The organism is Mycobacterium rhizamassiliense (assembly GCF_900157375.1).
GTDB lineage: Bacteria > Actinomycetota > Actinomycetes > Mycobacteriales > Mycobacteriaceae > Mycobacterium > Mycobacterium rhizamassiliense.
Genome location: NZ_LT721901.1, coordinates 490365 through 546554, shown reverse-complemented (window position 1 = coordinate 546554; position 56190 = coordinate 490365). Strand labels below are relative to the sequence as shown.

The following is a 56190-nucleotide window of genomic DNA, read 5'->3' as shown; positions in this document are numbered from 1 at the left end:
GTCAGATGTCCTACGAAAGCACCGCCGAGCCGATCAAGGTCGGCTACCTGATGGACTTCACGCTGCCGCCGGGCTTCCCCGAGGACCTGTTCGCGTCGTTCACCCAGACCTTCGACCTCATCTTCGAAGAGGCGGTCGCGCAGGGCGTGATGGATCGTCCCGTGCAGATGATCTACCGCGAGGTGGAGGGCCTACCGAAGGGTTCGGTCAAGGCGGTCATCGACGCCTATGGCGAACTGGTCGACGAGGGCTGCCTGGTGGTCTTCGGTCCGAACATCACCGACAACTGCGTGCCGTTGCGCGAAGCGATCGAGGAACGCTTCAAGGTCCCCGCGATCAGCGTCACCGGCACCGACGACTGGTTGGGCGAGTGGACCTTCGCATTCCCGCAGGGATCGATGACCGACGAGCCGATCTTTTTGGCCGATCTCATCGCCAAACGCGGACTCGCCGAGATCGGTGTCCTGGTCGAGCAGAGCCTCATCGGCGAGAGCTATCTGAAGAACCTGCGAAGTGCGTGCCGGCGCAAAGACATTCGCATCGTGGCGGAAGTCGCCATCGCCCAGACGGCACAGGACATCAACGCCGCGGTCCAGACTCTGCACGAGGCGAAGGCCGAAGCCGTCGTGCACCTGGGCTTCGGATTCGGAATCGTCTTCATCAACCCGGCGCTGGAGGCCCTCGGTTGGGACCCACCCCGCTTCACCACCACCGCGTGGCAGAACGCCTGGGTCAACCCGATCATGTGGAACGCGTTCATGGGTTGGACCGGCGTCGACCAGTACGACGAGGCGAACCAGATCGGCCAGGACTTCCTCGACTCCTACGCGGAGAAGTACAACGGCAGTCGGCCCGAGTTCTGCGTGACCGTGGTCAACCGCGACGTCGCCGCGACGCTGGTGCGTGCCTTTTCCGACGCGCACCCGCTGAGCCCACGCGGGGTCAAGGAGGCGCTGGAGCGGGTGAAGATGTTGCCCGCCGCATCCGGCGCCCCCGGCACCCGGGTGTCGTTCGGGAAATGGACGCGTCGCGCATGGATGGGCGCCGGCTACCTGGTGGCGCGAACTTTGGATGCCGACGGCATCAACTCACACCTAGTTGATCGCTTCGGAGAGTGAGGGTCACGCAATGAGTACCGACCAATCCATACCGCTAAGTCAGGACGACAAGCCGACATCCACGCCACGCAAACGCGGCTGGGGTGGCTGGATCGCCGGGGCAGCCCTGGCGGCCTTCGCGCTGTTCTTCATCGCGAACTGCCGTGTCGCGCTGGACCCTCGGGTGGCCAACCCGAACGTGCAGGGCCGGCCGCGCCCGGTGAAGTTCATCTTCGGCCTGGACTACATCACCTTCCTGCACATCGCCACCTGCATCATGCTGCTGGTGCTGCTGGTGGTGTTCATCAGGGGCTGGCGGCGCAACCCGGGTAGCCCGGTGATGCTGATGTTCCTGTGCACCACCTTGATCGTGTGGCAGGACCCGATCATGAACTGGTCGCCGTTCGCGGTCTACAACCCCGACCTCATCCACTGGCCGGAGTCGTGGCCGCTGGTATCACTGTCGCCGTCCGTGGAGCCGTTCGTCGTATTCGGTTATGTCATGTTCTATTTCGGGCCGTACTTCCCGGCGGTCTGGGTTCTGCGCAAATTGCAGGCCAAATACGGGCCGCAGTCGTTCGTGTCGCGACACCCGTTGTGGAGCCTGGGCCTATTGACGTGTGTGATCGGCTTCGTCTTCGACGCGTGGCTGGAGATCCAGCTCGTGCACACCGGCATGTACATCTACTCCCAGGTGATTCCGTGGGGTTCGGTATTCACCGGCACCACGTTCCAGTTCCCGCTGATCTGGGAGTCGTTCTCGGTCACCTTCGTGATGGTGCCCGCCGCAATCCTGTGCTATCGCGACGACACCGGAAAGTCGGTGGCCGAGAAGCTGACCGCGAAAGCCAAGATCTTCCCGAGCCGTCCGGTGCTGGGCACCTTCCTGGTGATGTTCGCGATCATGAACGTGTCGTACTTCGCCTACGGCGGCTGGTTCTGGGTCATCAAGGTCAGCCATGCGGCGACCTCCGTCGCCTGCCCGTGGCCGTATCCCGAGGCGAAAGTGTATGACCCGCAAGGCTATTACGAGAAGGCCGGCGCGCAGGGCCCGTTCTCGGTTGGCATCTGGTCGACCTGGGCGAGCGGTGAGCCCAACGGACGACCCCATGTCGATCCTCCGCCGCCGGGGCAGGGCGCCTGCGCGACCCAGGGCAAGAATGGCTGAGCCGCGCACCGTCGTCATCACCGGTGCGTCCCGCGGACTGGGGTTCGCGTCGACCGTCCGGTTGTACCGCGAAGGCTGGCGCGTGGTCGCGGCCATGCGCACACCCGATCGCGGGATGCCGCTGCTGCGCGAGGCTACCGGTGCCACGCCCGACGATGACCGGCTGATCGGCGTGCAGCTCGACCTCACCGACCCGGCGTCGGTCGAAGCCGCGGCCAAGGCAATCGAAGAAGCCGTGGGCGCTCCGTACGCGATTGTGCACAACGCGGGCATCTCCGCCGCCGGCGTAGTGGAGGAGGCCGATATGGCGCTGTGGCAGAACATGTTTGCCACCAGCGTGCTGGGGCCGGTCGAACTCACGAAGGCCTTGTTGCCGGCCATGCGCGCGGCGGGCGAGGGCCGCATCGTGCTGGTCGCCAGCACGGCCGGGGTGCGGGGTCAGCCGGCCACCGCGCCGTACTCGGCGGCCAAGGGGGCGATGGAGCGGTGGGGTGAGTCGATGGCGTGCGAGATCGCGCCCTTCGGTCTCGGTGTCACCATCTTGGTGTCCGGCACCTACGACACCGAGATCATCACCGACGCGGGCACGATCGACGACCGCGACTTCGGCGGTCCGTATGCCCGACTGCACAACACGATGAACTCCCGCGGGCGTTTCGCGATGAAGATGGCCCGTCCGCCCGAGCGGTTTACCGACGGGATAGTCAAGGCGCTGGCCGACGAGGCGCCGTTCCGCCGCCGCGGTGTGGGGCCTGATGCCGCAATGGTGCTGGCGCTCAGCAGAATTCTCCCGGCGGCGGGCATGCACCACATGTCCCGGATTGCGCTGGGCATTCCAAAGCAGGGGTCGATGCGCGGCGGGGCATGGCCGTTGACTTTCCCGCAACGGGCAATGGTGTTGGTCGCCAAGGTGCTGCCGCAGCCGGTGATGCAGCGGTTGGCCGCACTGGCGGCAAAGCGCAAAGATGCTGCATCGCAAGATAACTGAGGGGTAAAAATGGAACAGCTTTTTGACGACCTAGAGGATTTCGGTTCTTTCGACGACGCCATCTCCGGTGACGTGCGTGACCCGTACACGGAATTGGCGCGGATACGCAACGAAGAGCCGGTGCAGCGACTGGAGACATCGGGGGCGCTGCCGCACGAGGAAGGTCTGCCGATGTTCATCGTGTATCGGCACGAGGACATCCAGCAGATGCTGCGCGACAACGAGACGTACTCGTCGTCGGCGGTGATCGCGGCGTTCGGCCCCGTGCTGGGCGAGGGCGTGATGCTCGGCATGGACGAGCCTGTCCACGGGCGGCTGCGCTCCCTGGTCTCGAAGGCGTTCTCGCAGAAGTCGTTGGCGCGCTGGCAGGACGAGTTGGTCGGCCGGGTGGCGAACGGCCTGATCGACAAGTTCGCGCCCAACGGCAAGGCGGATCTGGTCAAGGAGTTCACCTTCGACTACCCGAGCCAGATCATCGCGGGCCTGCTGGGCCTGCCGGAAGCGGATTACCCGCAGTTCCAGCGGTGGTCGATCTCGCTGTTGAGTTGGCTGATGAACCCGGAGCGCGGGCTGGCGGCCTCGGCCGCGCTGTGCGAGTACTTCGCCCCGATCCTGGAGGCCCGGCGCGCCGAGCCCAAGGACGATCTGATCAGCGCGCTCGGCGCGGCCGAGATCGACGGCGAGAAGCTCGCGGACGAGGAGATCTTCTCGTTCCTGCGGCTGCTGCTGCCCGCCGGCGTGGAGACGACGTACCGGTCGCTGGGCAGCCTGCTGTTGGCGCTGCTGTCGGATCCCGCGCAGCTGGAAGCGATTCGTGCGGATCGGTCGCTGCTGCCACAGGCCATCGAGGAGGGCGTGCGGTGGGAGGCACCGCTGTTGACGATCACCCGGGTGGCCACTCGCGACACCGAGCTCGGCGGGGTGTCGATCCCGGCCGGCGCGACGGTGATGCCCATGTTGGGTTCGGCGAACCGGCAGGACGATCGCTACCCCGATCCGAACACGTTCAACATCCACCGCGAGGCCCGGGCGAACCTGGCCTGGGGGCACGGCGTGCACGTGTGCCTCGGCATGCACCTGGCGCGGCTCGAAATGCGCACGGCTATCAACCTTTTGCTGGACCGGCTGCCCAACCTGCGGCTGGACCCGGACGGGAACGACCCGCACGTTCGCGGGCAGGTGTTCCGTTCGCCGACCTCGGTTCCGGTGCTGTTCGACCCGCAGTAGGGGATGCTAGGTGGTCGGCACCAGGCTCGAAATATCCTCACCCTGAAGCAGTTTCATGGTCAGGTTGACGTCGAAGTAGTCCGTCCACCGGGTGATCTTGCCGTCGTTGCCGACGACGAAGGTGCCCATCACCGGGACCGCCGGCTGGGATCCGTCGGTTGCCTGGATGTAGTCGAGGCGTTCGGTCAGGACCACCGCGCCGTCGGCGGCGATGTTGACGATCTCGAACGCGTATGCGTCGGGGAACATGGCGAACTGGGCGCCCATGTTCTCCACGATGGCGTCCGGCCCGACCGACGCTGGCATGCCGACATTTTGGTAGACCGCGTCTTGAGCGAGGAAGGGGCGCAGCGCTTGTGGATCCCGCCGCTCCATCAGCGCACAGAACTCGCGGACGACGTCGATGGGTGCTGACATAGCCAAACCTTCCGCCGGGGGGCTTTCGTGTCACATACATCCTGTATGTGACAGCCCGACTGTATGCGACATACAACCTGTATGCAATAGGCTGGGGCGATGTCAGGTGATCGGGGCCGGCCCGACGCGAAGGCCAGGCGTGCCGCACAGGCCGAGGCCACCCGCGCCGCTCTGGTGGACGCGGCGCGACGTTTGTTCGTCGAGAAGGGCTATTACCGCACCGGCACCGAGGAACTCGTCGCCGCGGCCGGTGTTGGCACCCGCGGCGCGCTCTACCATCACTTCGCCGACAAGCAAGCGCTTTTCGAGGCGGTGTTCCTCTGCGTCGAGGAAGACCTGGTACTCGAGGCCGCCAAGAATCTCGCCGACCCGGCGAGTGGGGCGTTGAACCAGTTGCGGCAGGGGTTAATTGGGTTCCTCGACGCCTCGCTGACGCCGCACGTGCAGCGCATACTCCTTATCGACGGCCCGGCCGTGCTCGGCTGGGTCAGATGGCGCGAACTGGAAGGTGTGTACGGGCTGGGGGCCATTCGCGCCATGCTCGAGCGAGCTGTCGAAGAAGGAGATATCGCCTCCGGTCAGCCCGTCGATGCCCTCGCGCACCTGCTGCTTGCCGCCGCCGACGAGGCGGCGCTGTTCATCGCCAATGCACCCGAACAGCGTGCGGCCCGCGACCAAGGGGTGCAGGCGCTGAACGCCCTACTCGATGGCCTGCAAAAGAAATGACCCCTAAATCCGAGCAGCGGCGTCGTGAACTGTGCGACGCGGCAATCGAATTGCTGGCGGCCGACGGCGCGCGTGGCCTGACCCACCTACGCGTCGACCGGCGTGCGGGCTTCGCGGACGGAACTACGTCGTTCTATTACCAGACCAGGGCGGCCCTGCTGCGCGGCGCGATGGACCGCGTCATCGAGCTCGACGTCGCGGACTTCACCGCGGCGCTGGACGCGACCGGCAACGGTGAGGTCGACTCCTTGTTGTCGACCCTGGCCACCCAAGCCATGCGCACCGCCGTCGAACCCGAGCGATCGCGGGCGCAGGCCCGGTTCGAGCTCATGATGATCGCCTCGCGTGATCGGCAGCTGGGCAAGGGATTCGACGGCCTGATGGATCGATTCGTGGCCCTGGGGGAGGCGGCCGTCGCACAGGTCCAACCGGCCGGGACGTCGGACCCGGAACTGATCAAGGAGCAGGCCTTCGCCGTGGTGACGTTTCTCGGTGGGTTCCTTTTCCGGCTGGCCTACGGCCTGACCGACCTGGACAGCGCGAAAAGCCTGGAAAAGTATCTGCATTCGGTGATCGCGGGGGTGGCCGCGGATCACCAGGTGACGGGCAACTCCTCGATCCCGTAGATCTCCTGTTGATTCTGGAACCGCAGTTCGTCGGCCGGCACCGCCAGCGCGAGTCCCGGCAGCCGGCGCGCCAGCGTGGACAGCGCGATCTGCATCTCGACGCGCGCGAGATGCTGCCCGATGCACTGGTGGACGCCGAATCCGAAACCCAGATGGCCCTTGGGGTTTCGCGTGGCGTCGAAGTCCGCCGGATCTTCGACGAAGTTCGGGTCCCAGTTCGCGGCGGGCAGGTTCATCAACAGGAAGTCGCCGGCGCGAATCGACTCGCCCCCGAGTTCGAGATCCTCGGTCGCCACCCGATCCACCTGGCTGTGCACGATCGTGAGGTAGCGCATCAGCTCTTCGATGACGTTGACGGTGACGACCGGGTCGTCGGCGCGGCCCAGCAACTCGAACACGTCCGGACGTTCCAGCAGCGCAATGGTCCCCAGCGCGATCATGCTCGCGGTGGTCTCGTGCCCGGCCTGCAGCAGGATCATGGCGTTCATCGTCGCCGTCTCGCGGCTCAGCTCGCCGGTGGCGACGTAGTCGGTGAGCAGCCGGCTGATCAGGTCGTCGCCCGGTTCCCGCTCTTTGCGTTCGACGAGCTCGAATATGTAGCCGAAGACCGCCCCGATGGCCGCGGCCTTTTCGTCCTCGGTCGACCGGGAATCGAGCCCGATCGTGCTGTGGTGCTGGAAGAACTCATGATCGTCGTAGGGCACGCCCAGCAGCTGCGAGACGACCAGCGACGGCACGGGCAGCGCGAAGTCCCGCACCAGGTCCGCCGGGGGACCGCCCTCGATCATCGTGTCCAGGAATCGGTCGACGAGTTCCTGGACCTGCGGCCGCATCGCCTCGGCCCGCCGCCAGGTGAAGTCGCGAGTCATCATGCGGCGCAGCCGATTATGTTCGGGGTCGTCGATGCGCGCGAAGATCACCGGCATCTCGCCGGTCACGCCCGCCGCGCGCAGCCGCGACTTGATCGTTTCCGCGCTGAGGCGCGGGTCGACCAGCGACGCCCGAATGTCCTCATAGCGGCTGACCACCCAGGTCGGCCTGCCCTGCCACAGCACTCGTCGCAGGCCGTCCGTCGTCCGCCAGTCGGTGAACTCCGGTGGAGGCGCCAGCGGGCAGCCCGCGGCGCGCGGCCGGGGGATGACGGGGAGGTCGGACTCGTCTCCGGCGGTCATGGCGTCACCGAAACCCGGCCTGGGACCTGTGCTGTGCGAACAGCATCGAAGGCGTCGGCGACGTGGTCCAGTCCGAATGTCGGCCCGCTGGTGGCGGCCGCATCGATGTGACCGTTGCCCAAAGCCGTGATCACCTCGTGGAATTCGTCGGTCGAGTAGGCGACGGAGTACCGCACGGTGATCTCCTTGAGCAGCGCGGTGATGGGCTCGATCGTGGTCGGCTCGGCGCAGGCGCCCGACACGACGAGGCGGCCCCGCGGGCGTAGCGCCGGCTGACAGGCCTGCACCAGCTCGGGCCGCCCCACGCATTCGACGACGGCGTCGTAGGCCCGTTCCTCGGCTTCGACCGCCGAGGTCAGCACGTCGGTGGCCCCGGTCGCGGTCGCCGAATCACGCCGCCGCGCATCGGGATCCACCACCGTGACGCGAGCGGCACCCTTGTGCCGCGCCCAGATCAGGGTGGTCAGGCCGACGCCGCCCGCGCCGACGATCAGTACGTCGTCGCCCGAACCGATCTCGGCGCTGTGCACGCCGTGCAGGCCGACGGCGAAAGGCTCCACCAGCGCCGCGTGCGCCGCCGGCACGCCGGCGGGGACCGGGAAGCTCACGTTCGCGGGAACGGCGGCGTACTCGGCGAATCCGCCCGGCGGCCCCATCCCGAGGTAGCCCGCCGTCGCGCAATGCGACACCAGGCCCGCGCTGCAGTAGCGGCATGAGCCACACGAAATCACCGGCAGCACTGCGACATTGACTCCGGTGCGCCAGCCTTCCACCTGCGCCCCGACCGCGACGACCTCGCCGCCGAGTTCGTGGCCCATCACCATCCCGGCCGGCGCGTAGGGCTGTGCCTTGATATCGGACCCGCACACGCCGCAGGCCGCGACGCGGATCACCAGCTGACCGGCTTGCGGGGTGGGATCGGGTAGGTCGACGACCTCGAAGCTGTGATCCTCGGTTGTCACGGCCGACTTCATGGCTTGTCTTCCTCCAGCTCGATGTCGAACACCGAAAGGTATTCGTCGAAAATCGGCTCCAGGTCGCCGCGTGTGACGCCGGAACCGTCCAGCGAGTACGGCGCGACTCCGTGCAGGTCCTGCGGATGGGCATCGAGCCAGCCGAGCATCGCCCGCTCGGTCGACGGGGTCAGGTCGTCGCCGGCCCACTCGTACAGCGACCGCATGACCGCGATCGGATCGCGCATCAACTCGGCGTAGTGCAGGTCGAAGAATCGGTCGTCGCCGATGCGGCGCCTGGCGGCCAGTGGGCGATCGACGTGTGCTCGCAACTGGCACAACACATTTCCCACGGTCATGGCGACGTCGATGTCGGCGCCCGTGGCCGCGCGGGACAGATAATTCAGCCGCAGGAAGGACGCGGCCGACTTGAAGGGGTCGCGGTGTGCCCACACGATCCGCACGTCGGGGTAGGTCGCCAGCAGCGTCTCGATGTGCACCGCGTGCGAGGGCATCTTCAGCGACCAGGTGCCCGGGGTGCGAGACTGCAAGACCTGCAACACCATTCGCTCGTAGGCGTAAGCGCTCGACATGTCGGTGTGCAGCAACCATTCGGCGTACGCGGGGGTCGGCATGAAGGCTTCCCACAGGTAAGCCTTGAAGTCCTGGTTCTGCACGAAGAGGCATTCGGTGGGGCCGTCGGCCTCGTCCCAGTGCACCAGCGGAATGTTGGCCGCCTTCAACCCCTCCGCCAGCGCGTCGAGTTCAGCCTTCTTCTTCAGGCAGCGCGCATCGGTGCGCAGCGTGTCCGGGGTGGACGGGGGTATCGAGTCCTGCGCCTCCCAGGTCAGCAGCGAGCGCCGCAGCGGGTCTTGGTCCAGCAGATAGCTAGCCAGCGAGGTCCCGGTACGCGGCAGTCCCAGCACGACCAGGGGACGCTCGACCGGCGTGTCGAGAACGCTGGGGTGGCCCTTGACGTAGTCGACGACGCGCAGCCGGTTCCACAGCGCGTCGACGAATTGGCCGTAGACGAACTCGCGTCCCCCGGAATTGATGCCCGGCGCGGACTCACAGGAGTCGACCAAAAGCTGCAGACCTTCGCGCCAGGAGCCGCCGCCGAAATCGTCATGGCCTGCCCGTTCGCAGGCGCGGGCGACCAGATCGTCCACCGTCACGAACAGAGATCCTATACGGCCGTAGAGAACAAATGTTAGGTTTGTCGGCGAATCAATTTTCGGAGGTTTCCTGGATGACGCCGTCACTCGATGAGTTGGTCAAACAAGGCGAGGGGGACCAAGATGCTGTGGACCTGGGTGACGGCATATTCATGTCGCGGAACATCGCCAACAGCTATCTGGTCACGAGCGGCGACGGCGATCTGCTGATCAACACCGGAACCGAGTTCGAGGCCGCGGAGATCAAGGCGCGTTTCTCGAGGGTCAGCAGCGGGCCGCTGCGAATGATCACCTTCACCCAGGGTCACCCCGATCACGTCAGCGGCTGGAGCCTGTTCAATCGACCCGGCGTCCAGACGATCGCGCAGGCCAACCATCCGGATGTTCGCGAGTACTGGCGCCACCTGCATCCGTTCTACGTGCGCCGGATCATGAAGCTGTGGGGCGCGTTCATGGATGTCGAGGCCGCGGCGGCCGCGCTGCCGCCCGAACCGGTGCTCACCGCGTCGTTCATCGACAGCCACGCGTTCGAACTCGGCGGCCGGGCCGTGGAGCTGTACGCCACCCCGGGCGGGGAGACCACCGACGCGCTCGTGGTGTGGCTGCCCGAGCACCGCACGGTTTTCATCGGCAACCTGATGGGCCCGTTCTTCGGCCACGTGCCCAATCTGTACACGTTGCGCGGCGACAAGATTCGCAGCGCGATGACGTTCATGCACTCCGTGGACAGGGTCATCGCCCTTAGCCCCGAGACGCTCATCAACGGCCACGACGTGTTTCGCGGCGCCGACCAGATCCTGACCACGATGACCAAGGTGCGCGACGCGGCGGCCTACCTTCGCGACCGCACCATCGACGGCATGAATTCCGGTGCCGACCTGTGGGCGCTGATGCGCGATGTCACCCTCCCACCGGAGCTCGCGCTTCCCCAGGTGCACGGCAAGGTCGCCTGGATCGTGCGGGCGATCTGGGAGGAGCATGTCGGCTGGTTTCGCTACGAATCCACCACCGAGCTCTACGACACGCCGCCCTCGGCGGTGTGGTCCGACGTCGTGGATCTGGTGGGCGGCACCGCGCCGCTGGTCGAACGCGCCGCCGGCCACGTCGAGGCGGGCCGGCCCCTGCAGGCGCTGCACCTGATCGACATGGTATTGGCCCACGCGCCAGCCGATGCCGATGCGTTGGCCGTGAAACGTCAAGCGCTGGAACGACTTTTGGCCGACAGCGGCCGCGAGAACCACAGCGAAGTCCAATGGCTGGAACAGGAGCTCAACGGATGAAGGCCGAGAACCTCTATCACACCGGGATCGTCGTCGACGACCTCGAGGCGACGATGCAGTGGCTGGCGGAGGTGGCCGGCTACACCTGGACCGACGTCGTCAGCGTCGACCAGCAGGCGGTCACGCCCGACGGTGAGGTGACCATCCCGATGAAGATGGTCTACTCGGGCGCCGAGCCCCGGCTCGAGCTGCTGCAGACCGTCCCCGGCACAGTGTGGATGCCGGCCGACTCGGGCGTGCACCACCTCGGCTATTGGTCAGACGACGTCGAATCCGATTTGGCCACACTGGAATCCAACGGCATGGCCGTCGAGGTGAAGCCGTACAACCCCGACGGCTCGGGAACGCTGCTGTGGGCCTACGCGAAGGGGCGAACCGGCCCGCGCATCGAACTCGTCAGCCGCGGCATGCAGCCGTTCATCGCCTACTGGTGGGAGTCAGCTGCCGCCAACGGGGACTGAGCGTCAGGCGCTGCGACGGATTCCGCGGTTGCGGCCGATGTCGCCCTTCAGCAGCAGGTCGCGCTCGGATTCCGACAGCCCGCCCCAAACGCCGTACGGCTCACCAACTTCGAGAGCGTGCGAGCGGCACGCCTCGATCACCGGGCAGCGCCGGCACATGTCCTTGGCGCGCTGCTCACGCTGCATGCGGGCGCGGCCGCGCTCGCCGTCGGGATGGAAGAACATCGACGAGTCAACGCCACGGCACACGCCCTGCAGTTGCCAGTTCCAGATGTCGGCGTTTGGTCCAGGTAGCTGTTCTGGCTGTGGCATGGCTAGTTCCCTCTCTGCACGGCGCGCCCCAGGGGGATTAGGTTCGCGATGTGAGTGTGCATCTGATTTGGGGCGACGTCACCGATGACTACCCGTCATTGCTAGAACTTATGTTGGGTGGTGAATTTCAGTCAATAGGCGTTTAGCCGGACAAAGTATGTGATGGTTTGATGAGAATTAACTCTCCGTTCATCTGCCGCGCATTTAACGAACGAGAAGGGTGCTACCAGGCCAGTTGACCAGACCACGATTTCCCAGCTCAGGGCCCAATGGGCACTGGAAACCATTTATTACAGGGCCGGTGGTGATTAACACTTTGGTAACACGGACACTACTAACTGTTTACTACTATCATTGTGATTGAAACTCGTCACATTTTGCCGGTTGAGCCGACGCTGGTCGACGCCGCGTTCGGGAACCGGCCCGACACCTGGCCGTTGCCCGCAGCGACGACGCCAAACCAGTTGTGGCTGCGGGCCGTTGCCGCGGGCGGGCAGGGCCGCTACGGCAGCGCCTACCGCGACCTGGCCGAAGTGCGCCGCGGCGGTGGCATCGGCCGGTTGGTCTCGCTGGCTTACAGCACCCATGGATCGTTTCTGCGCCAGCTGGGTTGGCATGCGCTGGCGCGCGGCTGGGACGGTCGCGCCCTGGCGCTGGCCGGCACCGACGCCGAAGCCTGCGCTGATGCACTGGTCGGGCTCGCCGCCGACGCGCTGGGCATCGGCCGCTTTGCTGCGGCGCACACGTTGTTGGCGCGGGCGGACTCGGTACTGCAGTCCGCTCCGGAGCGGCTCGCGGTGCGCCGTCAGTGGGTGGGCGCCGAGCTGGCGATGTTCACCGGCGACGGCCCGGCGGCGGTCGGCCATGCCTTGGAAGCGTTGGCACTGGCCGAGGCGATGGACGTCGCGTCAGTGCGCCACGGCGTCAAGAGCCACGTGGTGCTCGCGGCCGCGCTGTGTAGCGCCGGCGAGATCGACCGCGCCCGCACTGTCGGCGACGCGGCGCTGGCCGCCACCGGCCGTCTGGGGCTGATTCCGTTGCGTTGGGCCTCGGCCTGCTTGCTGTTCGATATCGGCAGCGTCACGATTCCGGGGCCGAAATTGGCTGAAATTAGGGATATCTGCGCAGGTCAGGTACGGCGCGCCGGTGGTAGATGGCGTTCCGACCATAACGGCCTCTGACGGTTATGGTCATTGCGGGGGTTCGCCCGTGATGTGCTCGCTTCGTAACGTTGGAGATACCGCCGTCGATGACAATTCAAGCGGAACGTCCTCTCGACGCTGTGGTAGCCGATGCCGTAGCGGGGGACAGGAACGCGCTTCGGGAGGTGCTGGAGACCATCCGTCCGATTGTTGTGCGATATTGCCGAGCGCGAGTCGGCACAACCGATCGGGGTGGCCTCTCGGCCGACGACGTGGCTCAGGAGGTGTGCTTGGCGACTCTGACGGCGCTGCCGCGCTACAAGGACAGAGGGCGTCCCTTTCTGGCTTTCTTGTACGGCATCGCGGCACACAAAGTGGCCGACGCCCACCGCGCGGCCGGACGCGACCTCGCGTTCCCTGCCGAGACGGTGCCCGAGCGCTGGTCGACCGAAGCCGGCCCGGAACAGCGGGCCATGCAATCCGATTCGGCAGGCCGCATGGGCGAGCTGCTCGAGATCCTGCCCGCCAAGCAGCGCGAGATTCTGATCCTGCGCGTGGTGGTAGGCCTGTCGGCCGAGGAGACTGCCGCTGCCGTCGGCGCGACGGCGGGAGCGGTGCGCGTTGCCCAACACCGGGCGCTGGCCCGGCTCAAGTCCGAGATCGTCGCGGCAGGTGACTATGCCTGAGTTCGCTCTTCCCGACCGGCCGGGGATCGACGAGTTGGTCCACACCGACCAGCTGCTCGACGCGCTGGCCAATCGCGAGAAATTCGACGCCGACGATCCCAACGAGGGCGCGCTGGCCATGCTGCTCGGCGACTGGCGCGACGACCTGAGGTGGCCGCCGGCCAGCGCCCTGGTCTCACCGGAAGAGGCCATCGCCGCATGGCACGCCGGGCTCGAGGATCGGCGGCACGGCCGTCGCGGTGTGGCGACGATCGGATCGGTCGCGGCAACGCTGTTGGTGCTCAGCGGTTTTGGCGCGGTGGTCGCCGAGGCCAGGCCCGGGGACACGCTCTACGGCCTGCATGCGATGTTCTTCGACGAGCCACACATGAACCAGAACCAGATCGAGCTGTCCGCCAAGGCCGAGCTGGCCAAGGTTCAGGAAATGATCGACAAGGGCGAATGGGTCCAGGCGCAGAGCCAGTTGGACGAGATCAGCAGCACGCTGCAATCCATGGACGCAGGCACCGGCCGAAACGATCTGATGGACGAGGTGAACCTGCTGCACACCAAGGTCGTGGCGCGCGACCCGAACGCGACCCTGCCGGCCGCGTCGCCGCCGATCTTCGTGCCGCCGCCCGTCGCCTCGCCCGTGATGGTGATGCTTGCTCGGTGGCGGCCCCGCCGCCGCCGAGCCCGCCACCGAGCAAGCATCACCATCACGGGCAGCCGCCGACTACGGTCGCGCCGCCTCAGTGATTCAGTGAGTTAAGTGGTTCAGTGACGCCAGTGAAAGCCGTCGGCGTCTGACGTCGCCTCGTTGAGCGAAGCGTCGGCGTAGCCGCGGCAGTAATCCCACGTGACGTAGGCCTCCGGCTCGGGGTCGTACGCCGGCTCGTGCGGGCGAACGGTGCCGTCGATCAGCAGCTGCAGCAGGTTTGCCCGCAGCATGTCCCAGTCGTGGTAGTGGTCCTGCTGGCATTCGTCACAGCACACCACGAGTCCGCGAATTCCTCTGTGCGCCAACAAGGCCTCGTAGACCGCCAGATCGGCCAGGTCAGCCTCGACCGCCATCCGCTCCTGTTGATCCAGGGGTTGCCCGGGTTCGACAGCTTCCAGCGCCGCCGACGGATCGCAAGGATCGTCGGCGAACGGGTCGGGTGGCAAACCGGGCGGGAGGTGATCACGCACGCCCACAGCCTACGCAAGCCGGGCGTGATAACGCCAGCAGGGAAGTGCCGCGTCGCGCGGGAACGCGGCGCGCCAGGAACAAGGGGCGATGCACGATCGGCGAGCCGATAGGATGGGCTTCTCACTCCAAGCATTCGTATGGAGGGCCTCACCATATGTCGCGTGGCACGTCCCACCTAGAAGACAGCTCCGACCTGGTCGGCAGCCCCTACGTGCGCAACGCGCCCGTGCCGGGGTTGACCGACGACTCGGTCCCCACCGGGGGCGACGACCCACACAAGGTGGCGATGCTGGGCCTGACGTTCGACGACGTCCTGCTGCTGCCCGCCGCCTCGGACGTGGTGCCCGCCACCGCGGACACCTCCAGCCAGCTCACCAGGAAGATTCGGCTCAAGGTTCCGCTGGTCAGCTCGGCGATGGACACGGTCACCGAGTCGCGGATGGCGATCGCCATGGCCCGCGCCGGCGGCATGGGTGTCCTCCACCGCAACCTGCCGGTGGCCGAACAGGCCGGTCAGGTCGAGATGGTCAAGCGCTCCGAGGCGGGGATGGTCACCGACCCGGTGACCTGCCGCCCCGACAACACGTTGGCCCAGGTCGAGGCGCTGTGCGCCCGGTTCCGGATTTCCGGGCTGCCGGTGGTCGACGAGTCCGGTTCGCTGGTCGGCATCATCACCAACCGCGACCTGCGCTTCGAGGTCGACCAGACCAGGCAGGTCGCCGAGGTGATGACCAAGGCCCCGCTGATCACCGCCCGGGAGGGCGTGTCCGCGGACGCCGCGCTGGGCCTGCTGCGCCGCAACAAGATCGAGAAGCTGCCAATCGTCGACGGGCACGGCCGGCTGACCGGGCTGATCACCGTCAAGGACTTCGTCAAGACCGAGCAACACCCCCTGGCCACCAAGGACAGCGACGGCCGCCTGCTGGTCGGCGCGGCGGTCGGCGTCGGTGGCGACGCCTGGGTGCGGGCGATGATGCTGGTCGACGCCGGGGCCGACGTGCTGATCGTGGACACCGCGCACGCGCACAACCGGCTGGTGCTCGACATGGTCGGCAAGCTCAAGGCCGAAGTCGGCGAGAAGGTTGAGGTGATCGGCGGCAACGTCGCCACCCGATCGGCAGCCGCGGCCCTGGTCGACGCCGGAGCCGACGCCGTCAAGGTCGGGGTGGGCCCGGGTTCGATCTGCACCACCCGGGTGGTGGCCGGCGTCGGCGCCCCTCAGATCACGGCGATTCTGGAAGCCGTCGCGGTGTGCCGCCCGGCCGGTGTGCCGGTGATCGCCGACGGCGGGCTGCAGTATTCCGGCGACATCGCCAAGGCGCTGGCGGCCGGGGCGTCGACGGCCATGCTGGGTTCGCTGCTGGCCGGCACCGCCGAGGCGCCGGGCGAGACGATCTTCGTCAACGGCAAGCAATTCAAGAGCTACCGAGGCATGGGGTCGCTGGGCGCCATGGCCGGCCGCAGCGGGGCTGGGAGTGCTGGCAGGTCCTACTCCAAGGACCGCTACTTCGCCGACGACGCGTTGAGCGAGGACAAGCTGGTGCCCGAGGGCATCGAGGGCCGGGTGCCGTACCGCGGCCCGCTGTCGTCGGTGATCCACCAGCTGGTCGGGGGCCTGCGTGCCGCGATGGGCTACACCGGCTCGCCCAGCATCGAGGTACTGCAGCAGGCGCAGTTCGTCCGCATCACCGCGGCCGGGCTGAAAGAAAGCCATCCGCACGACGTCGCGATGACGGTCGAAGCGCCCAACTACTACGCCCGGTGAACAGCGAACTGGCAATGGTCGAGATCGGCATGGGCAGAGCTGCCCGTCGTACGTATGAGCTCAGTGAAATCAGCATCGTGCCGTCGCGGCGCACCCGCTCGTCGCAGGACGTGTCGACGGCCTGGCAGCTGGACGCCTACCGGTTCGAGATCCCGGTGGTGGCCCACCCGACCGACGCCCTGGTATCGCCGGAGTTCGCGATCGAGCTGGGCCGGCTCGGCGGACTGGGTGTGCTCAACGGCGAGGGCCTGATCGGTCGCCACGCCGATGTCCAGTCCAAGATCGTTCAGCTGCTGGAGGCCGCCGAAAAGGAACCCGAACCGTCGGCGTCGATCCGGCTGCTGCAGGAGCTGCACGCCGCGCCGCTGAACCCCGACCTGCTGGGCGCCGCCGTCGCGCGCATTCGCGAGGCCGGCGTGACCACCGCGGTGCGGGTCAGCCCGCAAAACGCCCAGGCGCTCACCCCGGTGCTGCTGCAGGCCGGCATCGACCTGCTGGTCATCCAGGGCACGATCGTCTCGGCCGAGCGGGTGGCCAGCGACGGCGAACCGCTGAACCTGAAGAGCTTCATCTCCGAGCTCGACGTGCCGGTGGTGGTGGGCGGCGTGCTCGATCACCGCACCGCGCTGCATCTGATGCGCACCGGCGCCGCCGGTGTCATCGTCGGCTACGGCTCCACCCGCGGTGTGACCACCAGCGACGAGGTGCTGGGCATCAGCGTGCCGATGGCCACCGCGATCGCCGACGCCGCCGCCGCGCGCCGCGAATACCTCGACGAGACCGGCGGCCGGTACGTGCACGTGCTGGCCGACGGCGACATCCACACCTCCGGCGAGCTGGCCAAGGCCATCGCCTGCGGCGCGGACGCCGTGGTGCTGGGCACGCCGCTGGCCGGATCCGCCGAGGCGCTGGGCGATGGCTGGTTCTGGCCGACCGCGGCGGCGCACCCGTCGCTGCCGCGCGGTGCCCTGCTGCAAATCGCCGTCGGCGAGCGCCCGCCCCTCGAGCAGGTCCTCAACGGCCCGTCCGACGACCCGTTCGGCAGCATCAACCTCGTCGGGGGTCTGCGGCGATCGATGGCCAAGGCCGGCTACTGCGATCTCAAGGAATTTCAGAAGGTCGGCCTGACCGTCGGGGGCTGAGTTTCTGGACGCTCGACCGTGAAACTAACTTCACGGTCGGCGTCGAACGTGAAACTGACTTCACGCTCGAGCCGGGGAGTTTCGGCCTGACCGTCGGGGGCTGACACTGGCTCGTTACCGGCCGGTAAGTTCATACTGGTGGGGATGAAGCCAGACTATGACGTATTGATCATCGGTTCGGGGTTCGGCGGCAGCGTCAGCGCGCTGCGGCTCACCGAAAAGGGTTACCGCGTAGGCGTATTGGAGGCCGGGCGCCGCTACGCCGACGAGGATTTCGCCAAGACGTCGTGGAATCTGCGCAAGTTTCTGTGGGCCCCGCGGTTGGGCTGCTTCGGCATCCAGCGGATCCACCCCCTGAAGAACGTGCTGATCCTGGCCGGCGCCGGGGTGGGCGGTGGATCGCTCAACTACGCCAACACCCTGTACGTACCGCCGGAGCCGTTCTTCAAAGACCGGCAGTGGTCGCACATCACCGACTGGCGCAGCGAGCTGACGCCGCATTACCAGCAGGCGCAGCGGATGCTGGGCGTGGTCACCAACCCCACGTTCACCGACGCCGACCGCATCGTCAAAGAGGTCGCCGACGACATGGGCTGCGGCGACACCTTCGTGCCGACGCCGGTCGGGGTGTTCTTCGGGCCGGATGGCACCAAGGCGCCGGGCGTCAAGGTGCCCGACCCATTCTTCGGCGGTGCCGGGCCGGAACGCACCGGCTGCCTCGAGTGCGGATCGTGCATGACGGGCTGCCGCTTCGGGGCCAAGAACACCCTGTTGAAGAACTACCTTGGCCTCGCGGAATCCGCGGGCGCACAAGTCATCCCGATGACAACGGTGAAGAGTTTCGAGCAGCGTCCGGACGGAGTGTGGGAGGTTCGCACGGTCCGGACCGGCAGCTGGGTACGCAGGACCAAGCGCACCTACACGGCCGCGAACGTGATCCTGGCGGCGGGCACCTGGGGCACCCAGCACCTGCTGTTCAACATGCGCGACAAGGGCAAGCTACCGCGCCTGTCGAAACAGGTGGGCGTGCTGACCCGCACCAACTCCGAATCGATCGTCGGCGCCGGACGGTTGAAGGTCTCCCCGGATCTGGACCTGACGCACGGCGTGGCGATCACGTCGTCGATCCATCCGACCGCGGACACCCACGTCGAACCGGTGCGCTACGGCAAGGGCTCCAACGCGATGGGCCTGCTGCAGACGCTGATGACCGACGGCCCCGGCCCGGGCGGCACCGACAAGCCGCGGTGGCGCCAGTTGTTCGACAACGCCGGCGAGGATCCGGGCAAGATGTTGCGGCTGCTCAACCCCCGGCAGTGGAGCGAGCGCACGGTGATCGCGCTGGTGATGCAGCACCTGGACAACTCGATCACCACGTTCACCAAGCGCGGCAAGCTCGGCATCCGCTGGTTCACCAGCAAGCAGGGCCACGGCGAGCCCAACCCGACCTGGATCCCGGTCGGCAACGAGGTCACCCGCCGCATCGCCGAGAAGATCGACGGCGTGGCCGGCGGCACCTGGGGCGAGCTGTTCAACATCCCGCTGACCGCGCACTTCCTCGGTGGGGCGGCGATCGGCGACAGCCCCGAGCACGGAGTGATCGACCCCTATCACCGGGTGTACGGCTACCCGACCCTCTACGTGGTGGACGGCGCGGCGATCTCGGCGAACCTGGGCGTCAACCCGTCGCTGTCCATCACCGCGCAGGCCGAGCGGGCCGCATCGCTATGGCCCAACAAGGGCGAGAACGACCAGCGACCGGAGCAGGGCCAGGCGTATAAACGCCTGGCCCCGATCCCCCCAGCGCATCCGCGAGTGCCCCTCTCCGCCCCGGGTGCGCTTCGTTGGTCGCCGATCGATCCCCTCGGCTCGGTCAGCTGACGCAGGTCAACCGGCCGCGCGGCACCTCAAGTGGTGCGCCGTTGAGGATTCGGCTCCGTTCCCCATAGACGTTGACGGGCACATCGCCCATCAGGGTCACGCGATGCATCAGACGGGGCTCGTCGTCGTAGTCGTCGACGGCCCGGTGCTGGGTCGACCGGTTGTCCCAGATGGCGACGTCGCCGTCCGCCCAGTTCCAGTGAATAGTGTTCTCCGGCAACGTGATTCGGCGTTGTAGTAGAACGAACAGCGCATCCGATTCGTGGCGGTCCAGCCCGCTGAAGTTGCGCACGAAGTCGCCGGCGAGCAGGCTGCGTTCACCGGTCTCCGGGTGCACCCGCACCACCGGGTGCTCGGTGCGGAAGTCCGGTTTTTCGAACAGCTGCCGAAACAGGCGCTGGTTGTCGGTCCACATCGCCTGCGCTTCCTCGGCGATGTAGTCGTAGCGGTTGCTGTGCACCGCCCACAGGTTGTCGGCCATCCGCTTGAGCGGTTCGGGCAGGTCGGCATAGGCCGCCACGGTCGAGGCCCACAGCGTCGAACCGCCATAGCTGGGCAGCTTCACCGCACGCAGGATCGAGGCCGCCGGGTAGTTCGCGGCGAAGGTGACGTCGGTGTGCCAGCGGTTGGCCTTGCCGTGTTCGGAGTCGATCGGCGTGATGGTCGGCGCGCCCTCGGTGGCCATCAGCGCGGACGGGTGGCCGATCGGGGTGCCCAGCAAGCTGGCGAAGGCCAGCTGTTCGGCGTCGTCGAGGTGGTGCTGACCGCGGAAGAAGATCACCTTGTGGCTCAGCAGCGCCCAGTGGATCTCGTCGACCGAGGCCTGATCCAGGTTGCCGCTGAGCCGGACGCCATCGATGCGGGCGCCGATCCGGCTGCCGAGCTTGGTGACGGTGACTGAGTTCGTCATTTTTTCGTCTCTTTTCCCGATATGACACTGTAGTCAATCGACTACACGACTACTGTAGACACATGACTACACAATCCGCAAGGGCCCCGCAAAGCGAGATTCCGACCGGGCGCGAAGAGGTGGCGGCGGCGATCCTGGAGGCCGCCACCGGACTGTTCGCCGAGCGTGGGCCCGCCGCGACGTCGATCCGCGACATCGCCGCCCGCGCGAAGGTCAACCACGGACTGGTATTTCGGCACTTCGGCACCAAGGACCAGCTGGTCGGTGCCGTGCTGGACCACCTGGGTACCAGCCTGACCGAGGTATTGAGCGCAGGTGCGCCGGTCGACGAGCGGGATCAGGCGATGGACCTGCAGATGCGGGTGATGGCGCGCACGCTGCTCGACGGGTATCCGGCCGCTCAGCTACAGAAGCGCTTCCCCAACATCACGACCCTGATCGATTGGGTGCGACCGGTGCACGGCGACGACGTCAGCGCGCGGCTGGCGGTCGCCAACGGCCTCGCCCTGCAATTCGGTTGGCGGCTCTTCGCGCCGATCCTGCGTTCGGCCACCGGGCTCGACGAACTTACGGAGGAGGAAATACGCGAGGTCGTGCGCAAGGAAGTAGGCCGGATTCTCAGTCCGGCGACAACTCCGCCCTAGGGTCCTAGCGGTGCGTCTTCTCTTTGGCTAGGGACCGGTGCATGGGCTCGCGCCCCTTGGGCTGAGGCGGTGGCGGCAGCAGCGGCGTGCGCCTGTGCACCGCGATGGTCGTCGGCGCCTCCGTGGTCAGCGTGACGTCCTCGCCCGCATGCCGGATCACCAGCTCGCCGCCCGGCCCGTCGCGCACGGTGTAGGTGACGTCGCGGTGGTTGGCGTCGACCGTCACCCGGAAATCCCGCCAGCGCACCCGGAACCGCAGCCGCGAAATGCCGTCGGGCAGTTGGGGATCCAACGCCAGGATGCCCTCGTCGTCGCGCAGTCCGCCGAAGCCGCCGACGATCGCCGTCCAGGCGCCGGCCAGCGAGGCCATGTGCAAGCCGTCGCGGGTATTGCTGTGCAGGTCGCGCAGGTCGATCAGCGCGGCCTCGTACGCGTAGTCGTGGGCGAGCTCCAGATGCCCGACGTCGGCGCACATCACCGCCTGCGAGCACGCCGACAGCGACGAGTCGCGCACCATGCGGCGCTCGTAGTAGTCGACGTTGCGCGCCTTCTGCTCGGGAGTGAACGCGTGGCTCTGCCACTGCATCGCCAGCACCAGGTCGGCCTGCTTGATCACCTGCGCGGGGTACAGCCGCACATAGGCCTCGTGCAGCAGCAACGGGTATTTGTTGTCCTTCTCGAAATCCCACTCGGCGAACTTCGTGAATCCCTCGCACTGCTGGTGGACGCCGAGTTCCTCGTCGTAGGGGATGTTGACGGCGTCGGCGGCGTCGCGCCAGGCCGCGGTCTCCTCGGACGTGACGCCCATGAGCTCGGCGGCCTCCGGGTGACGGTTGCACGCCTCGGCGGCGGTGTGCAGGTTGTGCGCGGCCATCAGGTTGGTGAACACGTTGTCGCGGACGATCGCCGTGTACTCGTCGGGCCCGGTGATGCCCTCGATGTGCCAGACGCCGTGCCGGTCGTGGTGCCCGAGCGACATCCACAGCCGGGCCGTCTCGACCAGCACCGTGACGCCGCAGTCCCGCTCTAGGTCGTGGTCGCCGGTGACGACGCGGTAGCGCTCGAAGGCCATCGCGATGTCGGCGTTGATGTGGAAGGCCGCGGTGCCGGCCGGCCAGTACGCCGAACACTCCTGCCCGCGGATGGTCCGCCAGGGGAAGCTGGCGCCCTTCAGCCCGAGTTCGGCGGCGCGGTCCTGGGCCAGGTCCAGCGTCGACGCCCGCCACCGCAGCGAGTCGGCGACGGCGTGCGGCAACGTGTAGGTCAGCACCGGCAGGACGTAGCCCTCGGTGTCCCAGAAGGCGTGGCCGTCGTAACCGGTTCCGGTGAGCCCCTTGCTGGGGATCGCGCGGCGCTCGGCGCGGGCGCTGGCCTGCACCAGGTGAAACAGCCCGAACCGCACGGCCTGCTGGGATTCGGAGTCGCCCTCGACCTCGACGTCCGCGTTCTCCCAGAAGTCGTCGAGGTACTCCCGCTGCGCCTTTAGCAGCCCCTCCCACCCGCTGTACCGGGCGCTGTGCATCGCGGCGGCGACCTGGTCGCGCACCGCGGGCCGGGAGCGCTGGCTGGACCAGCCGTACGCGAGGTATTTGACGATGCGCAGCTTCTGGCCCGGCCGCAGCCCGCAGATGACGGTGGTCCGGGCCAGGTCGGGACGCGCGTCGGTGCTGACCTCGACCCGCCCGGGCACCTCGACCTCGTGGTCCATCCCGGCCGCCATCATCAGCGCGCTGGCCCGGGTTCGGTGCATGAGCACCGCGCCACGCTCCTGGGCGTCGTGCTCGACGGCCTCCAGCGGGTTGTCCAGGATGGCCGACACTCGGGGGTCGGCCGAGGTCTGCGGCTGGTCCTCGTTGGTGACCAGTTCCGATTGCACGGTCACCCGCACGAAATCGCCGACCGCCTCGACGATGTACTCGATGGCGGCGACGCTGCGATTGGCCAGCGACACCAGCCGGGTCGAGGTCACCTTGACCTCCTTGCCCGCCGGCGAACTCCACTGCGCGCACCGGGTCAGCGTCCCGGCGCGCAGGTCGAGACAGCGCTCGTGGGAGATCAGGTTGCCGTACCGCACGTCGAACGGCTCGTCCTCCACGAATAGGCGAATGATCTTGCCGTTGGTGACGTCGACGACGGTCTGGCCGGCTTCCGGATATCCGTAGCCCGCCTCGGCGTACGGCAGCGGCCGGATTTCGTAGAAGGAGTTCAGATACGTGCCCGGCAGACCGTGCGGCTCACCCTCGTCGAGGTTGCCGCGCAACCCAATGTGCCCGTTGGACAAGGCAAACAGCGATTCCGACTGCGCGATCAGGTTGAGGTCGAGCCGCGTCTCGCGGACCGCCCACGGCTCGACGGGGAAGGCCTCCTGGGTGATCACGACTTGTCCTCGGTTGAATCCTCTAGCAATTCGGCGAGATCGGTCACCACGACGTCCGCGCCGTTCTTGCGGAGATCTTCGGCCTGGCCCACTCTGTCGACTCCTACCACGAAGCCGAAGTTACCGGCACGACCGGCCGCCACGCCCGATAACGCGTCCTCGAAGACCGCGGCCGCGTCGGGGGCGACGCCGAGCAGCTCCGCCCCGCGCAGGTAGGAGTCGGGTGCCGGCTTGCCCTTGATGTGTTCCTCGCGCAGCGTGACGCCGTCCACGCGCTGCTGGACGAACCGGTCCAGGCCGGTGATCTCGAGCACCTCGCGGGTGTTGGCGCTCGACGACACGACGGCGATGCCGAGCCCGGCCGCCGACACCGCCTCCAGGTAGCGCCGCGACCCGTCGAAGACCTCGACGCCGTCTTTTTCGAGCACTTTTTGGAACATGTCGTTCTTGCGGTTGCCCAGGCCGTAGACGGTGTCCGCGTCGTCCGCGTCGTCGGGGCTGCCGTCGGGCAGTTCGATTCCGCGGCTGTCCAGGAACGAACGGACCCCGTCCTCGCGCTTCTTGCCGTCCACATATTGGCGATAGTCCGACGCCGCGTCGAACGGGACGAACTTGTCTCCGGTGCGCTTGGCCCGTTCGGACAAGAAGGCGTCGAACATGGCCTTCCACGCCTTGGTGTGCACGCTAGCGGTGTCGGTCAGCACGCCGTCGAGGTCGAACAGGCAGGCGTGCACCTTCTCTGGCAGACCCAGCACAGGGATCCTCACTGTCGAAGTAGTCGGGCGCTACCCACTTCACCATGCTTGCCCGTGCCCCGCCAGCGATCACCCAGGATGTTTACTCCGCCCGCGCGACTCCTTGGATGACCCGCAGCCGTCCATCCGAGAGCGCTGCCGTCAGGTTTTCGGCCTTCTGCGCGAAGTCGGCGACGAATGCGTGCAGGCCCAGCGGGCTTGGCGGCTGCGCGAGCATTGCTTGCATGAGCGCGCCCGCCTGGTCGGTGAGGTCGTTCCAGTGCGCGAAGGTGAACCCGGCGGATTCGATGACGGCGCGCAACTGGTCCGGCGTGACCAGATGGCTGCGTGCGGGTCGATCGGCCCACGGCAGGGGATAGTCGAGTTCGCCAGGATCACCAATAGTGATGTCCCACAAGGCAAGTCGTCCATTGGGAACCAGCACCCGGCGGGCTTCGCCGTAGAGGCGGGCTTTGTCCGCGATGTTCATCTGCACGTGCTGGCTGATCACGATGTCGAAGGCGCCGTCGGCGAAGGGGAGCGTGGTGACGTCGCCCTGCTGCACCGTGATCCGGTCGCCGAGCCCGACGAGTGCGTTCAGCCAGCGGTGGGTTTCGCAATATTCGTCGGTGAGGTCCACCGCGGTGACCGGGCTGCCGAAGGTATCGGCGACGTAGCGGGCGGTGCCGCCGATCCCGCTGCCCGCGTCGAGCACCGAACTGTCGCTGGTGAGCCCGGCCAGATCGACCAGTTGGCGGGTGGCGATGCGGCCCATGGTGTGGAAGTCCTCCAGCATGCCCAGGTCGGCCGGCGCCAGGTGCTCGAGATCCTTTCCCGCGCCGATCAGGGCCTGCCCGATGTTGCGCCGCGACAGGCCGGTCGAATACTGGGTTTCGATGGTGTCGTTCATTTCTGCACCCACGCCGTGATCATCGGCGGCATCATGACGACCGCGTCGGCCGCCCGCACCTGGTTGCGCAACAGCGGAACGAAGTTGTCGATGTCGGCGACCTCGTCGATGGCGAAGCCGTGCTGTTGCGCGACGGGGGATACCAGCCGCCACACTTCGGCGGCGTAGGCGAGGACGTCGGTGTCGGCGGCGGTGCCCATCGGGGTGCCCACGGTCAGCCGCGGGGTGCCCAGACCGGCGTCGGCGAAGACGGAGTGCAGGGTGGTGCCGAACCGCGCGCTGAGTCCCAGGGCTTCGAAGGCGCGGGTGATTGCCGCCGCAGTGCGCGCGAAGAGCGGGATCTCCGGGATGCTTTGGGTGGCGGCGATGTCGTTCTCCGAGAACACGATCAGGCCACCGGGGCGCACCCACGAGCTGAGCTGGCGCAACGTGGCGGCCGGGTCGGGCAGGTGCATCAGGATCAACCGGCCGATGACCGCGTCGACCGGCTCGTCCAGCGCGAGGGAGTCGATGGTGGCGTTCACGAAATGCGTTGTTGTAAAGCCTTTTTCGGAAGCGCGGGCGCGGGCCAGGCCGACCATCTCGGGCGCGGCGTCGACTCCCAGCACGGTCCCGGTCGGCCCGACCAGCCGGGCGGCGACGAAGGAGACGTCGCCGGGCCCGGATCCGATGTCGAGGACCCGCATGCCCGGTCGCAGCCCGGCCAGGCGCAGCGCATGCTCGGTGTAGTCGTCGTAGAGCCGTCCCTGCAGCAGGAGGCGCTGTACCTCCGCGTCCTCGTGGCCGAGCAGGTAGGTGCTTTCGGTTGCGGTCATGGGTTGAGCTGCCTTTCCTTGCGAGTGATGTTGGGCGGCAAAGCGTTGGCCTGTTGGGCCCGGGCGGGCAGCAGCCACGCGACGACGACCGCCGAGCCCAGGGCGATGCCCGCGCAGACCAGCGAGCCCGCCTGCAGGCCGTCCAGGAAGGCGCGGTTGACGGCGCCGCGAACCGCGGTCATCCGGTCCGGCGGAAGCTGCGCGATGACGTTGTGCGCCAGGGCGATTGAGCGTCCCATCGCCGAGCGAATATCCGCGGGCAGCACGGACAGGGCGGTGGCCGAGGCGATACCGGCGCTGTACACCGACGCGAAGACGCTGCCCACGATCGCGACGCCGAGGGTGCCGCCGAGTTCGCGGGTGGTGTCGTTGACGGCCGAGCCGACGCCCGCCTTCTCGGCGGGCAACGAACCCATGATCGCCTCGGTGGCCGGCGCGAACGTCAGGCCGAGGCCGCCGCCGAGCAGCAGCATCTGCATGGCGATCTGGTCATACGGCGTCGCCGCGTCGGCGGTGGACGCCCACGCCAGCCCGGCCGCGAACACCGCGAGGCCGCCCGCGACGACGGCGGTGGTGCCGATCCGTTCGACGAGCCGGGGACCCAGGATGCTGGCCAGCGCGATGGAGGCGGCGACCGGCAGCAGTCGGACACCGGCCTGAAATGCGCTGTAGTCCTTGATGAATTGGAAGTACTGGGTAATAACGAAGATGAACCCGAACAACGTCAGAAAGCCGGCGGTGATGGCCAGGCTGCCGCCGGAGAACCGGCGGTTGAGAAATACCGAGACGTCCAGCATGGGGTGGGTGCTGCGGCGCTCCCACGCCGCGAAGCCGGCGAGCAGGGCGGCCGCCAGGGCGAAGCCGGCCGCCGCCCGGACGCTGGCCCAGCCCCACGTCGGCGCCTCGATGACGGTATAGACCAGCGCGGTGACTCCCGCGGCGGACAGGATCAGCCCGGGGACGTCGATGCGCGGCGCCGCGGGGTCGCGCGACGTGGGCACGAACAGGCCGCCGGCGATGGCCAGCACCGCGACCGGGATGTTCACCATGAAAATCGCGCCCCACCAGAAGTGTTCGAGCAACCAGCCACCGCTGATCGGCCCCACCGCCACCCCGATGCCGACCATGGCGGCCCACAGGCCGATCGCCTTGGCGCGCGGGACGGGGTCGGTGAAGATGTTGGTGATCAGCCCCAGCGTGGTCGGGAAGATCACTGCGGCGCCCACGCCCATGGCGGCCCGCGCGGCGATCAGCAGGTCGGCCGAATGTGCTTGCGCCGCAACGCCTGACGTGAGGGCGAACAGTACCAGCCCAAGCGCGAGCGAGCCCCGCCTGCCGTACCGGTCGCTGAGGCTGCCGGCCGACAACAGCAGCCCGGACATCACCAGGGTGTAGGCGTCGACGATCCATTGCAGCTGGGCCGTGTCGGCATGCAGCTCGCGCGACAACGTGGGCAGGGCGACGTTGACGATGGTCGCGTCGACGCTGATGACGAACACGGAAAGGCAGATGACCGCGAGAGCGAAGGTCCGCATGAACATGACAGTAAAGCTGTTAGACAAACAAATCAAGTAATAACTGGAAAAAGATGTCTGCAGTGGTAGGGTGGGTGGGTGCCGACCCGCCGCAACTACAACCAGAACTGCCCGATCGCGCGCGGGCTCGACGTGCTGGGGGAGCGGTGGACCCTGCTGATCCTGCGCGAGCTGGTCGGAGGGGCCCGCCGCTACGGCGACCTGCGCGCTGAACTGCCCGGCATCGCAACAAATCTGCTCGCCGAGCGGCTCAACGAGCTGCAGGATGCCGGGCTGGTCGACCGCACGGACTTGCCCGCGCCGGTCGGACGCACCGTGTACACGCTCAGCGACCTGGGCTGGCGACGGGTGCTGCCCGTCCTGCAGAGCATCGCGTTGTTCGGCGTGGAGCGCATGGACCCGGTCGATGCGGGCCGGGCGACGCCCCTCAACGGGTTCCTCGCCGGCATCCTGTTGGGCTTCGACCGGGTGAGCGCGGCCGGTGTGGAAATCACGTGCCGGGCCGAGATCGACGGCCGCCGTTTCGAATTCGCCGTGACGAAAGGCCGCCTGGCGGCCACCGCCAAGGAGCCCTCGGTGACGATGACGGCCAGCGCTGCGGATCTGGTCACCGCCCGGTTCGGTGCCACCGAGGCCAAGCGCAAGGCGGCCCTGCGGCGTCTTGAATTCACCGGCGACGCGCGTGACGTCGAGGCTGTGCGGACGCTGTTTGCGCTCCACTAGACTCGCTGCCGTGAAAGCACCCTCGCCGCGGCCTGTGTTGGTGGTCGACTTCGGTGCGCAATACGCGCAGCTGATCGCCCGCCGGGTGCGCGAGGCCCGGGTCTTCTCGGAGGTGATCCCGCACACCGCTTCCGTCGACGAGATCAAGGCCCGCCATCCGCTGGCGCTGGTGCTGTCTGGCGGTCCGGCCAGCGTGTACACCGAGGGCGCCCCGCAATTGGATCCGGCGATCTTCGACCTCGACGTGCCGGTGTTCGGCATCTGCTACGGGTTTCAGGCGATGGCGCAGGCGCTGGGCGGGACCGTCGCCCACACCGGCACCAGCGAATACGGCCGCACCGAGATGAAAGTCCTTGGCGGCGAACTGCATTCGGGTCTGCCCGATGTGCAGCCGGTCTGGATGAGCCACGGAGACGCGGTCACCGCGGCACCCGAAGGGTTCGACGTGGTGGCCAGCAGTTCGGGGGCCACCGTCGCCGGCTTCGAAAATCGGGCGCGGCGCCTGGCCGGCGTGCAGTACCACCCCGAGGTGATGCACAGCCCGCACGGGCAGCAGGTGCTCAGCCGGTTCCTGCACGACTTCGCCGGGCTGGGCGCCGAATGGACGGCCGCCAACATTGCCGAGGCGCTGGTCGAGCAGGTGCGCGCCCAGATCGGCGACGGTCACGCGATCTGCGGGCTGTCCGGTGGCGTGGATTCGGCCGTGGCCGCGGCGCTGGTACAGCGCGCCATCGGTGACCGGCTGACGTGTGTCTTCGTCGACCACGGGCTGTTGCGCGCCGGCGAGCGCACACAGGTGCAGCGCGATTTCGTCGCGGCCACCGGCGCCAACCTGGTCACCGTCGACGCGGAGCAGACTTTCCTCGACGCGCTGTCCGGGGTGACCAACCCCGAGGGCAAGCGCAAGATCATCGGACGGCAGTTCATCCGCTCGTTCGAGGGTGCGGTCCGAGACATTGCGGGGGACGGATCTGAGGTCGACTTCCTGGTGCAGGGCACGCTGTATCCCGACGTGGTGGAGTCCGGCGGGGGCAGCGGGACCGCGAACATCAAGAGCCACCACAACGTCGGCGGGCTGCCCGACGACCTGAAATTCAAGCTCGTCGAGCCGCTGCGGCTGCTGTTCAAAGACGAGGTGCGCGCCGTCGGCCGGGAGTTGGGTCTGCCCGAGGAAATCGTTGGGCGCCAACCCTTTCCGGGCCCCGGGCTGGGCATCCGGATCGTCGGCGAGGTCACCGCGAAGCGGCTGGACACGCTGCGGCGAGCCGATTCGATTGCGCGCGAGGAGCTTACGGCCGCGGGCCTGGACAACCAGATCTGGCAGTGCCCGGTGGTGCTGCTGGGCGACGTCCGTTCGGTCGGCGTGCAGGGCGACGGCCGCACCTACGGGCACCCGATCGTGCTGCGGCCGGTGTCCAGCGAGGACGCCATGACCGCCGACTGGACCCGGGTGCCCTACGAGGTGCTGGAGCGCATCTCGACCCGGATCACCAACGAGGTCCGCGAGGTGAACCGCGTGGTGCTCGACATCACCAGCAAGCCGCCTGGCACCATCGAGTGGGAGTAGTTTTCGCCCCGCTGCGGGCCACCAAAAGAGCACCATTGGCCACAACAGCATCGATCGCATAACGCCGCCCCTTCCGTTTCTTGACGGTTGTCGGAGGGTGGGTGTTTACTCGAACATGAATCGAACATATATTCGAAAATGATCGAGTAACCGCTGGTGGGAGGCCTTTATGACGGCGGTTGTCGCCTCCGACCAGGATCGCTCCGAACTCCTCGAATCGCTGCGCCGCAGGATGGCCGAGACGTCCGGGAAGATGGCCGGGAAGGCGTCCGGGGCGATGTCCGGGAACGTCGCCCCCGCCGGGGACCTGCTGCCGGAATCGGAGTCCCAGCTGCCGCTCCCGCACTGGCTGGTGGAGGCCCTGCCGGTGCCGTTGCCGCGCGGGTCGGTGGCGGTGCTCTCGGGCGCCCGGTCGCTGCTGCTGAGCATGGTGGCGGCGGTGACGGCGGCCGGCGGCAACGCGGCGATCGTCGGCCAGCCGGATATCGGGCTGCTGGCCGCCGCGGAGATGGGCGCGGATCTGAGCCGGCTCGCGGTGATACCGGACCCCGGGACCGATCCGGTGGAGGTGGCCGCGGTGCTCGTCGACGGCATGGATTTGGTGGTGCTGGGCCTGGGCGGCCGCCGGGTGCCGCCGACCCGGGCCCGGTCGGTGGTGGCGCGGGCCCGCAACAAGGGGTGCACGTTGCTGGTCACCGACGGCGACTGGGACGCGGTGCCGACTCGGCTGGAGGCCCGAGTCTGCGGCTACGACATCACGACCGGCGGCCGGGGCGCACCGACTCCCGGGTTCGGGCGAATCAGTGGGGTGCGGCTGCGCGTCAGCGGGGTGTGTGCGGGCCGACGGGTGAGCGGCCGGGCGCGCACGGGGTAACTCGGGTGGCGTCTTCCCGTGCCGGCTCCCGGGTGCTGGCGATTTGGTGCATGGACTGGCCGGCGGTCGCGGCGGCGGCGGCCGCGGGCCTGACCGCGACGGCCCCGGTCGCGGTCACGCTGGCCAACCGGGTGATCGCCTGCTCGTCGGCGGCCCGGGCGGTGGGGGTGCGGCGCGGGCTGCGGCGCCGGGAGGCGGCGGCCCGTTGCCCGCAACTGCACGTCGCCACCGCCGACGCCGACCGCGACGCCCGCTTCTTCGAGGGCGTGATCGCGGCGGTCGACGACCTGGTGCCGCGCGCCGAGGTGCTGCGGCCCGGGCTGCTGGTGTTGCCGGTGCGCGGGGCGGCCCGCTATTTCGGGTCCGAGGCCGACGCCGCCGAGCGGCTGACCGACGCGGTGGCCGCGGCCGGTGCCGAGTCTCAGGCCGGGATCGCCGACCAGTTGTCCACCGCGGTCTTCGCCGCGCGTGCGGGCCGCATCGTCGAGCCGGCCGGCGACGCGCGGTTCCTGTCGGTGTTGTCGATCCGGCAGCTCGCCACCGAGCCGAGCCTGTCCGGGCCGGGGCGAGAAGAGCTGGCGGATCTGTTGTGGCGGATGGGGATTCGCACCATCGGCCAGTTCGCCGCCTTGTCGGCGACCGACGTGGCTTCCCGGTTCGGCGCGGACGGGACGACCGCGCACCGGCTGGCCCGGGGCGAGCCCGAGCGGGGGCCGTCCGGGCGGGAGCCGCCTGCCGAACTCGAGGCCGTGCTGGACTGCGATCCGCCGATCGACCGCATCGACGCGGCGGCGTTCGCCGGGCGCTCGCTGGCCGGAAAGCTGCATCAGCTGCTGATGTCCACCGGGGTGGGCTGCACCCGGCTGGCCATCCACGCCGTCACCGCCAACGGCGAAGAGCGCAGCCGGGTGTGGCGGTGTGCCGAGCCGCTGACCGAGGAGGCCACCGCCGACCGGGTGCGCTGGCAACTGGATGGCTGGCTGAGCAACCGGACCATGCGGGATCGGCCCACCGCGCCGGTGACGGTGCTCCGGTTGCAGGCGGTGGAGGTGGTGTCCGCCGAGGCGTTGCAACTGCCGCTCTGGGGCGGGCTGGGGGAGGAGGACAGGCTGCGGGCCCGCCGGGCGCTGGTTCGGGTCCAGGGCCTGCTCGGTCCGGAGGCGGTGCAGGTGCCGGTGCTGTCCGGCGGTCGCGGTCCGGCCGAACGCATCACGCTGATCCCGCTGGGGGACGAGCCGGTGCCGCGGGCCGACCCGGATCTGCCGTGGCCCGGCCGGCTGCCGGATCCGTCGCCCACGGTGCTGCTCGACGATCCGGTGGAATTGCTTGACGGCCAAGGAAATCCGGTGCGGGTGACCAGCCGGGGTATGTTCTCCGCCGACCCGGCCCGCCTGGTCGCCCGCGGCCAAGACGATCCCTTGCGCTGGTGGGCCGGACCATGGCCGGTCGACGAGCGGTGGTGGGACACCGACCTCGGCTTGACTGGCTCGGGAGGCCGAACCGCGCGCGCCCAGGTATTGCTGGAAAGCGAGCGCGCGCTGCTGCTGTGCTACCGCCAGCGGCGGTGGTACCTGGAGGGAAGTTACGAATGATGCAGCGCTTCAACGCCCGGCCAGCCGGCGCGCGAATGGCCCGACCCGTTCGATGAACCGGTCGAAGAACACCGCCGCATCGACGCTGATACCGATGTGCGCATTGGGTTCTCGGCGCCCCGACCAATCGGTGACCGTCATCCCGCGGGTCAGCGTTCCGGTCAGCTCGATCTCGACCGTCGCCGGACGGGTCGCGACGAGTTCGGGATCCAGCGCGACCGCGGCGGCCAACGGGTCGTGCATGTGCGCCAGAAATTCGTGACCGGCGTCGTAGTAGCCCTCCAGGTAGAACCGCGTCGCATCCTCGATGACCCGAATCAGAGGATTGGACGCCGTCGACCGGGTGCCGCGCTCGTCGTGCACGCTCATCAGCGTCGTCGTCGACCCGGCGGCGGCGGCCAGCCTGCCCAGGATCTCCGGCGTCAGCTCGACGGTGCGCGTCAGGTTCAGGCCGCACAGGATCGGCAGATACTGTGGCTCAACGGCTTTCACCGACCACGCCGAGAGCACCTCGTGGGCCGCCTCGGGGTCGACGCTGATGTTCCATTCGGCCACCGCGGTGGTGTTGCCCCGGTGGTCGTACGAGCCGCCCATGATCACCAGCCGGCGCAGCAGCGTCGGCAGCGCGGGTTCGGCGCGCAGCGCCAGCGCCAGGTTGGTCAGCGGGCCCGTCGCCACGCCGATCAGCTCGCCCGGAAAGCGGTGTGCCGCCTGCACCCAGGCCGCGGCCGAGTCGTAGCTAGTGAGCCCCAGGTCGGTCGGCGGCAGCTCGGCGTATCCCATGCCCCGGGGGCCGTGCACCCGCGACGGAGCGCTTAACGGCCCGCTCAGGGTCTCCTCGGGACCCTTCGACACCGGGATGTCGGTGCGGCCACAGAGTTCGAGCAGTCCGAGGTTGTTTTCGCAAACCTGTTGTACGACAACATTTCCCGTGGTGGACGCGATGCCGATCACGTCGGCTTCCGGGCTGGCCAGCAGGTAGATCAACGCCAGCGCATCATCGACGCCGGTGTCGACGTCCAGAAAGATGGGGTGCACCGGTGAATCCTACGTTTACCAGTGCACCCCTGGCACCAGACGGATCGCTTTGCGGACGGGACGCGGGACCCCGATGCCCCGGGTCACCTTGCGGGCCGGGTGCTTCGGCTTACGCCGCGGCGCCGGAGCCGGCACCGGTTCCGTCGGCGAAATCCCGCGAGCAGCAGCCGAATCCGGGTAGCCGAGGTAAACCTGATGCAAGATTCGCCGCGAGGTGGCGGGCACGAAATAGTTGCCGAGTTCGGCGAGCGTGCCCAGCGGCGTGTCGATGCGGGCCGGCTTCTCGACCAGTCCGCGCACCACCATGGCCGCCGCCCGCTCGGGACTGATCGGCGCGACCGGGTTGAGCCGCTGCGACGGCGCGATCATCGGCGTCTTGACCAGGGGCATGTGGATGTTGGTGAACGTGATGTGGTAGCTCAGCGTTTCGGCGGCGACCACGTCGGAAAACGCGTCCAGCGCCGCCTTGGTCGGCAGATACGAGCTGTATTGGGGATTGCGGGCCAGCACCCCGGCGCTGGACACGTTGACCACGTGGCCGAACCGGCGCTCGCGCCAGTGCGGCAGCAGCGCCAGCACCATTCGCACCGCGCCGAAGTAGTTGACCGCCATCACCCGCTCGTAGTCGTGCAGCCGGTCGGTGGAATTGGCCACCGAGCGCCGGATCGACCGCCCGGCGTTGTTCACCAGGTAGTCGACATGCCCGAAGCGGCCGAGGATGTCCTTGATGGTGTGCTCGACGGACACCGAATCGGTGACGTCGCAGGCGAACGCGTACGCCTGGCCGCCGTTCGCGCGGATCTCGGCGACCAGCTCGTCGAGCGCGGAACCGTTGCGGGCCAGCGCGAACACGGTCGCGCCGCGCTCGGCGACGGCGATCGCCGATGCCCGCCCGATGCCGCTGGATGCGCCGGTGATGATGACGTGCCTGCCCCGCAGGGCGCCGGCCGGGTCGTCGCGGCGCGCCCGATTGGGATCGAGATGCTCGGCCCAGTACCGCCACAGCCTGGGCGCGTAACCCGCGAAGTCGGGAACGTCAATCCCGTTGCCTCGCAATGCCTCCCGGGTCTTGTCGCTGACGAATGTGGGCGCCAGGTCCACCAGGTCCAGCACCTCGGCGGGGATCCCCAGCTGGGTGGCCGCCATGTTGCGCAGCACTCTGGCGCGCCCGCTGACCTTGAGCACCGGCGCGGCCATCGAACGGGGCAACGACCCACGCAGCGGGGGCAGTCCGGCTGCCCTGGCCACGCCGCGGTAAATGCCCCGCAGCCCAACGCTTTTCGGGGCGGTCAGGTGGAAGGCCTGGCCATCGCGGCCCTCGGCGTGCATCAGCTCGACGAGCGCATCGACGACGTAGTCGACCGGGACGATGTTGGTGCGACCGGTGTCGGGCAGCAGGATCGGGGTCAGCGACGGCAACACCGACAGCTTGGCCAGCACGCCGAAGAAGTAGTACGGGCCGTCGATCTTGTCCATCTCGCCGGTGCGGGAGTCGCCCACCACCACGGCGGGGCGGTAGACGCGGTAGCGCAGACCCGGTGCCGACCGCACCAACAGCTCGGCCTCGAACTTCGTCTGGTGGTACGGCGTGGGCAGCTGCTGGCCGACGTCGAAGTCGTCCTCGGTGTACTCGCCGGGGAAGTCGCCCGCCACCGCGATCGACGAGACGTGATGCAGCGTGGCGTCCAACCGCTGCGCCAGCGCGATGACGGCGCGGGTGCCCTCGACGTTGGCGGCCCGCTGCTCGGCCTCACCGGCGGTGATGTCGTAGACCGCCGCGCAGTGCACCAGGTGATCGACGTCGCCGAGCTCGGCGAGCGTCTCGTCGGTCAGCTCGAGGTCCGGCAGCTCGCCGACCAGCGGCTTCGCCCGTTCGCCCCATTCGGTGGCCAGGCGTTCGAAGCGCTCCAGCGACTGCCGGCGGACCAAGATCCACACCTGCGCGTCCGGCCGCGATTCCAGCAGGCGGGCGACGACTCGACGACCAATAAACCCGGTACCGCCGGTAACGACATAACGCATTCCGCCATGGTAGATCAGCCGGCGAAGTTACGAACCCCGTCCCACTCCACGACCGTCCAGCCGGTCATCGGGTTCCCGGTGAGCACCACGCGGCCGATATTGGGCAACGGGTGCGTGGTCAGCAGGCTCTCCTTGGCGTTCTTCGCGTTCAGCATCGTCCAGTACTCGATCGCGAATTTGTGCGAGAACACCACCGGGTTCGACTGGCCGCTGTCGTAGATCTTCTGGACGGCCTTGGTGAAGCGGTCGTTGAACTCCTTGCCGGTGACCGATCCGGGGATGCTGTCCTGCAGGTCGCCATGGATCCAGTCGGCCGGCGCCACCAGGTAGGTCGACGGCTCCAGCGACACCGGCTTGCCCTCGTACCAGCCCGCGTCGATCTCCTGGATGCCCTGCAGCACCTCAGCGTGCTTGCCCATCTCGCCGGCCAGCGGCGCGGCGGTCTGCTGGCTGCGCACCATCGTGGAGGCGTAGATGCCGTCGAACTTGTTGTGGCCGGCGGAGTGCGCGACTTCTTCGGCCTGCCCCTTGCCCTGCTGGCTCAGGCTGGGGCCGGGCACCGAGGTGTCAATGACCCCGGCCGCGTTCGCCTCGGACTCCGCGTGCCGGATGAACGTCAACGTGATGCTGCGCGCCTGCGGGGATCCGCCACAGGCACCTAGAACCATCACCGCGGCCAGGACCGCCGCCGCCTTTGAGACCTTGCCGCCCCCGCTGACCTTGCGCATGTCGATAGCCTGCCCTGCCGACGCCCCCTGGGGAAGGGCTTGCGATGGTTGGGGGGACAAAAAGGCTAAATCTCGCAATCGAGAGGAGACTCGGATGGCGATCGACCCGAGCACAGTCGGCGCGGTGACCGAACCCATGGACTTCGAATGGACCGACCGGGACACGCTGCTGTACGCCCTCGGCGTCGGCGCCGGCCTCGAGGACCTGTCCTTCACCACCGAAAACAGCCACGAGATCACCCAGCAGGTGTTGCCCACCTACGCCGTGATCTGCTCACCCGCGTTCGGTGCGGCGGGCAAGATCGGAGAGTTCAACTGGGCCATGCTTTTGCACGGATCGCAGGGTGTCCGGCTGCACGCGCCGCTGCCGGCGTCCGGGAAGCTGTCGGTGGTCTCCGAGGTCACCGACATCCAGGACAAGGGCGAGGGCAAGAACGCGGTCGTGATGCTGCGCGGCCGCGGCACCGATCCGGACACCGGCAAGCTGATCGCCGAAACGTCGACCACCTTCGTCGTGCGGGGTGCCGGTGGATTCGGCGGGCAGCCGGGTCAGCGCCCCATCGCGCCGGAGTTTCCCGATCGCGAGCCCGACATCAAAGTCGCGCTGCCCACCCGCGAGGACCAGGCGCTGATCTATCGGCTCTCCGGTGACCGCAACCCGCTGCACAGCGACCCGTGGTTCGCCCGCGAGCTGGCCGGATTCCCCAAGCCGATCCTGCACGGCCTGTGCAGCTACGGCGTGGCGGGTCGCGCGCTGGTCGCCGAGCTCGGCAAGGGCGTGGCGGCCAATGTCACGTCGATCGCGGCCCGGTTCAGCTCGCCGGTGTTTCCCGGCGAGACGCTGACCACGTTGATCTGGCAGACCGGGCCGGGCAAGGCGGTGTTCCGGACGCAGGCTTCCGGCGCCGAAGGCGCGGAGGCCGGTCGGGTTGTGCTGGACGACGGCGAGGTGGAGTACGTCGAGGGCTAGGCGCTGCGGCGGTTCCGGTAGTAGCGGACATAGGCGATCGCCGGCACGACGATGAACGTGACCACGATCAGGACGATCGAGAAGTAGTTCGCGCGTCCCTGCGCGGTGAGGAAGATGGTCCGGTAGTCGAAGAAGACGGCCAGCGCCACCGAGATCGCCATCGCGGCTATCGGTAGCGCCTTGTCGGTGAACGCGTTTCGCTTTGCCGCCGCACGGTCCCCGGTTGCGTTGCGCGCCAGCGCGATCAGCGCGATCGGCACGATGATGAACTGGATGAAGCGGGCGATCACCGCGAGGCCGGTCAGGTTCACGGCGTCGAAGCGCAGCGCCAGCGGGAACGCCAGCGCCAACGCCGCGGTGACGCCGAAGGCAAGCATCGGCACGCCGAACCGGTTCTGGTCGGACAACCGCGCCGGCAGGATTCCGTTGTCCGACAAGGCAGTCCACAGTCGCGGGGCGCCGAACGACCCGGCCACGTTGATGCCGAACATCGAAACCAGCGCTCCGACAATGATGATCGAGCGGAACACGTCGTTGTGAATCGAGGCCGCCAGCGTCACCGGCTGATCGGATCCGACGACAGTGTTCGAACCGAGGAGCATCGCGACCACGACGGCGAGCACGTAGATGGCGCCGACGCCGAGGATCGCCAACGGTATCGCCTTGGGCAGGGTTCGGTCGGGCTCGTGCATCTCCTCGGCGGCGTTGGCGATCGATTCGAAGCCGGTGAAGGCGTACAAAGCGGCCATGGTCGCGAGCAGCAGGCCCGCCGCGGCGCCGTGTCCCACTTCGATGGCGCCGAACAACGCGAACGGCGGCGGGTGGTAGCCGCCTGCCGAACCCGACGTCGCGTAGTTGTTCAGGTGCTGCGTGGTGACGATCCAGAGCCCGCCCGCGATGAACACCGCGAGCGCGAAAACCTTGCCCACCGTTGAGATTCCGTTCGCCCACGCGATCACCCGGTTGCCGAACAGGTTGATGATCAGCAGCACCGCGATGAAGACGACTAATGTCAGCGTCTTCACGCTGAACAGTCCGGTGTCATTGGCCCACGGCTTGTCGGGGAACAACACCTTCAGCAGAGTCGAGACGAACAGGGACGCCAGCACGCCCCACGCGATGGACGCGGTGATCGCATGCGTGACACCGACATAGATGCCGACGCGCTGGCCGAACGCGGCGTTGGTGTAGGCGTAGCAGGCGCCGTTGGTCTTCACGTATTTGGCCGCCATGGCGAAGACGTACGCCATGATGCCCGCGAAGAGTCCGGCCAGCAGGTAGGCGAGCGGTGCGACGGGACCGGCGAGCTTGATCACGGTGCCGGGGGTCAAAAAGATGCCCGCTCCGATGATCCCGTTGACCCCCAGCATGACGACGCTGCGGAAGCCAAGCAGCGGTTTCAGCGCTGTAATTGGCGCGCCAACCGGTCGGTGAATTCGGCGGCGCGCGCCGGGCTTTCCAGCGCGAACCGCGCGGCGGTGGCCCGGTCGCCATCATCGTTGTGCCGCACCAGAATTGGCACGCCGTCATCGCGTACCGCGTCGAAGGCGTCTTCGTCGGTGATGTCGTCGCCGAGGTAGACCGGGGTCAGCGAACCCGATCCGGCGCGGTGCAGGTGGTCGATTACCCAGCGCAGCGTCTTGCCTTTGTCCCAGTCGAGATCGGGTCGCAGCTCGATGACCTCGCGCCCGGTTGTCACCCGCAGCGCGTCGCGCTGTCCCGCGGTGCGCACGGCCGCGGCGACCTCGCCGACGCGATCGCGCGCGGCGTTGCGGTAGTGCACGGCGACGCCAAAACGCTTGTGCTCCACCACCACACCGGGAATCGGCCCGAGTTGCCCGCGCAGTTGGTCGGCGGCTTGTTCGAGCACGGGTATGGCCGCAGCCGCGGCGTCGTTCTGGTGGTGCGTCCCGTCGGGCGCGGTCAGCTCGAAGCCGTGGCTGCCCGCATACCAGATGCCGGGCAGGCCGATCCGCGTGCGCACGTCGGCGAGGTCGCGGCCGGACAGCACCGCGACCGGACACCGCGCGGCCAATTGCTGCAGCGCCTCGGCGGCGCCGTCGACCAGGCGTGCCGCGTCCGGGTCGTCCACGATGTCGGACAGGGTTCCGTCGAAGTCGAAGAAGACGGCGGGCGCCTCGACGCTCAGGCCGTTGCCCAACTCCCGCAGGGCATCGGGCAGTTGCGACATCCGCCGATCGCCGGTTCGCACGCCGACCTCGCCCAGGTCGGCGACCACCGCGTCCGCGCCGCGCAGGGTGGCGGGGTCCCCGACGCCGATCACCAACGCGAAGCCTCCGTCGCGGGCGGCGGCGACAGCCGCCGCATCGGCGGTGACGACCACGCTGCGGCCGGTCCGTTTGCCCAGCCGTTCGACCGCGTCGTGCAGGTCGGCGGCGTTGGGCGCCAAGGTTGCGGTGCCGACACCGATCTCGCGCAATTGCCGGACCAACGGCCCCGCGGAATCGCCTACGTTGTCCCCGAGCAGCACCGCGTCATGGCGTCGTGGGTCGATAGTCGGCGGCTCCAAGTTGGGCACGTCCCAGCTTCTCACGGCCGGTGCCGGCCTCGCGGCTCGGGCGCTCGGGCCCCCGAGCCGTGAACAGCAGCACGGAGTCGTGGCTGAGCGCCACCAACCGGGCCATCTCTTGTTCGATGCCCTCGGCGAGCAGCGCCAGTTCGGGCCCGGCGTCGTAGTCGGCGGTCATCCCGAAAATCAGCTCGTCGCCGTAGCTGAGCACCGCAACCCCGCGGGACAGTTGCGAAGCCGTGGGCGGGATGGGCAGCAGGCGCCGCACCGTATTGCCCATCAACCCCAGCTGCTGACGCGGGCCCGGCACGCTGGTGGCCAGGGTGACGATGCCGGGCTGCGGAAGCCTGCTCATGATGAGCTGAACCGCCTTGGCGCACAACGCCACTGGCGGGAGATTGGTGGCCAGGTCCAAAATGGCCGCCGCGTGGCTCTGGTTGTCCTGCCGCGGCCGATTCAATTTGCTGTGCACGGTACGCAGGCGCTGAACCGGATCGTCATGTTCCACAGGCAGATACGGCAGCATGACCGAAATTCGATCGGAGGCCTTCTGCAGAATGCGCAGCGAGCCCGCGTGGGGCTGCTCGCCGCGCTGCAGCAACACGTTGCGGAAGCCCTCGGTGATCGCGGCGACCGCGACGTCGTTGGGGGACACCTCGAACTTGGCGCACACGTCCTCGACGGCGGCCCGAGAAATACGCACCGTCTTGTAGCGCCGCATGGTGGCCGAGGTCGATGGGGTGCGTGCCGCGGGCCACACCGCCGCCGTCACGGTGTTGGTGAGGGTGCCCGCAACGGCCGCGGCGCGGCCCAGTGCGTCGGTCCAGCTCCGCGGGGCACGCGCCGGTGCGGCGCCCTTAGTGGCGGCGTGAGTGGCGAACGTCTCGCCGTCGGCGTCGTCGCAGAGCCGGGTGAGCAGGTGGGCCGCCGACGTGCCGTCGGCGAGGTGGTGGTGGATCTTCATCAAGATCGCCCACTGCTTGCCCTTGAGGCCCTCGATGACCCAGCACTCCCACAGTGGGCGGGTCATGTCCAGGGGCCGCTCCAGGGCGTAGGCGATGGCCCGGGACAGCTCGGCCTCGTCGCCGGGGCGCAGGGCCGCGGTCCGGTGTACGTGGTGGGCGACGTCGAACTTGGGGTTGTCGATCCATTGCCGGTCGCCGTGCAGCGCGTTGGTCCGCAGCACCTGGGTGCATCGCGGTATCGACCGGATACGTTCCGCCAGAAGCGTTTTCAACTGATCGAAATCGGGGACGGCGCCGTCGATGATGGCGACCGTGCCGATCGCCATGCCCGCCTGCCGATCAGCGTCCGCGGTGCGGAATCCCGTGTCCCGCGACGCGTTCAGTTGTGCCATTCGATGTCCCCACCCCGTTGTTGCCCTGAGCCAGTATCCGTGGCGTCCCCCGCGCGCGGTAGACCCAGTGCGTTAAGAACCTGTTTAGAGCTTAAGCGCCCCTCTTACAACCGCTGAAACATCCCGGCACCTAATCGAACATACTTTCGATAGACTGGTTGCGTGGGTTTCAGCAATGAGCCGCGGAGCTGGGCGGAAATGGAGCGGCTGCTCGACAGCAAGCCGCGGCACGCCGGCGCGCCGCCTCCGGCCGAACTCCCGCTCGAGGCCCCGTGGTCGCGCAAGCGCGGATCCTACGAGCCACCGAATCAGCAGCGTGCCCGCTCGCCGGTCGCGTATGCCGAGCTGCACGCGCATTCGGCGTACAGCTTTCTCGACGGGGCCAGCACGCCGGAGGAGCTGGTCGAGGAGGCGGCCCGGCTGGACCTGCGCGCCCTGGCACTGACCGATCACAACGGCCTGTACGGGGCGGTGCGGTTCGCCGAGGCGGCCGCCGAACTCGACGTGCGTACCGTGTTCGGCGCCGAGCTGTCGCTGGGCTCGCAGGCCCGCACCGAGGCGCCGGATCCGCCCGGGCCGCACCTGCTGGTGCTGGCCCGCGGCCCGGAGGGGTATCGGCGGCTGTCGCGGCAGCTGGCCGCGGGGCATCTGGCCGGCGGCGAAAAGGGCAAGCCGCGCTTCGACTTCGACGCGCTGACCGAGGCCGCGGGCGGACACTGGCATATCCTGACCGGGTGCCGCAAAGGCCATGTGCGTCAAGCGTTTTCCGACGGCGGTCCGGAGGCGGCGCAGTGGGCGCTGGCCGATCTCGTGGACCGGTTCGGTGCGCACCGGGTCAGCATCGAGCTGACCCAGCACGGTCATCCGCTCGACGACGACCGCAACGCCGCGCTGGCCGCGCTGGCGCCGCGCTTCGGGGTCGGCGTCGTCGCCACCACCGGGGCGCATTTCGCGGGGCCGTCGCGGCGCAGGCTGGCCATGGCGATGGGCGCGATCCGGGCCCGGCAGTCGCTGGATTCGGCCGCCGGGTGGTTGGACCCGCTGGGCGGCTCGCATCTGCGGTCCGGCGAGGAGATGGCCCGGCTGTTCGCGCAGCGGCCGCAGGCGGTGACCGCCGCCGCCGAGCTCGGTGAGCAGTGCGCGTTCGGGCTGGCGCTCATCGCGCCGCAGCTGCCGCCGTTCGACGTGCCCGACGGGCACACCGAGGACAGCTGGCTGCGGCGGCTGGCGATGGCGGGCGCGCGGGACCGCTACGGGCTCCCCGAGGGCGCGCCGCGTGCCTACGCCCAGATCGAGCGCGAGCTGAAAGTCATTGAGCAGCTGACGTTTCCGGGCTATTTCCTGGTGGTCCACGACATCGCCCGGTTCTGCCGAGACAACAACATCCTGTGCCAGGGCAGGGGATCGGCGGCCAACTCCGCGGTCTGCTACGCCCTGGGCGTCACCGCCGTCGATCCGGTGGCCAACGAGCTGCTGTTCGAGCGCTTCCTGTCGCCGGCCCGCGACGGGCCGCCCGACATCGACATGGACATCGAGTCCGACCAGCGCGAGAAGGTCATCCAGTACGTCTACGACAAGTACGGCCGCGACTACGCCGCCCAGGTCGCCAACGTCATCACCTACCGGGGCAAGATCGCCGTGCGCGACATGGCCCGCGCCCTGGGCTTCTCGCAGGGGCAGCAGGACGCGTGGAGCAAGCAGATCAGCCACTGGAACGGCCTGGCCGACTCGCCCGACGCAGAGGGTATCCCCGAGCCGGTGGTCGACCTGGCGAACCAGATCCGGAACCTGCCGCGGCACATGGGCATTCATTCCGGTGGCATGGTGATCTGCGACCGTCCGATCGCCGACGTGTGCCCGGTGGAATGGGCGCGGATGGCGAATCGGAGCGTCCTGCAATGGGACAAGGACGACTGTGCGGCAATCGGTTTGGTGAAGTTCGACCTGCTCGGTCTTGGCATGCTCTCGGCGCTGCACTACGCGATCGACCTGCTGGCCGAGCACAAGGGCATCGAGGTGGACCTGGCCCGCCTCGACCTCTCCGAACCCGCGGTCTACGAGATGCTGCAGCGCGCCGATTCCGTCGGCGTGTTCCAGGTGGAGTCGCGCGCGCAGATGGCCACGCTGCCCCGGCTGAAGCCGCGGATCTTCTACGACCTGGTGGTGGAAGTCGCGCTGATCCGGCCCGGGCCGATCCAGGGCGGCTCGGTGCACCCCTACATCCGGCGGCGCAACGGCCTGGACCCGGTGGTCTACGACCACCCCTCCATGGAGTCCGCCCTACGAAAGACGTTGGGGGTGCCGCTCTTTCAGGAACAGTTGATGCAGCTGGCGGTGGACTGCGCCGGCTTCTCGGCCGCCGAGGCCGACCAGCTGCGCCGCGCGATGGGGTCCAAGCGCTCCACCGAACGGATGCGCCGGCTGCGCGGCCGGTTCTACGACGGCATGCGCGCCCTGCACGGCGCCACCGACGAGGTGATCGACCGGACCTACGAAAAGCTGGAGGCCTTCGCCAATTTCGGCTTCCCGGAAAGCCACGCGCTGAGTTTCGCGTCGCTGGTGTTCTACTCGTCGTGGTTCAAGCTGCACCACCCGGCGGCGTTCTGCGCGGCGCTGCTGCGCGCCCAGCCGATGGGCTTCTATTCGCCGCAGTCGTTGGTGGCCGACGCCCGCAGGCACGGCGTGGCGGTGCACGGCCCGGACGTCAACGCCAGCCTGGCGCACGCCACCTTGGAAGATGCGGGAAACGCCGTCCGCCTCGGCCTGGGGGCGGTCCGTCATATCGGCGACGACCTGGCCGAGCAACTGGTCGAGGAGCGAAAGGCCAACGGCCCGTTCGCCTCCCTGCTCGACCTGACGGCCCGGCTGCAGCTCTCGGTGCCGCAGACCGAGGCGCTGGCGACGGCGGGCGCGCTGGGCTGCTTTTCCATGTCGCGGCGCGAGGCGCTGTGGACGGCCGGGGCCGCGGCCACCCAACGGCCTGACCGGCTGCCCGGGGTGGGGTCGTCGTCGCACATCCCGGTGCTGCCGGGGATGAGCGAGCTGGAGCTGGCCGCCGCCGACGTGTGGGCCACCGGCGTCTCCCCGGACAGCTACCCGACCCAGTTCCTGCGGGCCGACCTGGACGCGCTGGGCGTGGTGCCCGCCGGCGAGCTGCTGAGCGTGCCCGACGGGGACCGGGTGCTGATCGCCGGCGCGGTGACCCATCGACAGCGGCCCGGCACGGCGCAGGGGGTGACGTTCATCAACCTCGAGGACGAGACCGGGATGGTCAACGTGCTCTGCACGCCGGGGGTGTGGGCGCGGCACCGCAAGCTGGCAAACTCGGCGCCCGCCTTGCTGATCCGCGGTCAGCTGCAAAACGCCAGCGGCGCGGTCACCGTCGTCGCCGAGCGGTTGGGCCGCATCTCCCTGTCCGTCGGTTCGAGGTCCCGCGACTTCCGCTAGAAGCGACCGCCCGCGTGGAATCGGCTGCAGCGATTCGGCGTTGATCTTGAAATGAGGTTCAAGGCTGCGTGTCATGGTGCCGCCGTAGTGAGTTGTGCTGCGGCGCTTGTTTTTTCTGCCCCGGTTGCCGGCGCCGACCCGCCCGGCCCGGCGGACCCGCATCAGCCGGACATGACGAAGGGCTTCTGCCCGGGTGGCCGGTGGGGGTGGGGCCACTTGGCCGTGTGCGACGGCGACAAGTATGCGGACGGGTCGTTTTGGCACCAGTGGATGAAAACTTGGTTAACGGGCCCCCAGTTCTATTACGACTGCGTCGGAGGCGACGAACCGCTGCCGGGCCCGCCTCCGCCCGGCGGCTGCGACGGGGCGATTCCGCCCGACGCGCCCGGCGCCCCGCCTCCGCCCCCTGGAACGTAGCCTCCAAACATGACCCTCAACTTGTCCGTCGACGAATTGCTCACCACCACCCGCTCGGTCCGCAAGCGCCTCGACTTCGACAAGCCGGTGTCGCGCGACGTGCTGATGGAATGCCTCGAGCTGGCGCTGCAGGCGCCCACAGGTTCCAATGCGCAGGGCTGGCAGTGGGTGTTCGTCGAAGACGCCGACAAGAAGAAGGCGATCGCCGACATCTACCTGTCGCACGCCCGGCCCTACCTCAGCGCGCCCAAGCCCGACTACGCCGACACCCGCGGCGAGCGGATGGGCAAGGTCGTCGACTCGGCGATGTACCTTGCCGAGCACATCCACGAGGCGCCGGTGCTGATGATCCCGTGCCTGGCAGGTCGTGAAACCAAGTCGCCGATAGGGGGCGTCTCGTTCTGGGCGTCGCTGTTTCCCGCCGTGTGGAGCTTCTGCCTGGCGCTGCGCTCGCGCGGGCTGGGCTCCTGCTGGACGACGCTGCACCTGCTGGGCGAGGGCGAGCGCAAGGTCGCCGAAATCGTCGGCATTCCCTACGAGAAGTTCAGCCAGGGCGGCCTTTTCCCGATCGCGTACACCAAAGGCACCGACTTCAAGCCGGCCAAGCGGCTGCCCGCCGAGCAGCTGACGCACTGGAACAGCTGGTAACTCAGGTCTGCAGGGGCCAGACCTCGACGACTCCATAGGCGAGGGCACACGGGGTCTGGCTCACCCGCTCGATCGCCGCGTCCAGGTCTTCGGCTTCGATCACCGCGAACCCCGCAATTGGCAGCGTCGACCGCAAAAACGCGCCCGGCTGGACCGACACCCCGGCGTCATCCGGATTGCGTACCTGGACTGGGCTTCCGGCGCGGCCGACCAGCGCGCCGGACGCGGCGAGTTCGTCGTCGCGGGCGTGCGCTGTCCGTCGGCGGGCATCGTCCAATCGGTGGTATCCGGTCTCGTCGCCGTAACCAATCGTGATGAAAGTAGGCATGTCAGTGCAGACTTGCGCCAGGCCAGGAACTCATCACTAGATCGCGCCCGGGTAGCCCTGCTGGCGCCAGGCCTCGTAGACGGCGATGGCCGCCGCGTTCGACAGGTTCAGCGAGCGCCGGCCCGCCAGCATCGGGATGCGCACCTGCCGCGTGATGTTGGCGTCGGCCAGCGTCGCCGCGTCCAGCCCGTCGGGTTCGGGCCCGAACATCAGCACGTCGCCCGGCTCGAAGTCGACGTCGGCGAAAAACGTCGACGCGTGCGCGGTGAACGCGAACACCCGCGCCGGCAGCACCGCGTCCCAGGCCGCCCGAAGCGACGGGTGGACGGTGACCGATGCCAGGTCGTGGTAGTCCAGCCCGGCGCGGCGCAGCTTCGGCTCGGACAGGTCGAAGCCCAAAGGCTCAACGAGATGCAATTCCGCGCCGGTGGCCGCGGCGGTCCGGATCGCGTTGCCCGTATTGGGCGGGATCCGCGGCGACACGAACATCAGCTTGAACACAACACCGATAATGGTCGCATGGTCGAGCCGAGCATCTGGATGCAAAAGGTCGCTGCCGATCCCGGGCATTCGCAGTGGTACATCGAGCGCTTCCGCGCGATGGCCCGCGCCGGCGACGACCTGGCCGGCGAGGCGCGCTTCGTCGACGCGATGGTGCCCCGCGGCGCGCGCATCCTGGACGCCGGCTGCGGCCCCGGCCGGCTGGGCGGCTACCTGGCGCAGGCCGGTCACGACGTGGTCGGCGTCGACGTCGACCCCGCGCTGATCGAGGCGGCTGAGCAGGACTATCCCGGACCGCGCTGGGTCGTCGGCGACCTGGCCGAGCTCGACCTGCCCGCGCGCGGCATCGCCGAACCCTTCGACGTGATCGTGTCCGCGGGCAACGTCATGGCGTTCCTCGCCCCGAGCACCCGGGTCCAGGTGCTGACCCGGCTGCGCGCCCACGTCGCCGACGACGGCCGCGCAGCGATCGGCTTCGGCGCCGGCCGCGAGTACGAGTTCGCCGACTTCCTCAACGACGCGGCGCGGGCCGGATTCGCGCCCGACCTGCTGCTGTCCACCTGGGATCTGCGGCCGTTCACCGACGACTCCGAATTCCTCGTCGCGATCCTGCGGCCGGCGTAGAACTTTCGCGTCCGTCAGCGCTGCGCGCTCAGGGAACGCTTCTGGTGACCTGGGCCGTGGGCTGTCATACTCGTCGAATTGCCAGGCGATTACCGCTCGCGCCCCTTTGCGCGTCGCGGGGGGAATAGTGCAGGAAGTCTCATGAGCGTCTTGTTTTCTTCGGTGTCGATTTCGGGCGCGATCAGATGACCATGTTCACCCGCCCGACCGAGCCGGACGAGGCGGCTGCCGCTCCCGAATCCTCCCCGCAGCGCCCGCGGGCGTGGTCGCTGGGCAACTGGCCGGTGCGGTGGAAGGTCCTGGCGATCGTCCTGGTTCCGCTGATCCTGGCGACGATCTTCGGCGGGCTGCGCGTCAACGCCGCGATGGCCAACTCCAGCGGCCTGCGCCTGGCCGCCGCCCGGGCCGACCTGTTGCCGGCCCTCACCAAATACATGTCGGCACTGGACGTCGCGCTGCTGGCGAACTCCACCGGCCGCGACGTCCAGGGGGCGAAGCAGAACTACGAGGCCCGCAAGGGTGAGCTGCAGACGCGGCTGGCCGACACCGACGTGATCCCCGACGTTCGGTCCGGCGTCGAAACGCTGCTCAGCGGCGGCCAATTCGTGGTGGCCAAGGCGTCCGACAACAGCATGGGGCTGCGGGAACGGGTGACGACGTACGCGCCGCTGCTGTTGACCGCCGAGGACGTCATCAACGCGTCGGTGCGCGTCGACGACGAGAAGATCCGCGCGCAGGCGCAGGGGCTGAGCCGAGCGGTCGGGGCGCGCGGTCAGATGACGATGCAGGAAATCCTGATCACCCGCGGCGCCGAGCTGCCCGAGCCGCAGCTGCGCACCTCGATGATCACCCTGGCCGGCACCGAACCCTCGACGCTGTTCGGGATGAGCGAAGTCCTGGGTGTCGGCTCGCCCGACGCCAAGACGCTGCAGCAGCAGATGGTGACCCGGATGGCGATCATGTCGGATCCGGCCAGCTTGCTCGTCGACAACCCCGACCTGCTGCGCTCGATACGGACCACCGATGGGATCGCCGAACAGGTCATCAACGGCGCCACCGCGTCGGTGACGAAGGCCGTGCATGCCCAGGCCTCCGAGCGACGCGACGCCGCGATCATGGACGCCGTCGTGGTGCTGGCCGTCATCGTGATCGCGTTGTTCGTCGTCCTGCTGGTGGCGCGCGCGCTGGTGGTGCCGCTGCGGGTGTTGCGCGACGGCGCGCTCAGGGTCGCCCACACCGACCTCGAGGAGGAAGTCGCCCGGGTGAAAGCCGGTGAGGCCGAACCGATTCCGGTGCCGCTGCCGGTGTACACGACCGAGGAGATCGGTCAGGTCGCCCACGCGGTCGACGAGCTGCACAGCCAGGCGCTGCTGCTGGCCGGCGACGAGGCCCGGCTGCGCCTGCTGGTCAACGACATGTTCGAGACCATGTCGCGCCGCAGCCGTTCGCTGGTCGATCAACAGCTGCAGCTCATCGACGGGCTGGAGCGCAACGAGGAGGACCCCGAGCGGCTCGACAGCCTCTTCCGGCTGGATCACCTGGCCGCGCGGCTGCGCCGCAACAGCGCCAACCTGCTGGTCCTGGCCGGCGCGCAGCTCGCCCGCGACCAGCGCGAGCCGGTGGGCCTGTCCACGGTGATCAACGCCGCGGTCTCCGAGGTCGAGGATTACCGCCGCGTCGTGATCGGCGACCTACCCGACTGCATGCTGGTCGGCGCGGCGGCCGGCGGCGCCATCCACCTGTTCGCCGAGCTGATCGACAACGCCCTGCGCTACTCGCCGCCGACCACCCCGGTCCGGATCTCGGGACGGCGCGGCGGCCGGGATCCCCAAGGCGGCGTGTTGCTGCGGATCGCCGACTCCGGGCTGGGCATGAACGACGCCGATCGGCGCATCGCCAACAAGCGGCTGCAGGACGGCGGCGACGTCAACCCCGACAACGCCCGGCACATGGGTCTTTTCGTGGTCGGCCGGATCGCCGCCCGGCACGGCGTCCGGGTGGGGCTGCGCGGTCCCGCGCCCGACGAGGCGAGCACCGGGACGACCGCCGAGATCTACCTGCCGACCGCCGTGCTCGACGCCGCGCACGAGGCGCTGACCGCGCGGCCACCGCGGCGGATCGGGGCGGTGTCGTCGCCGAGCGCGAAACTGGCCAGCACGATCCCGGCGCGCGCGGCCGCCGCGCCGCCCGTCGAACGGCGCCCGGCGGTGCCGCAGCCGGCGAACCGCAACGGGTCCTCGGAGCCGCCGCCACCGATCACCCTGCTGCCGCGCCGCAACCCCGGCTCCAGCGGGATCACCGGCGTCCCGGAGTCGCCGGCACCGCCGCCGGCGCCGCAGCCGCACCGGCACCGGCGCGAGCTGGCCACCCCGTGGTGGGAGAGCCAGAACAAGCCCGCCCCGAAACCGGCTGCGCAACAACCACAATCGCCGGCTCCCGCGGTGTCGGACACCTCGGCCTTCTTTGCCGCCAAGCCCGCCAACCCCATCAAGCCCGGCGCGTCCGGCAAAAACCCGGCCGACGACGACGTCATCTACCGGCGGATGCTGTCGGAGATGCTGGGCGATCCGCACGACCTGGTGAACAGCCCCGACCTGGATTGGCAGTCGGTGTGGGACCGCGGCTGGTCGCTGGCGGCCGAGGCCGAGGACAAGCCCGTCGACGCGCACACCGCCGACTACGGTTTGCCGGTGCGCAACCCCGGGGCCCGGCTGGTGCCCGGGGCGGCGAACGGCGGCGATTCGCCCGAGCGGGACCACCCTGATGAGGACGACGAGCGGCCCCTCGTAGCATCGAATGGCCGGCGGCCGCAGCATGCGGCCTCGGTGCGCGACCCGGAAGCGGTTCGCGCCTCCTTCAGTAACCATTTCGGCGGCGTGCGCAGCGGACGCTCGCAGGCCCGCCACACCAGGCAAGGACCCGATCAGGAATGACGTCACCCGGCAGCGCTCTGGACTGGCTGGTGACGAAGTTCGCCCGCGAAGTCCCCGGCGTCGCCCACGCGTTGCTGGTGTCGGTCGACGGTCTGGCGATTGCGGCCAGCGAGCAGCTGCCGCGCGAGCGTGCCGATCAGCTGGCCGCGGTGGCGTCCGGGCTGGCCAGCCTGGCGAGCGGCGCCGCGCAGCTGTTCGAGGGCGGGCACGTGCTGCAGTCGGTGGTCGAGATGCAGAACGGCTACCTGCTGTTGATGCGCGTCGGCGACGGGTCGCACCTGGCCACGCTGGCGGTGCCGTCCTGCGACATCGGCCAGATCGGCTACGAGATGGCCATCCTCGTCGAACGGGTGGGCGGTGTGGTGCAGTCCGCCCGTCGCTCCGCGTCCGCCAATTCGTGAGCCGCGATGGACGAACGCCGGACCTGGCCGCCCACACGTGAGGCGAGCCTGGTGCGTCCGTACACCCTCACGGCGGGGCGGACCGACGCCAAGATCGATCTACCGCTGGAGGCCCCGGTTCAGACGCTGCAGCCCGGGCTCGCGCGTCGGTGGCCGGCCAGCGACGCCAGAGGCAGGATCATCGAGCTGTGCGTGAAAAGTCCGTCCGTCGCCGAGATCTCGGCGAGGCTGGACATGCCCGTCGGCGTCGCGCGGGTCTTGGTCGGTGATCTGGTGCTGTCCGGCTTTCTTCGGGTGCATCGAACCCTGACCGAGCAGTCGACGCGCGACGAGCGCCTCGAACTCATAGGAAGGACGCTGCGTGGCCTCAAGGCACTCTGACCCCGGCGCCACGGCCTCGACAAAGATCGTCATCGCCGGGGGCTTCGGCACCGGCAAGACGACGTTCGTCGGGTCGGTTTCGGAGATCATGCCCCTGCGCACCGAGGAAATGGTCACCGACGCCTCCGCCGGCGTCGACATGCTCGAGGCCACGCCGGACAAGCGGACCACCACGGTCGCAATGGACTTCGGCCGCATCACCCTCGACGAGGACCTGGTGCTCTACCTGTTCGGCACGCCGGGGCAGCGCCGGTTCTGGTTCATGTGGGACGACCTGGTGCGCGGTGCCATCGGCGCGATCGTCCTGGTCGACTGCCGCCGGCTGGAGGACAGCTTTGCCGCCGTCGACTTCTTCGAGCACCGCAACCTGCCGTTCCTGGTCGCCGTCAACGAATTCGACGGCGCGCCAACCTATCCCGTCGGCGCGGTGCGCGAGGCGCTGACGCTGCCGCCGCATATCCCGGTGATGAAGATCGACGCCAGGGACCGCCGGTCGGCCACCGACGCGTTGATCGCGGTCAGCGAATACGCGCTGCAGAGCCTGACGGCCTGACCGCGTTGCAGCACTGGGTCGACTGCGAGTTTTCCGGCCGGGATTTCCGCGACGAAGACCTCAGCCGGTTGGTCACCGAGCGGGCGATGTTCAGCGAGTGCGATTTCCGCGGCGCCAACCTGTCCGAGTCCCAGCACCGCGGGTCGGCGTTCCGCAACTGCACCTTCGAACGAACGCTGTTGTGGCACAGCACCTTTGCGCAGTGCAGCCTGCTGGGTTCGACCTTCGTGCAGTGCCGGCTGCGGCCGATAACGTTCGACGAGGTGGACTTCACGCTCGCGGTGCTCGGCGGCAACGACATGCGGGGCCTGGACCTGACCGGCTGCCGGCTGCGCGAGACCAGCCTGGTGGAGACCGACCTGCGCAAGGCCGTGCTACGCGGCGCCGACCTGTCCGGCGCGCGGACTACCGGGACCCGGCTGGACGACGCGGACCTGCGCGGCGCGACCGTGGACCCGTCGCTGTGGCGTACCGCGACGCTGGCCGGGGCCCGCGTCGACGTCGGTCAGTCGGTGGCGTTCGCGGCGGCGCACGGGCTTCGACTTGAAGGGAGCCTGGACGCCAAGGCGGACTAGCGCTTGAGCCGGATGCGCCACCACACGATGGCGGAGTAGACGACTGACAGCACCGCGAGCATGCCCATGTCGAGCAGCCAGGCGTTGCTGGTGTGCGCCCAGTGGCTGTCCTTGGGGCCGATCGGGACCAGGCCGCGCAGGTTGATCGTCGACGCCGACGCCGCGTAGCCCCAGCGCGACGGCATCACCCAGGACAGCTGGTCGAGGAACATGCGGCCGGTGACCGGGATCAGGCCGCCGGCCAGCACCAGCTGCAGCATCAGCGACACCACCAGCAGCGGCATGATCTGCTCGTTGGAACGGGCCAGCGCCGACAGCACCAGCCCGAGAATCGCCGAGGCCACACACGTCGCGGCCACGGTGACGAACAGCTCGAGGCTGGAATTGCCGAGCAGCACCGGCGGTTGGCTCGGCGCGCCCTTGCCGATCAGCACGATGCCGGTGGTGATCGCCGACTGGACGATCGCGAACGCACAGAACACGGCGGTCTTGGAGCCTAGGTAGGCCCAGGTCGACAGCCCGACCGCCTGTTCCCTGCGGAAGATCGGGCGTTCCCCGATCAGGTCCCGGATGGTCAGGGCGGTGCCCATGAACACTGCGGCGATGGACAGCAGCGTCAGGATCTGGGCGGCCTCGTCCGGGGTGTCGCTGGTCGCCTCGGGCACGCGGAATCCGGAGTTGCCCGGCACCGTCAGCGACAGCACACCCATGATGAACGGCAGCAGCGCCAGGAACGCGAAGTAGCCGCGGTCGGCGACGACCAGCCGCATCTGCCGGCGCGCGATCGTGGAGAACTGGCGCCAGAAATGGGTGTGCGCGGGCGCGCCCAGGTCGCCGGGCACCTCCGCCTGCGCCGGCGGCGGCTCCTGCTTGCGCGCCAGGAAGCGTCGGTTCGCCTCGTCGGGGTCGGCGCCGACCTTGGCGAAGACCTGGGCCCAGTTGGTGGTGCCCATCGCGTCGCCGATCTGATCGGGCGCGCCCAGGAAGGCCGTCTTGCCGCCGGGCGCCATGAGCAGCACCTGGTCGCAGACCTCGAGGTGGGTCAGCGAGTGGGTGACGACCAGGACCACGCGGCCGGCGTCGGCCAGCTGCCGCAGCATCGTCATCACCTGCAGATCCAGCGCCGGGTCCAGGCCCGACGTCGGCTCGTCGAGGATCAGCAGCGACGGCCCGGTGAGCAGCTCGAGCGCGACCGAGGCGCGCTTGCGCTGACCGCCGGAGAGCTTGTCCACCCGGGTGTCCGCGTGCTGGGTCAGGCCCAGTTCCTCGAGCACCTCGGCGACGACCTGCTCGCGGTCGGCCTTGCCGGTGTCGGGCGGCAGCCGCAGTTCGGCCGCGTAGCCGAGCGCCTGGTTGACGGTCAGCTGGCGGTGCACGACGTCGTCCTGGGGAACCATCCCGATCCGGGTCCGCATCGTGGCGTACTCGGTGTGGATGTTGTGGCCCTCGAACGTGACCGAGCCGCCGGTCGGGGTGGTGTACCCGGCGATCAGCCGCGACAGCGTGGACTTGCCGGCGCCGGAGCCGCCGATGATGGCCGTCAGCGTGCCGGGACGGGCGCGCAGGGCGACCTTCTCGAGCAGCCTCTTGCCGTTGATGTCGAAGTCGACGTCGCGCACCTCCAGGCCGCCGCTGTGCGAGGCGACCTCCTGGCGGCGCACCAGGGTGCCGCCGGCGAACACCAGGTCGACGTTGCCGATCGTGACCACGTCGCCCTCGGAAAGCAGCGCGGTCCCAACCCTTTTCCCGTTGACGAACGTGCCGTTGATGCTGCCCGCGTCGCGGATCTCGGTGCCCTTGGGTGTCGGCAGCAGGACGGCGTGGTGGCGGGAGGCCAGCACGTCGTGGATGACGATGTCGTTGTCGAGCTCGCGCCCGATGCGGGCCCGGCCGGTCGGGGGCTGAACCTGCATCTGGGTGGCGCTGAGGTCGGGCGGGCCGGGCCGGCCGCCCAGCTGCGGCACGGCCTGCGTCTCGGCGCCGGGCCGGATGATCGGCACCGCGGTGGTGCGCAGCGCGTCGGCGCCCTGCGGCGGCTGCGCCGGCGGTGGCGCGCCCTGGACGGGACTGGGGCGGCGCGATCGTCGGGATCGACACCGTCGTCAGCGGCCGCAGCCCCACCGGACCCTGGTGGCGCCCGACGTCGAAGCTCAGCGTCGGACCGTCGGGCAAGCCGAGCGACAGTCTCTGGCCGTCGCGGATGTCCATCGTCGACACCCGCTGGCCGTTGGCGAACAGCCCGTTCTGGGTGTTGTTGTCGATCGCGATCCAGCGGCCGCGGTCGAAGCGCAGCAGCAGGTGCGCGCGGGCGACCACCGGGTGTGCGACGCGCACGTCGGCGTGCAGGTCGCTGCCGACCACCACGTCGCGGCCGGGGGCAAAGCTGGCGGCCGACCGATTGGACCGAACCGTGAGAACCGGTTGCGCGGGACTGCTCATCGGCGCCTGAGTCGAATCTTCCACCACACGATCGCGCTATAGGCCACGTACAACACTGCGAGCATCGCCATGTCGAACAGCCATGCGCTCTTGGTGTGATTCCAGTGCTGGTCTTTCGGGTCGGTCGGACCCGGGATCAACCGGTGCGCGTCGATCGTCGACGCCGACGCCGCGAAGCCCCACCGCGCCGGCGTCGCCCACGACAACTGGTCGAGCACGAGGCGGTCGGTCACCCAGATCATGCCGCCGGAGAACACCAGCTGGCTCATGATCGACACCACCAGCATCGGCATGATCTGGTCCTGCGACTGCGCCAGCGACGACAGCGCCATGCCGAGCAGCGCCGCGCCCACGCAGGTCGCGGCCACCGTGACGAACAGCTCGAAGTTGACGTTGCCCAGCAGCACGGCGTTCGAGATCGGTGTGCCCCAGCCGATTACGGAGATGGCCGTGGCGATCGCCGCCTGGACGATCGCGAATGCGGAGAACACCACGATCTTTGCGCCCATATACGCCGCGGTCGACAACCCGACCGCCTGTTCGCGGCGGAAGATCGGGCGCTCGCCGATGAGGTCGCGGATGGTCAGCGCGGTGCCCATGAACACCGCGCCGACGTTGAGCATGACCAGGATCTGGTCCGGCTGGGCGGGATTGTTGCCCAACGGGTCCGACATGCCGTACCCGCTCTTGCCGCGCACGGTCAGCGTCAGCACACCGATGAGGAAGGGCAACAACGCGAGGAACACCGTGTAGCCGCGGTCGGAGATCACCAACCGGATCTGTCTTCGCGCGATCGTGGAGAACTGGCGGAACACGTCGGTGTGCACCGGCTCGCCCAGATCGCCGGCCTGGCTGTCCTCGGACCGCGGGGGCGGCGGCGGCTTGTTCTCGGCGAGGAACCGGCGGTTGGCCTCGTCGGGGTCGGCGCCGACCTTGGCGAAGATGTCGGCCCAGTTGGTGGTGCCCATTGCCGGACCGATCTGGTCGGGCGGGCCGAGGAACGCCGTCTTGCCGCCGGGCGCGACGAGCAGCAGCTGATCGCAGACGTCGAGGTAGGACACCGAGTGGGTGACGATGAGCACGACGCGGCCGGCGTCGGCCAGCTGGCGCAGCATCATCATCACCTGGCGATCCAGCGCCGGGTCCAGGCCGGTGGTGGGCTCGTCGAGGATCAGCAGCGACGGCCCGGTGAGCAGCTCGAGGGCTACCGAGGCGCGCTTGCGCTGACCGCCGGAGAGCTTGTCGACGCGGGTGTCGGCGTGCTTGGTCAGCTCGAGCTCCTCGAGCACCTGGGCGACGACCTGTTCGCGGTCGGCCTGGCTGGTGTCCGGGGGGAGCCGCAGTTCGGCCGCGTAGCCGAGCGCCTGGTTGACGGTCAGCTGGCGGTGCACGACGTCGTCCTGGGGGACCATCCCGATCCTGCTGCGCAGCGACGCGTACTCGGTGTGGATGTTGTGGCCCTCGAAGGTCACCGAGCCGGACGTGGGGCTGGTGTACCCGGCGATCAGCCGCGACAGCGTGGTCTTGCCGGCGCCCGACCCACCGATGATCGCGGTCAGCGTGCCGGGGCGGGCGGTCAGCGAAATGTGGTCGAGCAGTTGCTTTTTACCCTGGTCGACGGTGTAGCAGACCGAGTTCACCTCGAGGCCGCCGGTGCGCGTCGCGGCCTCGGTGCGCCGCACCAGGGTGCCGTGGGTGAACACCAGGTCGACGTTTCCGATCGTGACCACGTCGCCGTCGGTCAGCACCGCCGAGCCGACCCGCACGCCGTTGACGAACGTTCCGTTGACGCTGTGCGCGTCGCGGATCTCGGTGCCCAGCGGAGTCTGGGTCAAGAACGCGTGATGCCGCGACGCCAGGACGTCCTGGATCACCAGGTCGTTGTCGGTGGAGCGGCCGATCGTCAGCGAGCCCGACGGCTTCTGGATCGCCCCGGACCGCGACGGCAGCAGGGCCTGGAACATCTTGGTCGCGAGGTTCGACACCTCCGGCGGCTTGGCCTCGACCGGCGACATCTGGGTGCGCGGCGACCCCTGCTGGGTGGCCCCGATACCGGGCTTGGGCGGGGACGGCTGGAAGTTCGGCGGCGCGCTGGGCGGATAGGCGGGCGGGCGGCCACCGCCGCCGCTGCTGGTCGGATACATGGGCTGCCCGGGTGGCCGCGGCGGTTGGCCTGGTCCGCCGGGGGGCCGCTGCAGCGGCGCCGCCCGGGTTCCGCCGCGCACGGG

The 56190-nt window shown here is 68.7% G+C and carries 50 protein-coding genes and 1 pseudogene; 29 read left to right on the top strand and 22 right to left on the bottom strand.

The features are described from left to right. The first annotated feature begins 5 nt into the window (after positions 1–5). Genes MRAB57_RS02670 through MRAB57_RS02655 form a run of 4 tightly spaced genes read left to right on the top strand, consistent with a single transcriptional unit; the run spans position 6 to position 4480 of the window. Positions 6–1118 (top strand): ABC transporter substrate-binding protein, encoded by a 1113-nt coding sequence (locus MRAB57_RS02670; protein WP_077086179.1) that lies wholly within the window; start codon positions 6–8, stop codon positions 1116–1118. 10 nt (positions 1119–1128) lie between these two features. Next, the gene (locus MRAB57_RS02665) at positions 1129–2265 is read left to right on the top strand and encodes a spirocyclase AveC family protein (RefSeq protein WP_077086178.1); all 1137 of its coding nucleotides are present in this window, start codon (positions 1129–1131) and stop codon (positions 2263–2265) included. Continuing rightward, on the top strand, positions 2258–3253 hold the full coding sequence (locus MRAB57_RS02660) for an SDR family oxidoreductase (RefSeq protein WP_077086177.1): 996 nt from the start codon (positions 2258–2260) through the stop codon (positions 3251–3253). Before MRAB57_RS02665 ends, MRAB57_RS02660 begins: the two co-directional genes overlap by 8 nt. A 9-nt stretch (positions 3254–3262) precedes the next feature. Then, entirely contained in the window at positions 3263–4480 is a 1218-nt protein-coding gene (locus tag MRAB57_RS02655; protein ID WP_077086176.1) for a cytochrome P450, read from the top strand. Between the two features lie 6 nt (positions 4481–4486). On the opposite strand, the gene MRAB57_RS02650 is transcribed toward MRAB57_RS02655, so the two are convergent. Then, positions 4487–4897: a limonene-1,2-epoxide hydrolase family protein gene (locus MRAB57_RS02650; protein ID WP_077086175.1), complete on the bottom strand. Its 411-nt coding sequence runs from the start codon at positions 4895–4897 to the stop codon at positions 4487–4489. Between the two features lie 99 nt (positions 4898–4996). Here MRAB57_RS02650 and MRAB57_RS02645 point away from each other — a divergent pair, with 99 nt between their 5' ends. Both MRAB57_RS02645 and MRAB57_RS02640 read left to right on the top strand, forming a co-directional pair. Next, positions 4997–5623: a TetR/AcrR family transcriptional regulator gene (locus tag MRAB57_RS02645; RefSeq protein ID WP_077086174.1), complete on the top strand. Its 627-nt coding sequence runs from the start codon at positions 4997–4999 to the stop codon at positions 5621–5623. Further along, positions 5620–6249 (top strand): TetR/AcrR family transcriptional regulator, encoded by a 630-nt coding sequence (locus MRAB57_RS02640; protein WP_077086173.1) that lies wholly within the window; start codon positions 5620–5622, stop codon positions 6247–6249. The genes MRAB57_RS02645 and MRAB57_RS02640 overlap by 4 nt, the downstream gene beginning before the upstream one ends. On the opposite strand, the gene MRAB57_RS02635 is transcribed toward MRAB57_RS02640, so the two are convergent. Genes MRAB57_RS02635 through MRAB57_RS02625 form a run of 3 tightly spaced genes read right to left on the bottom strand, consistent with a single transcriptional unit; the run spans position 6216 to position 9549 of the window. Beyond that, positions 6216–7421: a cytochrome P450 gene (locus MRAB57_RS02635; RefSeq protein ID WP_077086172.1), complete on the bottom strand. Its 1206-nt coding sequence runs from the start codon at positions 7419–7421 to the stop codon at positions 6216–6218. The two genes, MRAB57_RS02640 and MRAB57_RS02635, sit on opposite strands and share 34 nt — an antisense overlap. After that, complete coding sequence (locus MRAB57_RS02630; RefSeq protein WP_077086171.1) at positions 7418–8395, bottom strand: zinc-dependent alcohol dehydrogenase; 978 nt, start codon at positions 8393–8395, stop codon at positions 7418–7420. Before MRAB57_RS02630 ends, MRAB57_RS02635 begins: the two co-directional genes overlap by 4 nt. After that, complete coding sequence (locus MRAB57_RS02625; protein WP_245835810.1) at positions 8392–9549, bottom strand: sulfotransferase family protein; 1158 nt, start codon at positions 9547–9549, stop codon at positions 8392–8394. Before MRAB57_RS02625 ends, MRAB57_RS02630 begins: the two co-directional genes overlap by 4 nt. Before the next feature lie 74 nt (positions 9550–9623). On the opposite strand from MRAB57_RS02625, the gene MRAB57_RS02620 reads away from it, so the two are divergent. Together MRAB57_RS02620 and MRAB57_RS02615 are read left to right on the top strand one after the other, a co-directional pair. Next, positions 9624–10829: an alkyl sulfatase dimerization domain-containing protein gene (locus tag MRAB57_RS02620; protein ID WP_077086170.1), complete on the top strand. Its 1206-nt coding sequence runs from the start codon at positions 9624–9626 to the stop codon at positions 10827–10829. After that, positions 10826–11290, top strand: a complete 465-nt coding sequence (locus MRAB57_RS02615) for a VOC family protein (protein ID WP_077086169.1) — start codon at positions 10826–10828, stop codon at positions 11288–11290. The genes MRAB57_RS02620 and MRAB57_RS02615 overlap by 4 nt, the downstream gene beginning before the upstream one ends. 3 nt (positions 11291–11293) lie before the next feature. Here MRAB57_RS02615 and MRAB57_RS02610 read toward each other — a convergent pair whose 3' ends face one another. Beyond that, the gene (locus tag MRAB57_RS02610) at positions 11294–11602 is read right to left on the bottom strand and encodes a WhiB family transcriptional regulator (RefSeq protein WP_077086168.1); all 309 of its coding nucleotides are present in this window, start codon (positions 11600–11602) and stop codon (positions 11294–11296) included. 356 nt (positions 11603–11958) lie between these two features. Between MRAB57_RS02610 and MRAB57_RS02605 the strand changes: the two genes are divergently transcribed. The 3 genes from MRAB57_RS02605 to MRAB57_RS02595 all read left to right on the top strand — a co-directional run bounded on the left by MRAB57_RS02605 (position 11959) and on the right by MRAB57_RS02595 (position 14181). Then, positions 11959–12783 (top strand): hypothetical protein, encoded by an 825-nt coding sequence (locus MRAB57_RS02605; protein WP_108637867.1) that lies wholly within the window; start codon positions 11959–11961, stop codon positions 12781–12783. Positions 12784–12851: 68 nt separating this feature from the next. Next, the gene (locus tag MRAB57_RS02600; protein ID WP_077086166.1) at positions 12852–13430 is read left to right on the top strand and encodes a sigma-70 family RNA polymerase sigma factor; all 579 of its coding nucleotides are present in this window, start codon (positions 12852–12854) and stop codon (positions 13428–13430) included. Then, complete coding sequence (locus MRAB57_RS02595; protein WP_077086165.1) at positions 13423–14181, top strand: anti-sigma-D factor RsdA; 759 nt, start codon at positions 13423–13425, stop codon at positions 14179–14181. Before MRAB57_RS02600 ends, MRAB57_RS02595 begins: the two co-directional genes overlap by 8 nt. A 5-nt stretch (positions 14182–14186) precedes the next feature. Here MRAB57_RS02595 and MRAB57_RS02590 read toward each other — a convergent pair whose 3' ends face one another. After that, a complete protein-coding gene (locus MRAB57_RS02590) occupies positions 14187–14600 on the bottom strand; it encodes a DUF5319 domain-containing protein (protein WP_077090349.1) in 414 nt (137 codons plus the stop codon). Positions 14601–14755: 155 nt separating this feature from the next. Between MRAB57_RS02590 and guaB the strand changes: the two genes are divergently transcribed. The 3 genes from guaB to MRAB57_RS02575 all read left to right on the top strand — a co-directional run bounded on the left by guaB (position 14756) and on the right by MRAB57_RS02575 (position 19389). Further along, the gene (gene guaB, locus MRAB57_RS02585) at positions 14756–16366 is read left to right on the top strand and encodes an IMP dehydrogenase (RefSeq protein WP_077086164.1); all 1611 of its coding nucleotides are present in this window, start codon (positions 14756–14758) and stop codon (positions 16364–16366) included. A 14-nt stretch (positions 16367–16380) separates the two neighbouring features. Continuing rightward, positions 16381–17508 carry a GuaB3 family IMP dehydrogenase-related protein gene (locus tag MRAB57_RS02580; protein WP_077090348.1) on the top strand — a complete coding sequence of 376 codons (1128 nt, stop codon included), beginning with the start codon at positions 16381–16383 and terminating at the stop codon, positions 17506–17508. A 144-nt stretch (positions 17509–17652) separates the two neighbouring features. After that, on the top strand, positions 17653–19389 hold the full coding sequence (locus MRAB57_RS02575) for a GMC oxidoreductase (RefSeq protein WP_077086163.1): 1737 nt from the start codon (positions 17653–17655) through the stop codon (positions 19387–19389). Here the strand turns inward: MRAB57_RS02575 and MRAB57_RS02570 are convergent. Continuing rightward, positions 19382–20299 (bottom strand): TauD/TfdA dioxygenase family protein, encoded by a 918-nt coding sequence (locus MRAB57_RS02570; protein WP_077086162.1) that lies wholly within the window; start codon positions 20297–20299, stop codon positions 19382–19384. The genes MRAB57_RS02575 and MRAB57_RS02570 overlap by 8 nt on opposite strands. Before the next feature lie 62 nt (positions 20300–20361). Between MRAB57_RS02570 and MRAB57_RS02565 the strand changes: the two genes are divergently transcribed. Further along, entirely contained in the window at positions 20362–20943 is a 582-nt protein-coding gene (locus tag MRAB57_RS02565; RefSeq protein WP_077086161.1) for a TetR/AcrR family transcriptional regulator, read from the top strand. A gap of 4 nt (positions 20944–20947) precedes the next feature. On the opposite strand, the gene MRAB57_RS02560 is transcribed toward MRAB57_RS02565, so the two are convergent. From MRAB57_RS02560 to MRAB57_RS02540, 5 genes are all read right to left on the bottom strand, one after another. Further along, positions 20948–23320 (bottom strand): glycoside hydrolase family 65 protein, encoded by a 2373-nt coding sequence (locus tag MRAB57_RS02560; RefSeq protein ID WP_077086160.1) that lies wholly within the window; start codon positions 23318–23320, stop codon positions 20948–20950. Continuing rightward, positions 23317–24087, bottom strand: a complete 771-nt coding sequence (locus tag MRAB57_RS02555) for a beta-phosphoglucomutase family hydrolase (RefSeq protein ID WP_425436658.1) — start codon at positions 24085–24087, stop codon at positions 23317–23319. The genes MRAB57_RS02560 and MRAB57_RS02555 overlap by 4 nt, the downstream gene beginning before the upstream one ends. A 70-nt stretch (positions 24088–24157) precedes the next feature. Further along, positions 24158–24964 (bottom strand): class I SAM-dependent methyltransferase, encoded by an 807-nt coding sequence (locus MRAB57_RS02550; RefSeq protein ID WP_077086158.1) that lies wholly within the window; start codon positions 24962–24964, stop codon positions 24158–24160. Beyond that, positions 24961–25779, bottom strand: coding sequence for a class I SAM-dependent methyltransferase (locus MRAB57_RS02545; protein ID WP_077086157.1), 819 nt, complete (start codon positions 25777–25779; stop codon positions 24961–24963). Before MRAB57_RS02545 ends, MRAB57_RS02550 begins: the two co-directional genes overlap by 4 nt. Then, complete coding sequence (locus MRAB57_RS02540) at positions 25776–27314, bottom strand: MFS transporter (RefSeq protein ID WP_245835808.1); 1539 nt, start codon at positions 27312–27314, stop codon at positions 25776–25778. The genes MRAB57_RS02545 and MRAB57_RS02540 overlap by 4 nt, the downstream gene beginning before the upstream one ends. A 78-nt stretch (positions 27315–27392) precedes the next feature. Here MRAB57_RS02540 and MRAB57_RS02535 point away from each other — a divergent pair, with 78 nt between their 5' ends. The 4 genes from MRAB57_RS02535 (at position 27393) to MRAB57_RS02520 (ending at position 32070) form a co-directional block, all read left to right on the top strand. Beyond that, positions 27393–28037: a winged helix-turn-helix transcriptional regulator gene (locus MRAB57_RS02535; RefSeq protein WP_077086155.1), complete on the top strand. Its 645-nt coding sequence runs from the start codon at positions 27393–27395 to the stop codon at positions 28035–28037. Between the two features lie 10 nt (positions 28038–28047). Continuing rightward, on the top strand, positions 28048–29604 hold the full coding sequence (gene guaA / locus MRAB57_RS02530) for a glutamine-hydrolyzing GMP synthase (RefSeq protein ID WP_077086154.1): 1557 nt from the start codon (positions 28048–28050) through the stop codon (positions 29602–29604). 169 nt (positions 29605–29773) lie between these two features. Further along, positions 29774–30478 (top strand): hypothetical protein, encoded by a 705-nt coding sequence (locus MRAB57_RS02525; RefSeq protein ID WP_077086153.1) that lies wholly within the window; start codon positions 29774–29776, stop codon positions 30476–30478. A 50-nt stretch (positions 30479–30528) separates the two neighbouring features. Continuing rightward, the gene (locus tag MRAB57_RS02520; protein WP_077086152.1) at positions 30529–32070 is read left to right on the top strand and encodes a DNA polymerase Y family protein; all 1542 of its coding nucleotides are present in this window, start codon (positions 30529–30531) and stop codon (positions 32068–32070) included. A 9-nt stretch (positions 32071–32079) separates the two neighbouring features. On the opposite strand, the gene MRAB57_RS02515 is transcribed toward MRAB57_RS02520, so the two are convergent. From MRAB57_RS02515 to MRAB57_RS02505, 3 genes are read right to left on the bottom strand one after another with little or no spacing between them, the layout of a single operon-like run. Next, positions 32080–33108: a nucleoside hydrolase gene (locus tag MRAB57_RS02515; protein WP_077086151.1), complete on the bottom strand. Its 1029-nt coding sequence runs from the start codon at positions 33106–33108 to the stop codon at positions 32080–32082. Between the two features lie 15 nt (positions 33109–33123). Next, complete coding sequence (locus tag MRAB57_RS02510) at positions 33124–35130, bottom strand: SDR family oxidoreductase (protein WP_077086150.1); 2007 nt, start codon at positions 35128–35130, stop codon at positions 33124–33126. 14 nt (positions 35131–35144) lie between these two features. Continuing rightward, on the bottom strand, positions 35145–35858 hold the full coding sequence (locus tag MRAB57_RS02505) for a histidine phosphatase family protein (protein WP_077086149.1): 714 nt from the start codon (positions 35856–35858) through the stop codon (positions 35145–35147). A gap of 94 nt (positions 35859–35952) precedes the next feature. On the opposite strand from MRAB57_RS02505, the gene MRAB57_RS02500 reads away from it, so the two are divergent. Further along, the gene (locus MRAB57_RS02500; protein ID WP_077086148.1) at positions 35953–36828 is read left to right on the top strand and encodes a MaoC family dehydratase; all 876 of its coding nucleotides are present in this window, start codon (positions 35953–35955) and stop codon (positions 36826–36828) included. Here MRAB57_RS02500 and MRAB57_RS02495 read toward each other — a convergent pair. Genes MRAB57_RS02495 through MRAB57_RS02485 form a run of 3 tightly spaced genes read right to left on the bottom strand, consistent with a single transcriptional unit; the run spans position 36825 to position 40715 of the window. After that, complete coding sequence (locus MRAB57_RS02495; protein WP_342743358.1) at positions 36825–38240, bottom strand: APC family permease; 1416 nt, start codon at positions 38238–38240, stop codon at positions 36825–36827. The genes MRAB57_RS02500 and MRAB57_RS02495 overlap by 4 nt on opposite strands. Next, positions 38228–39367, bottom strand: coding sequence for a trehalose-phosphatase (gene otsB / locus MRAB57_RS02490; RefSeq protein ID WP_108637866.1), 1140 nt, complete (start codon positions 39365–39367; stop codon positions 38228–38230). The genes MRAB57_RS02495 and otsB overlap by 13 nt, the downstream gene beginning before the upstream one ends. Next, positions 39324–40715 (bottom strand): wax ester/triacylglycerol synthase domain-containing protein, encoded by a 1392-nt coding sequence (locus tag MRAB57_RS02485; RefSeq protein ID WP_077086146.1) that lies wholly within the window; start codon positions 40713–40715, stop codon positions 39324–39326. Before MRAB57_RS02485 ends, otsB begins: the two co-directional genes overlap by 44 nt. A 162-nt stretch (positions 40716–40877) precedes the next feature. Here MRAB57_RS02485 and MRAB57_RS02480 point away from each other — a divergent pair, with 162 nt between their 5' ends. Genes MRAB57_RS02480 through MRAB57_RS02470 form a run of 3 tightly spaced genes read left to right on the top strand, consistent with a single transcriptional unit; the run spans position 40878 to position 45227 of the window. Then, positions 40878–44162: an error-prone DNA polymerase gene (locus tag MRAB57_RS02480; RefSeq protein WP_077086145.1), complete on the top strand. Its 3285-nt coding sequence runs from the start codon at positions 40878–40880 to the stop codon at positions 44160–44162. 51 nt (positions 44163–44213) lie between these two features. Further along, positions 44214–44579, top strand: a complete 366-nt coding sequence (locus tag MRAB57_RS02475) for a hypothetical protein (RefSeq protein WP_077086144.1) — start codon at positions 44214–44216, stop codon at positions 44577–44579. Positions 44580–44588: 9 nt separating this feature from the next. Beyond that, positions 44589–45227: a nitroreductase family protein gene (locus MRAB57_RS02470; protein WP_077086143.1), complete on the top strand. Its 639-nt coding sequence runs from the start codon at positions 44589–44591 to the stop codon at positions 45225–45227. A 1-nt stretch (position 45228) separates the two neighbouring features. Here MRAB57_RS02470 and MRAB57_RS02465 read toward each other — a convergent pair whose 3' ends face one another. Further along, the gene (locus tag MRAB57_RS02465; RefSeq protein ID WP_077086142.1) at positions 45229–45555 is read right to left on the bottom strand and encodes a YciI family protein; all 327 of its coding nucleotides are present in this window, start codon (positions 45553–45555) and stop codon (positions 45229–45231) included. Positions 45556–45591: 36 nt separating this feature from the next. After that, positions 45592–46056, bottom strand: a complete 465-nt coding sequence (locus MRAB57_RS02460) for a tRNA (cytidine(34)-2'-O)-methyltransferase (RefSeq protein ID WP_077086141.1) — start codon at positions 46054–46056, stop codon at positions 45592–45594. An 18-nt stretch (positions 46057–46074) separates the two neighbouring features. On the opposite strand from MRAB57_RS02460, the gene MRAB57_RS02455 reads away from it, so the two are divergent. The 6 genes from MRAB57_RS02455 to MRAB57_RS02430 all read left to right on the top strand — a co-directional run bounded on the left by MRAB57_RS02455 (position 46075) and on the right by MRAB57_RS02430 (position 51523). Beyond that, complete coding sequence (locus MRAB57_RS02455) at positions 46075–46680, top strand: class I SAM-dependent methyltransferase (protein ID WP_077086140.1); 606 nt, start codon at positions 46075–46077, stop codon at positions 46678–46680. 185 nt (positions 46681–46865) lie between these two features. Then, positions 46866–49613 (top strand): sensor histidine kinase, encoded by a 2748-nt coding sequence (locus tag MRAB57_RS02450; RefSeq protein ID WP_077086139.1) that lies wholly within the window; start codon positions 46866–46868, stop codon positions 49611–49613. Beyond that, entirely contained in the window at positions 49610–50014 is a 405-nt protein-coding gene (locus tag MRAB57_RS02445; protein ID WP_077086138.1) for a serine protease inhibitor, read from the top strand. The genes MRAB57_RS02450 and MRAB57_RS02445 overlap by 4 nt, the downstream gene beginning before the upstream one ends. Positions 50015–50020: 6 nt before the next feature. Next, positions 50021–50395: a DUF742 domain-containing protein gene (locus MRAB57_RS02440; RefSeq protein WP_077086137.1), complete on the top strand. Its 375-nt coding sequence runs from the start codon at positions 50021–50023 to the stop codon at positions 50393–50395. Next, positions 50376–50948: a GTP-binding protein gene (locus MRAB57_RS02435; RefSeq protein WP_077086136.1), complete on the top strand. Its 573-nt coding sequence runs from the start codon at positions 50376–50378 to the stop codon at positions 50946–50948. The genes MRAB57_RS02440 and MRAB57_RS02435 overlap by 20 nt, the downstream gene beginning before the upstream one ends. 5 nt (positions 50949–50953) lie before the next feature. Continuing rightward, positions 50954–51523 (top strand): pentapeptide repeat-containing protein, encoded by a 570-nt coding sequence (locus MRAB57_RS02430; protein ID WP_077086135.1) that lies wholly within the window; start codon positions 50954–50956, stop codon positions 51521–51523. Here MRAB57_RS02430 and MRAB57_RS02425 read toward each other — a convergent pair. Together MRAB57_RS02425 and MRAB57_RS02420 are read right to left on the bottom strand one after the other, a co-directional pair. Next, positions 51520–53962, bottom strand: a pseudogene (locus tag MRAB57_RS02425) (ATP-binding cassette domain-containing protein). The gene MRAB57_RS02430 and the pseudogene MRAB57_RS02425 overlap by 4 nt on opposite strands. Further along, on the bottom strand, positions 53959–56190 hold a 2232-nt coding region (locus MRAB57_RS02420; protein ID WP_245835806.1), incomplete at its 5' end, for an ATP-binding cassette domain-containing protein. The gene MRAB57_RS02420 and the pseudogene MRAB57_RS02425, both read right to left, overlap by 4 nt.

Bases quoted from the DNA above. Each gene is read 5' to 3' on its own strand.
- MRAB57_RS02670 (WP_077086179.1), top strand. From the start codon at position 6: ATGTCCTACGAAAGCACCGCCGAGCCGATCAAGGTCGGCTACCTGATG.
- MRAB57_RS02665 (WP_077086178.1), top strand. From the start codon at position 1,129: ATGAGTACCGACCAATCCATACCGCTAAGTCAGGACGACAAGCCGACA.
- MRAB57_RS02660 (WP_077086177.1), top strand. From the start codon at position 2,258: ATGGCTGAGCCGCGCACCGTCGTCATCACCGGTGCGTCCCGCGGACTG.
- MRAB57_RS02655 (WP_077086176.1), top strand. From the start codon at position 3,263: ATGGAACAGCTTTTTGACGACCTAGAGGATTTCGGTTCTTTCGACGAC.
- MRAB57_RS02650 (WP_077086175.1), bottom strand. From the start codon at position 4,897: ATGTCAGCACCCATCGACGTCGTCCGCGAGTTCTGTGCGCTGATGGAG.
- MRAB57_RS02645 (WP_077086174.1), top strand. From the start codon at position 4,997: ATGTCAGGTGATCGGGGCCGGCCCGACGCGAAGGCCAGGCGTGCCGCA.
- MRAB57_RS02640 (WP_077086173.1), top strand. From the start codon at position 5,620: ATGACCCCTAAATCCGAGCAGCGGCGTCGTGAACTGTGCGACGCGGCA.
- MRAB57_RS02635 (WP_077086172.1), bottom strand. From the start codon at position 7,421: ATGACCGCCGGAGACGAGTCCGACCTCCCCGTCATCCCCCGGCCGCGC.
- MRAB57_RS02630 (WP_077086171.1), bottom strand. From the start codon at position 8,395: ATGAAGTCGGCCGTGACAACCGAGGATCACAGCTTCGAGGTCGTCGAC.
- MRAB57_RS02620 (WP_077086170.1), top strand. From the start codon at position 9,624: ATGACGCCGTCACTCGATGAGTTGGTCAAACAAGGCGAGGGGGACCAA.
- MRAB57_RS02615 (WP_077086169.1), top strand. From the start codon at position 10,826: ATGAAGGCCGAGAACCTCTATCACACCGGGATCGTCGTCGACGACCTC.
- MRAB57_RS02610 (WP_077086168.1), bottom strand. From the start codon at position 11,602: ATGCCACAGCCAGAACAGCTACCTGGACCAAACGCCGACATCTGGAAC.
- MRAB57_RS02600 (WP_077086166.1), top strand. From the start codon at position 12,852: ATGACAATTCAAGCGGAACGTCCTCTCGACGCTGTGGTAGCCGATGCC.
- MRAB57_RS02595 (WP_077086165.1), top strand. From the start codon at position 13,423: ATGCCTGAGTTCGCTCTTCCCGACCGGCCGGGGATCGACGAGTTGGTC.
- guaB (WP_077086164.1), top strand. From the start codon at position 14,756: ATGTCGCGTGGCACGTCCCACCTAGAAGACAGCTCCGACCTGGTCGGC.
- MRAB57_RS02580 (WP_077090348.1), top strand. From the start codon at position 16,381: ATGGTCGAGATCGGCATGGGCAGAGCTGCCCGTCGTACGTATGAGCTC.
- MRAB57_RS02575 (WP_077086163.1), top strand. From the start codon at position 17,653: ATGAAGCCAGACTATGACGTATTGATCATCGGTTCGGGGTTCGGCGGC.
- MRAB57_RS02570 (WP_077086162.1), bottom strand. From the start codon at position 20,299: ATGACGAACTCAGTCACCGTCACCAAGCTCGGCAGCCGGATCGGCGCC.
- MRAB57_RS02565 (WP_077086161.1), top strand. From the start codon at position 20,362: ATGACTACACAATCCGCAAGGGCCCCGCAAAGCGAGATTCCGACCGGG.
- MRAB57_RS02550 (WP_077086158.1), bottom strand. From the start codon at position 24,964: ATGAACGACACCATCGAAACCCAGTATTCGACCGGCCTGTCGCGGCGC.
- MRAB57_RS02545 (WP_077086157.1), bottom strand. From the start codon at position 25,779: ATGACCGCAACCGAAAGCACCTACCTGCTCGGCCACGAGGACGCGGAG.
- MRAB57_RS02540 (WP_245835808.1), bottom strand. From the start codon at position 27,314: ATGCGGACCTTCGCTCTCGCGGTCATCTGCCTTTCCGTGTTCGTCATC.
- MRAB57_RS02525 (WP_077086153.1), top strand. From the start codon at position 29,774: ATGACGGCGGTTGTCGCCTCCGACCAGGATCGCTCCGAACTCCTCGAA.
- MRAB57_RS02520 (WP_077086152.1), top strand. From the start codon at position 30,529: ATGGACTGGCCGGCGGTCGCGGCGGCGGCGGCCGCGGGCCTGACCGCG.
- MRAB57_RS02510 (WP_077086150.1), bottom strand. From the start codon at position 35,130: ATGCGTTATGTCGTTACCGGCGGTACCGGGTTTATTGGTCGTCGAGTC.
- MRAB57_RS02505 (WP_077086149.1), bottom strand. From the start codon at position 35,858: ATGCGCAAGGTCAGCGGGGGCGGCAAGGTCTCAAAGGCGGCGGCGGTC.
- MRAB57_RS02500 (WP_077086148.1), top strand. From the start codon at position 35,953: ATGGCGATCGACCCGAGCACAGTCGGCGCGGTGACCGAACCCATGGAC.
- MRAB57_RS02485 (WP_077086146.1), bottom strand. From the start codon at position 40,715: ATGGCACAACTGAACGCGTCGCGGGACACGGGATTCCGCACCGCGGAC.
- MRAB57_RS02475 (WP_077086144.1), top strand. From the start codon at position 44,214: ATGAGGTTCAAGGCTGCGTGTCATGGTGCCGCCGTAGTGAGTTGTGCT.
- MRAB57_RS02470 (WP_077086143.1), top strand. From the start codon at position 44,589: ATGACCCTCAACTTGTCCGTCGACGAATTGCTCACCACCACCCGCTCG.
- MRAB57_RS02465 (WP_077086142.1), bottom strand. From the start codon at position 45,555: ATGCCTACTTTCATCACGATTGGTTACGGCGACGAGACCGGATACCAC.
- MRAB57_RS02455 (WP_077086140.1), top strand. From the start codon at position 46,075: ATGGTCGAGCCGAGCATCTGGATGCAAAAGGTCGCTGCCGATCCCGGG.
- MRAB57_RS02450 (WP_077086139.1), top strand. From the start codon at position 46,866: ATGACCATGTTCACCCGCCCGACCGAGCCGGACGAGGCGGCTGCCGCT.
- MRAB57_RS02445 (WP_077086138.1), top strand. From the start codon at position 49,610: ATGACGTCACCCGGCAGCGCTCTGGACTGGCTGGTGACGAAGTTCGCC.
- MRAB57_RS02440 (WP_077086137.1), top strand. From the start codon at position 50,021: ATGGACGAACGCCGGACCTGGCCGCCCACACGTGAGGCGAGCCTGGTG.